Below are 57,223 nucleotides of genomic sequence, written 5' to 3'. Positions count from 1 at the left end.
CGTCTCCCAGGCGCCCTCGAAGGTGACGACGAGGTCGGCGATCCGGGCGTACGCGGGGTGCGGAGGGGTGCCGGGGTTGAGGGCGAGGGTGGCGGCGCCGGCGCCCCAGACGGCCGCGGCGAGCCGTCGGTAGTGGTCGAACGCGCCGAGTTCCGCGGCCACCTGGTCGAGGAAGGCCCCGTCGGTGCCGTACCAGGCGTGGTAGCGGGTCAGCTCCCGTACGACCTCGGTGACGGGTCTGCGGCCGTAGCCGGTGTCGGCGTACCCGAGGAGGCGTACGCCGGCCGCCCGCAGTCGGCTCGCGACCCGGATGAACGCCGGGTCGGGGCCGTCGCCCGGCCCGTTCGCCGGGTTGAGGACGACGCCGTAGAGGCGGGGCGCGGCCTCGACGAGGGCGTCCCATTCGGCGGGGCGGTCGGCGGGGTGCTCGTAGTAGGGAACCAAGAAGGAGGGGTAGGAGGGGTAGGAGGGGTGGGTGGCCCGGTCCGTTCCCGGGCGCGCTGGTCCGTGAGCGGTCATCGGTGAGCCGTCGCCCTCCCCAACAGGCCGCAGACCAGGCCCGCCTGGAGGGCGGCCGCGACGCCGTACACGAGCAGGCCGATCCCGTGCGGGTCGCCCGGGTGGGTCGCCAGGGCCAGGGTCTGGGCGGCGGCCGTGGCGCAGCAGACGACGGCGGCGCCCAGGACCGCGCCGAAGGACTGGAGCAGCAGGCCGGTCCAGAGCACCGCTCCCAGCAGGAGCAGGCCGGCGAGATGGACGCCGTCGAGGTCCGGGGCCTGCGGCCACAGCGCGGCGGTGGCGTGGGCCAGGACCAGCAGGGTGGAGAGGTAACCGGCCAGGCATTGGACCAGGGTCACGGACGTGGCCCGCCAGAAGGCGCCCGGTGTGCTGGTGGAGCGCAGTCCGGCGAGGCCTCCGCTGCGGAAGCGGTACAGCAGCCACTCGGCGGGGCCCATGCTGAGGGTCAGTGCCACGGCGGCGGGCGCGGCGGCCGTGCCGCCCCCGTGGGCGATGACCTCCCCGAGCGTCGCGTACAGCACGAGCACACCGGTACCGAGGCCGAAGACGGCGTACGGGAGGGAGGCGGAGAGCCGGGGCGCGGCCGGGCCCCGCTCCGGGACGCCGCCGAGCGCGCCGAGGAGGGCGGCGGGTCCGGGCCGGCGGCCTCCGGCGCCCGACTCCCGCAGGGCGGGCGCCACCTCGTGGACGGCGAGGAGCACCACGGCCACCAGGGAGGCGGTGAGCAGGGTGAGCCCGGACCAGTCGGGCACCTGCCGGACCAGGGCGAACAGCGCTCCCACCGTCATGGGCAACAGACAGTGCAGCAGGGCCCGTTCGCGGCCCAGGACGAGCAGGACGGTCGCGGCGCCCAGATAGCAGGCCTCGCCGGCGGCGAAGGCCACCGCGCCCGGGTCGCCCCCGCCGGCCGCCAGGCAGGCGACCGTCGTGCAGAGCAGGGCGCCCGCCGGGGCCCCGCGGGCCAGGAAGCGGCGGCAGGCGTCGCGGTCGCCCAACGCGAGCCAGGAGTACGCCCGGTGGGCGAGCCCCTGGTTCCACATCCAGCCGCACAGGGCTCCGGCCAGCAGCGGGACCGTACCGGCGGGCAGGCCGGAGTCGTCGCGGGGGCCGGCCAGGAGCGGCGCGCCGAGGACGTAGGCGAGGCCGGGCAGGGCGAAGACGACGCCTCTCAGGAGGCAGCCGAGCAGGCCGATCCGCCAGGGGTCGTGCGCGGGTCCGGTCGGTTCGGGGTGGGTGCGCTCGACGCGTTCGTACAACTCCTCGGCGAGGGCGAAGGAGTTGCGGCAGCCGTAGCGTGCGCGGATCCGGTCGTCCGAGATGCCGTCGGACTCCAGCAGGGCGGCGATCTCGTCCGGGTGGACGGCGGCGGCGATGAACTCCCGGTGTTGTTCGGCCAGTCGGTCGACGGGATCGGGATCGGCCCGGTGCGGCCGGCGCGGACGGGGGACGGCGGGGAGCCGGGCGGGCCGAGCGCCCGGGGGCGGGGTCGGGGTCGGGTGGCCGCTCATCGGTCGGTCCCGTCCGTCGTGCCGGTCCGGTACCAGGGGTCGCGCAGTTCGGCGGTCCAGTCGGCGACCGTCGCCGGCGCGGCCTGGTACACGATGTCGTCCCGGCCCGCGAGTTCCTGGTAGATCATGCGGAAGGCGTCCACGGACCGGCGCAGGGTGAACCGGTCGATCACCCGCCGCCGTGCCGACTCCCCCAGTCCGCGGCGGCGTTCGTGGTCGCGGAGGAGGGTGAGCGCGGCGTCGGCCATCGTCTCCGGCTCGCGGGGAGGTACGACGATCCCGGTGTCGCCGACCGCCTCGCGGACCCCTCCGACATCGGTCGACACGGTCGTACGGCCGCAGGACATGGCCTCGATGAGGGAGAACGGGAAGCCCTCCGAGATCGAGGACAGCATCACGACGTGCCCGGCGGCGTAGGCCCGCCACACCTCGCTGATCCGGCCCTCGAAGGTGAGCCCGTCGGTGACGCCCAGTTCGGCGGCGAGTTTCTCCAGCTCGGTGCGGTACTCCTCGCCGCCGGGCGGCACGGGCCCGAACAGCCGGAGCTTGGTCCCGGGGAGTTCGGCGCGGACCAGGGCGTAGGCGTGCAGCAGCGTCTCCAGGTCCTTGATGGGGTCGACGCGTCCGCACCAGGTGAGGGTGGGCACTTCGGGTTCGGGGCCGGCGTGCGGGAAGGCGGCCGGGTCGACGCCGTTGTAGACGGTGCGGATCCTGTCGGTGTCGGCGCCGCCGCGCTCCTCCCAGCGGCGGTTGTACCGGTTGCAGGGGGTGATGAGGTCGGCGGCACGGTAGCCGAGCCTGGTCAGCTCGCGGTGGAAGCCGAGCATGAAGGCCTTCACGGGCCAGCGCTGGTCGGCGGCGCGGTGGCCGAGGTAGCGCTCACGCAGATAGATGCCGTGCTCGGTGAGGAGGAACGGTACGCCGTCCAGTTCACGGGCGGCGAGCGCGGGCAGGGTGGCGAGGCCGCCGCTGACCGCGTGGGCCACACAGTCCTCGGGGATCCGGGCACCGAGCGGCCGCAGGGAGTGTTCCAGCAGATCGGTCGCGGTGAGCGCGTCGTGGACGGTGGGGTGCGCGGCGGCCGTCGGGAGATGGGGCATCGTCCAGATCCACATCAGCGAGCGGAGCGCGGACTCGGTGCGCAGGGCCGCCGACAGGCGTCCGTCGCGGGCGAGTCCGGCCAGTTCGTACAGGGCCTCCTCGAAGCCCCGGGGTTCGTCTGGGTCGAGGACGGAGAACAGCAGCCGCTCGTAGGAGTCGGTGAAGCGGCGGCGGGCCGCGCCGTACGGGGCGCGGGCGCGGCCGGGGCGCGGGCCCCAGGTCGGTACGGAGGTGTGCCGGTACACGTTCGGCGGCAGATCCCAGGTGACGGGTTCGCGGCCGGTCCCGGTGAGCGACACGAGGTGGAACTCGACGTCGGGCATGCCCTTGACGAGCTGGTCGCACCAGGTGCTGACCCCGCCGTGGACATGCGGATAGGTGCCTTCGGTGAGCATCGTGACATGACGGCCGTCGCGCATCATGCGGTCCCCCTGTGGACGTTCCTACGTCTCGAAAGCGCGCACCCCGGCCGGCCAGTGGCCGGGGTGCGCGTGCTGGCCGGTGTGCTGCCCCGCGCTGCTGGTCGGTCAGGAGGGCAGTTTCAGCGTGAGCGCGGACTGCAGGGCCTCGGGCGTGTCCCAGGCCGAGCGCGCGCCGGCGTACGGGGTGCCGAACGCGGCGGTCCCGAGCGCGAGTTTCTTCTGGGTGCCCGCCGGCGCGGTCACCGGGACGGCGGTCCCCCTGGGTGCTTTCACGGTCACCGTCGTGCCGATCCGGTAGGCCGTGACCGTGCCGTTCGCGACCGCGGTCTGCCAGGCGGCCCGGCGCTTCAGCTCGGTGCCGACCGCGCTGTGCCGGGGGTTCTCCAGGGGGGTGTCGGAGGCGAAGAGCGCCCGGTAGTCGGCGAGCACCCGGTCCAGGACCGGGTAGAGCAGCCGCTCCTCGGCCAGGTTGGACTGGTGGGCGTAGTGCGGTCTCGGGTCGTTGCCGACGGCGTGCAGCAGGGCCGTGCGGACCTCCTGCGGGACGATGTGCGACGCGTAGCCCGTGGCCGGGTCCAGTGGGGCGGCCAGGCAGGTGGAGGTCGCGTTGTTCTCGCAGACGCCGCTGCCGCCGTCGGCCGCCGAGGTGTAGACCCAGTTGTACTCGTCGACCATCTCCGCGGCGGTGCCCACGTTGTAGTAGACGTTCATCGGGTGGCGCGGCACGGTGAGCGCGGCGCCGACCGGACGCTGGGCCGGTTCGCGGGAGTTGTCGGAGGCGATCCACTTGACACCGTTGTCGGCGAGGGCGCCCGCGAGGTTGGGGTTGTCGTCCGGCTGCTGCGGCAGTGTCCGCAGGCCCGAGTGCTCGCCCGTCACCAGTTCGTCGCGCTGCACGGGCAGTCCGCGCGCGACCGCCCAGGCGTGGTTGTCGCGGATCTGCGCGGCGATGTCGGCGCGGCTCAGATAGCGGGTGGTGCCGTCCGCGTTCTTCGCGCAGCTCCACGGGACGGTCGAGGTGTCCTGGAGGCAGCCGAGGTACTGGTGGGTGTAGGTGTGGTTGATCCAGCGGAACGCGTTCCGGTCGGCGACCAGCCGGTCGGCGAGGGCGTCGGCGCCGCCGTTCGCCTCCTTCCACTCCTCGCCGCTGCCGCCGTTGTAGACCATGTCGAGGGTGAGGCCGCTGGACCGCTGCCACTGCTCGGCGTACTCGGCGTCGGCGGCGGTCATCCGGATCGGCTCGGCCCGCGCTCCGTCCCCGCCGCCGCAGTTGAAGCTGCCGGGCGTGCAGTTCCGCTCGGTGTCCCAGCGGCTGTCGGGCGCGAAGACGTCGTCGATGTGGACGCCGAAGTAGTTCCGGCTCCGGCCGAGGTGCACGCCGTCCGTCAACCACTCGACGATCCCCCGGGCCAGCACCCGGAACTGCCGCTGGTGCTGGTTGTAGGCGAAGGTGACGACCAGTTCGCGACGCCCCTCGTGGGCGTACTCCCCGACCAGGCTGCCCCGGCCGCTGCCGCCGGGCACCGGGAGGTCGACATAACTGGTGTAGCCGGCGCGGGGCCGCGCGACGAAGCCGTAACTCTCCTGTGTGGAGGCGGAGTTGTCCTCGAAGGCGAACTGCCCGTCGAGATAGCCGAAGCGGCTCGCCCGGCCGGCGTCGGTCACCGTGGCCTCACGCCCGTCGAGGGAACCGGCCCAGCCGCCCTCGCTCGTGTAGTCGAGCCCGACCCCGGGGTGCGCCCAGGTGTAGGCGTCGACCTGCGGGATCCCGTACGTCCGCTCGTACGTCTCCAGCGCGCTCTGCTCGGCCGAATCCGGGCCGAACGGTGCCTCGTTGGGCAGGACCACGCCCTGGTACCTGGCGCGCGGGGTGCCGCCGACCGTGTCGCTCAGGAAGGCCGCGTCGATGGTCGGGCGGTTCGCGTCGTCCAGGTTCACGCGGGTGTACGGGATGCCGGTGCTCTTCAGCTCCGCGGTGATGGCCTGGACGGGGCTGTCGCCGTTGTCCACCACCAGCACCCGCAGGTCGACGCGTGGTGCGGTGGCGGCCGACGCTCCCGGTATGCCCAGGCCCGCCACCAGCAGGCTCGTCGTCGCCACGACGGCGGCGGCGTTTCTCCATCCGGGCACGTTGTGCGCCATGTTCGCCCCTTCCCCCGAGAAGATCCCCCGGGGCCGGACTGAACGGCCGCGCCGAGGGGAATCTGTGGAAATGATGCAGACCGATGAGCTGATCGCTCACCGGCGGGACGAGTGTCACCCAGGTCAGGGCACATGTGGGCAGGAAAATGACCATGAAGCCACATAGGGGTGAACGTCCGCAGGGATGATCGAAATCGGTGGCCCGCGCTACGCGCGGAGACCGTCGGCGACCCGCGCGCGGACGATGGACGCCCGGCCCCGAAGCCGCGATAAGGGATCCCCCTACGCCTGAGTCATGGGGATCTCCCTGCACGTCCCCGACGGAAAGTCGGGGAGGCTGGTCGCAGCGGACGCCATGCGGACGGCGCGGCGCAACCGGCCGACGCCCCAGGTCCGATGGGCCGAACAAGGGCCTAGGCTCGTTCTCGGCACGTCGACCCATCCGTTCGGCCACCGAAACTCAATCGGAAGCGAGATTTCACCACCGTGACTGCTCTCACTCTCAGCACCGCCGCCGTGTCGGGCCTCCGGGCCGACGCGATCGTGGTCGGTGTCGCGAAGGGCCCTGCATCCCGGTCCGGGGACCTGGTCGTAGCGCCGGGTGCCGAGGCCGTGGACCAGGCGTACGACGGCAAGCTGGCCGGCCTCCTGGAGACCCTCGGCGCCGCGGGTGCCGAGGGCGAGGTGACGAAGCTGCCCGCGCCGTCCGGCTTCAAGGCGCCGCTCGTGGTGGCGGTGGGCCTGGGCTCGGTGCCCGAGAAGGACGGCACGTTCGGCACGGAGACGCTGCGCCGCGCGGCCGGCGCCGCGGCCCGCGCGCTGACCGGGGCGAAGAAGGCCGCGTTCACGCTGCCCGTCGTCGACGCCGCCGCCGTGGCCGCCGTCGCGGAGGGCGCGCTGCTCGGCGCCTACTCCTTCGACGCCTACAAGGAGCAGGGCAAGGACGCGAAGGCGAAGAACGGCAAGGCGCCGCTCGCCGATGTCGTCCTGCTCGGCGCGAAGCCCCGCGACAAGGCCCACAAGGCCGCCGTCGAGCGCGCGGTCGCGGTGACCGAGGAGCTGAACCGCGCCCGCGACCTCATCAACACCCCGCCGAACGACCTCGACCCGGAGGCCTTCGCCGCCGTCGCGCAGACCGCGGCCAAGGAACACGGCATCAAGGTGACCGTCCTCGACGAGAAGGCGCTCGCCAAGGGCGGCTACGGCGGCATCCTCGGCGTGGGCGCGGGCTCCGCGGCCACGCCCCGGCTGGTGCAGCTGACGTACACCAGCTCCAAGGCGAAGAAGCACCTGGCGTTCGTCGGCAAGGGCATCACCTACGACTCGGGCGGCATCTCGCTCAAGCCCGCCGGGCACAACGAGACGATGAAGTGCGACATGAGCGGCGCCGCCGCCGTGTTCGCCGCGGTCGTCGCCGCCGCCCGGCTCAAGCTGGAGGTCAACGTCACGGGCTGGCTCGCCCTCGCCGAGAACATGCCGTCCGGCTCCGCCACCCGCCCGGGTGATGTGCTGCGCATGTACAGCGGCAAGACGGTGGAGGTGCTGAACACCGACGCCGAGGGCCGGCTGGTGCTCGCCGACGCGCTCGCCAAGGCGTCCGAGGACAAGCCGGACGCGATCGTCGACGTGGCGACGCTGACCGGGGCGATGATGCTGGCGCTGGGCAACCGGACGTTCGGGATCATGGCCAACGACGACGCCTTCCGCTCCGCGGTGCACGAGGCCGCCGAGGAGTCCGGGGAGCCAGCGTGGCCCATGCCGCTGCCGGACCACCTGCGCAAGGGGATGGACTCGCCGACCGCCGACATCGCGAACATGGGCGAGCGGTACGGCGGCGGCCTGGTCGCCGGGCTGTTCCTGAAGGAGTTCGTGGGCGAGGGGATCACCTGGGCCCACCTGGACATCGCGGGGCCGGCGTTCAACGAGGGCGGGCCCTTCGGGTACACGCCGAAGGGGGGTACCGGCACCGCCGTCAGGACACTGGTGCGGCTGGCCGAGCGGGCCGCTTCGGGTGACCTGGGCTGATGTTCGCCTAGGAGCTCGGTGCCTGAGGGGCGTGGGCGGCTGCGGGTCCGTGGTGGCTCGTCGCGCGGTTCCCCGCGCCCCTGAAGGGCGCGCTGCCCACTCCCTCCTTCTCAAGTGAGCGTGTGGTGTCTCACACCCCGGCCCGGCGTCTCGTTCGCCCGCGACAAGTGCGAAGATGGGGCTCGGCAGGACAGGGCCCCCACCACAGGGCCGAAGAAGAGCGGCCGGACACCAGCCGCCGCGCGGGTCTCGGACGACCGGCGTACGGCGCACATGCATGGAGGACGTGACGTGGCGAACGACGCCAGCACCGTTTTCGACCTAGTGATCCTCGGCGGTGGTAGCGGTGGTTACGCCGCGGCCCTGCGCGGGGCTCAGCTGGGCCTGGACGTCGCCCTGATCGAGAAGGACAAGGTCGGCGGCACCTGCCTGCACCGGGGATGCATTCCCACGAAGGCCCTGCTCCACGCGGGCGAGATCGCCGACCAGGCCCGCGAGAGCGAGCAGTTCGGTGTGAAGGCCACCTTCGAGGGCATCGACATCGCCGGGGTGCACAAGTACAAGGACGGCGTGATCTCCGGCCTCTACAAGGGTCTGCAGGGTCTCGTCGCCTCCCGCAAGGTCACCTACATCGAGGGTGAGGGCCGTCTGTCCTCCCCGACCTCCGTCGATGTGAACGGCCAGCGCGTCCAGGGCCGTCACGTCCTGCTGGCGACCGGCTCCGTGCCGAAGTCGCTGCCGGGCCTGGAGATCGACGGCAACCGCATCATCTCCTCGGACCACGCCCTCGTCCTGGACCGTGTCCCGAAGTCGGCGATCGTCCTCGGCGGCGGTGTCATCGGCGTCGAGTTCGCCTCCGCCTGGAAGTCCTTCGGCACCGACATCACGATCATCGAGGGGCTGAAGCACCTCGCCCCGCTCGAGGACGAGAACTCCTCCAAGCTTCTTGAGCGCGCCTTCCGCAAGCGCGGCATCAAGTTCAACCTGGGCACCTTCTTCTCGAAGGCCGAGTACACCCAGGACGGTGTCAAGGTCACCCTCGCCGACGGCAAGGAGTTCGAGGCCGAGGTCCTGCTCGTCGCGGTGGGCCGCGGCCCCGTCTCCGCCGGTCTCGGCTACGAGGAGCAGGGCGTCGCGATGGACCGCGGCTACGTCCTGGTCGACGAGTACATGCGCACGAACGTCCCGACCATCTCCGCCGTCGGTGACCTGGTCCCGACGCTCCAGCTCGCGCACGTCGGCTTCGCCGAGGGCATCCTGGTGGCGGAGCGTCTGGCCGGCCTGAAGACCGTTCCGATCGACTACGACGGTGTCCCGCGGGTGACGTACTGCCACCCCGAGGTCGCCTCCGTGGGCATCACCGAGGCCAAGGCCAAGGAGATCTACGGCGCGGACAAGGTCGTCGCTCTGAAGTACAACCTCGCGGGCAACGGCAAGAGCAAGATCCTGAACACCTCGGGCGAGATCAAGCTCGTCCAGGTCAAGGACGGTGCCGTGGTCGGCGTCCACATGGTCGGCGACCGCATGGGCGAGCAGGTGGGCGAGGCCCAGCTGATCTACAACTGGGAAGCCCTCCCCGCCGAGGTCGCCCAGCTGATCCACGCCCACCCGACGCAGAACGAGGCGCTCGGCGAGGCCCACCTGGCCCTCGCGGGCAAGCCGCTGCACTCGCACGACTGACCCCTCGGTCGACGAAGCGACGATCCAGACTTCCGCAATCGTTAAGGAGCAACAGAAACCATGGCGGTTTCCGTAACCCTTCCGGCGCTCGGCGAGAGCGTCACCGAGGGCACTGTCACCCGCTGGCTGAAGGCCGAGGGTGAGCGCGTAGAGGCCGACGAGCCGCTGCTCGAGGTCTCGACCGACAAGGTCGACACCGAGATCCCCTCCCCCGCCGCGGGCATCCTGGCGTCCATCAAGGTCGCCGAGGACGAGACCGTCGAGGTCGGCGCCGAGCTGGCGCTGATCGACGACGGCACGGGCGCGCCTGCCGCCGCCCCCGCCCCGGCCGCCGAGGAGGCCCCGGCCCCCGAGCCCGCCGCGGCCCAGCCCTCCACCGAGCAGGAGGCCCCCGCTCCGGCCCCGACCGCCGAGGCGGCCACCGGCGGCGGCTCCGCCGAGGGCACCGACGTGGTCCTCCCGGCGCTCGGCGAGTCCGTCACCGAGGGCACCGTCACCCGCTGGCTGAAGGAGGTCGGCGACTCCGTCGAGGCCGACGAGCCGCTGCTCGAGGTCTCCACGGACAAGGTCGACACCGAGATCCCGGCGCCCACCTCCGGTGTGCTGCTGGAGATCACGGTCGCCGAGGACGAGACGGCCGAGGTCGGCGCCAAGCTGGCCGTCATCGGCGCCCCGGGTGCCGCTCCGGCGGCTGCCCCGGCCGCTCCGGCACCGGCGCCCGCCGCCGCTGCCCCGGCGCCCGCGCCCGCCCCGGCGGCTCCCGCGGCTCCGACTCCGGCCCCCGCGCCGGCCGCCCCCGCCGCTCCGGCTCCGGCGCCCGCCGCCGCTGCCCCGGCCGCTCCGGCGCCCGCGCCCGCGGCTCCGGCCCCGGCAGCCGCTCCGGCCGCCCCGGCCACGTCGGCTGCCACCCAGGCCACCGACGAGGGCGCCTACGTCACCCCGTTGGTGCGCAAGCTCGCCGCCGAGAACGGCGTGGACCTGGGCTCCGTCAAGGGCACCGGCGTCGGCGGTCGTATCCGCAAGCAGGACGTCATCGCCGCCGCCGAGGCCGCGAAGGCCGCCGCCGCTGCCCCGGCTCCGGCCGCCGCCGCCCCGGCCGCCGCCGCCGCGAAGAAGGCGCCGAGCCTGGAGGCCTCCCCCCTCCGTGGCCAGACCGTCAAGATGCCGCGCATCCGCAAGGTCATCGGCGACAACATGGTCAAGGCGCTGCACGAGCAGGCGCAGCTGTCGTCGGTCGTCGAGGTCGACGTCACGCGGCTGATGAAGCTGCGTGCCCGGGCGAAGGACTCCTTCGCGGCTCGCGAGGGCGTCAAGCTCTCCCCGATGCCGTTCTTCGTCAAGGCCGCGGCCCAGGCGCTGAAGGCGCACGCTCCGATCAACGCCAAGATCAACGAGGGCGAAGGCACGATCACCTACTTCGACACCGAGAACGTCGGTATCGCGGTGGACTCCGAGAAGGGCCTGATGACCCCGGTCATCAAGCACGCCGGTGACCTCAACATCGCCGGTATCGCCAAGGCCACGGCGGAGCTGGCCGGCAAGGTCCGCGCCAACAAGATCACGCCCGACGAGCTGTCCGGCGCGACCTTCACGATCTCCAACACCGGTTCGCGCGGCGCGCTCTTCGACACGATCATCGTGCCGCCGGGCCAGGTCGCGATCCTCGGCATCGGTGCCACGGTCAAGCGCCCGGCGGTCATCGAGACCGAGGAGGGCACGGTCATCGGCGTCCGCGACATGACGTACCTGACCCTCTCCTACGACCACCGTCTGGTCGACGGCGCCGACGCGGCCCGTTACCTGACGGCCGTCAAGGCGATCCTGGAGGCGGGCGAGTTCGAGGTCGAGCTCGGTCTGTGACCCCTCTTGACCAGGGGCTTCTGAACAGAGGCCACTGAACGCGGTACGACGGTGCCCCGTCCGGATTCCTCCGGGCGGGGCACCGGTGCGTCGGCGCCCCGTACCGGCCGGGCGGGGAACCGCCGTCGAGCCTGGCCGGTACGGGTCTTTACAAACCGGTCCCCGGTGGGAGCGTGTAAGTCTCGTCTCACCTGCGCGAAAGCACCCCCGTGCGCCTCTCCACCGAAGGGCCACGGCTTTATTGTCTAGAGGTCAACGCCCTTGGGGCTCAGTCCCCCGCCGAAGGAGCCCGCATGACCACCGCGCCCGTCGTCCACTCGCTGCGCGAACAGATCCGCGAGCACATCGTGGAGGGGATCGTGAGCGGACGGTGGAAGCCGGGCGAGCGGATCGTGGAGCGGCGGATCGCGACGGAGCTGGAGGTCAGCCAGACGCCCGTGCGGGAGGCCCTGCGCGAGCTGGAGTCGCTGCGGTTGATCGAGTCCGCGCCGAACAAGGGCGTACGGGTGCGGAACCTGACGGCGGCCGATCTGGAGGAGAGCTACCCGGTCCGGGCGGGCCTGGAGGCCATCGCGGCGGAACTGGCGGCGGAGCGGCTTGCGGAGGACTGCTCGGCGCTGGAGCCGCATGTGGCCGCGCTGTACGAGGCGGACCGGAACGCCGACGGTACGTCCCAGGTGCGGCACACGGTGGCGTTCCACCGCGAGCTGGTGCGGGCCGCCGGGAACTCGGTGCTGCTGCACACCTGGGAGGGGCTGGGGATCGAGGTGTTCACGGCGCTGTCGATCCGGTGGCTGGGGACGGTTCAGCAGTCGTACGCGGAGGAGCACGAGGAGTTGGTGGCCGCGTTCCGCCGGCGTGACCCTCGGATCGCGGACCTGGTGAAGGCGCATGTGTTGGGCTGCGCCCCGCACACGGACGACGAGCCGGTTCAAGGCGCCCAGTAGCTCGGGAGTTCGGGTTCATGGGCGACTGCAGCCCGATGGGCTTCTCGCGCAGTTCCCCGCGCCCCTGAAACCCCCGAGCTGTTGAGCGAACTCCCGCTCAGACGCCGCCCCACCTGCACAAACCCGGGTCCACCAAGGCACCCGGTGTCTCCGCCGGAGGCACCCCGTGCCTACTTTCTCGTGATCAAGATATTTTGCCCGCAACCCTTTGATCGATCATCGATCAGCGGGTTACAGTCGCCGACGGGCTTCCACCGAAGCCCTCGCCCTGTCCTGCCAAAGACCAAGGGCACCCCGAACCCTTACCGATGAGGGAACCCCCTTCGACTGAGGAAGGCGGCGCAATGACCGACCCCAACGCCATCCAGCCGAGCGCGCTCGACCAGCTCCCCGACCGCGACCCGGAGGAGACCGCCGAATGGCAGGCCTCGCTGGACGCCGTCACCAAGGCGGCCGGGCCGCACCGCGCGGCATACCTGATGCGCCGCACCCTGGAGCGCGCGGAGGGCAACGGCATCGCGCTGCCCAAGCTGCTCGAGACCGACTACGTCAACACCATCCCCACCGCCGCCGAGCCGGGCATCCCCGGTGACGAGGCGATGGAACGCCGTATCACCGCGTGGAACCGCTGGAACGCGGCCGCGATGGTCACCCGTGGCTCCAAGTACGGCGTCGGCGGCCACATCGCCACCTTCGCCTCCGCCGCCTGGCTCTACGAGACCGGCTTCAACCACTTCTTCAAGGGCAAGGAGGCCGACGGCTCGGGCGACCAGCTCTACATCCAGGGCCACGCCTCCCCCGGCATCTACGCCCGTGCCTTCCTCGACGGCCGGCTGAACGAGTCCCACCTGGACAACTTCCGCCGCGAGTCGGGCGGCGACGGCCTCCCGTCGTACCCGCACCCCCGCCGCCTGCCCTGGCTGTGGGAGTTCCCGACGGTGAGCATGGGCCTCGGCCCCCTCTCCGCGATCTACCAGGCGCGCTTCAACCGCTACCTCACCAGCCGCGGCATCAAGGACGTCTCGGACTCCCACGTCTGGGCGTTCCTCGGTGACGGCGAGATGGACGAGCCCGAGTCCACGGCGGCACTCGCCCTGGCCTCCCGTGAGGGTCTGGACAACCTCACCTTCGTCATCAACTGCAACCTGCAGCGCCTCGACGGCCCGGTCCGCGCCAACTTCAAGATCGTGCAGGAGCTGGAGGCCCAGTTCCGGGGCGCCGGCTGGAACGTCGTCAAGTCGCTCTGGGGCTCGGCCTGGGACGAGCTGTTCCAGCTCGACACGACCGGCGCCCTCGTACGCCGGCTGCGCGAGGTGCCCGACGCGCAGGTGCAGACGTACCAGACCCGCGACGCCGCCTACATCCGCCAGGACTTCTTCGGCAAGGACCCGGCGCTCGTCGAGATGGCGAAGCTGCTGAGCGACGACAAGATCCTGGAGTGCTTCCACCTCTCGCGCGGTGGTCACGAGGCGCGCAAGGTGTACGCCGCCTACAAGGCCGCCGTCGAGTTCAAGGGCGCGCCGACCGTGATCCTGGCCCAGACCGTCAAGGGCTTCACGCTCGGCGAGGGCTTCGCGTCGAAGAACGCCAACCACCAGATGAAGAAGCTGTCGACGGACGAGTTCAAGCAGATGCGTGATCTGCTCGAACTCCCCATCAAGGACAGCGACTTCGTCGACGGTGTCGTGCCCTACGGCCACCCGGGCGCCGACTCCGCCGAGGTCCGCTACCTCCAGGAGCGCCGCGCCGCCCTCGGCGGTCCCGCCCCGGCCCGCCGTACGCACGCGCTGGCCCCGCTGCCGGCCGCCGCCGACAAGACCTTCGCCGCCTTCGACAAGGGCTCCGGCTCGCAGAACGTGGCGACGACCATGGCCTTCGTCCGCCTGGTCAAGGACCTGGTCCGCGACAAGCAGACCGGCCGGCGCTGGGTGCCGATCGTCCCCGACGAGGCGCGCACCTTCGGTATGGAGTCGCTCTTCCCGTCCCTCGGGATCTACTCCCCCAAGGGCCAGACGTACGAGCCGGTCGACCGCGACCAGCTGATGTACTACAAGGAGGCCAAGGACGGCCAGATCCTCAACGAGGGGATCACCGAGGCCGGTTCGATGGCCGACTTCATCGCCGCGTCGACGTCGTACGCGACACACGGCGAGGCGATGATCCCGTTCTACATCTTCTACTCGATGTTCGGCTGGCAGCGGACGGCCGACCAGATGTGGCAGCTCGGCGACCAGCTCGGCCGCGGCTTCCTGGTCGGCGCGACGGCCGGTCGTACGACCCTGACGGGCGAGGGCCTCCAGCACGCCGACGGCCACTCCCCGGTCATCGCGGCGACCAACCCGGCGGCACTGACGTACGACCCGGCGTTCGCGTACGAGGTCGCGGCGATCGTCAAGGACGGTTTGCGGCGGATGTACGGCGAGGCGGCGCCCGACGAGGACCAGAACGTCTTCTACTACCTGACCGTCTACAACGAGCCGCTCCCGCAGCCCGCGAAGCCGGCCGTGGCGGGGGTGGACGAGGGCATCGTCAAGGGCCTGTACCGCTTCAACACGGCCGAGTCGGCGGGGCTGTCCCCGGTGGCGAACGCGCCGCGCCTCCAGCTGCTCGGCTCCGGTACGGCGATCCACTGGGCCCTGGAGGCTCAGAAACTGCTCGCGGAGGAGTGGGGTGTGGCGGCCGACGTCTGGTCCGCGACGTCCTGGAGCGAGCTGCGGCGGGACGCGCTGGAGGCCGACGCGGCGCTGCTGCGCGGGGAGGAGCGGATGCCGTTCGTGCGGCAGGCGCTGCAGGGGGCCGAGGGGCCGGTGCTGGCGGTCTCCGACTACATGCGGCAGGTTCCCGACCAGATCGCGCAGTGGGTGGAGCAGGACTACTCCTCGCTCGGGGCGGACGGGTTCGGGCTGTCCGACACGCGTGAGGCGGCCCGCCGGCACTTCGGGGTCGACGCGCAGTCGATCGTGGTCGCCGCGCTCGCGCAGCTCGCGCGGCGGGGTGAGGTCAAGGCGACGGCGGTGAAGGAGGCGCGGGAGCGGTACGGGCTCTGACGCCGTCGAAGGGGCGGTGGGGGCGTTTTCGCCCGCACCGCCCCTTCCGTCGCCGCCCGCGGGTCCGGTGGGGCCGGTCGCGCAGTTCCCCGCGCCCCTGAGAAGCAGGGGCCGCGCCCCGTGCTCCCCTCCCCCAGCACCCGCACCCCCACCCGACAACGCACCCCCTTTTGTCAGCCCGGCCCGGCATCATGGCCGCATGCGTGCTGCTCGGCTGATCAAGATGGTGTTGTTGCTCCAGTCCCGTCCCTCCATGACCGCCGCAGAACTCGCGCGGGAGCTGGAGGTGTCGGAGCGGACGGTGACCAGGGACGCTCAGGCGCTGTCGGAGGCGGGGGTGCCGGTCTACGCGGACCGGGGCCGGGCCGGGGGGTACCGGCTGATCGGCGGGTACCGCACGCGACTGACGGGGCTGGCCCGCACCGAGGCCGAGGCGTTGTTCCTCAGCGGTGTGCCGGGCGCACTGCGGGAGATGGGGTTGGAGGACGCTGCCTCCGCCGCCCGGCTGAAGGTCTCGGCCGCCCTCCTCCCCTCCCTCCGCGACGCCTCCCGCACGGCCTCGCAGCGCTTCCACCTCGACGCCCCGAGCTGGTTCAAGGAGCCGAAGACACCCGAGCTGCTGCCCGTCGTGGCCAACGCGGTCTGGGACGACCGAAGGATCGTCGCCCGGTACCGCAAGGGCCACACCGAGGTCGAGCGCGGCCTGGAGCCGTACGGTCTCGTGCTCAAGGCCGGCATCTGGTACCTGTGCGCCCGGGTCCCCGACTCGGCCGGCCCCTCCGACCCCGGCAACCGGTCGGGTGCGGGGGTCTTCCGTACCTACCGCATCGATCGCTTCACCAGCGTCGACACCGGCGACGACCGCTTCACCCGTGACGAGGAGTTCGATCTGCCGGTCCACTGGGACGAACAGGCGGAACGATTCGCCCGTTCGATCCTGCGCGCCGAGGTCGTGCTGCGACTGTCGGCGGAGGGGGTGCGCAGGCTGCCGCACGTCGTGGACCCCGTGTCGGCCCGGGACGCGCTGAGCGCCGTCGCCGACACCCCCGACGAGCACGGCAGGGTGATCGTCGCCCTCCGCGTGGAGTCGGAGGAGGTGGCCCACACCCAGCTCACCGCGTTGGGAGCGGAGGCCGAGGTGCTGGCTCCCCCTGGGCTGCGGGAGCGCTTCGCGGACGACGCGCGCCGTCTCGCCGGGCTGTACGCGGCCCCCTGAGACAAGAATGGGTCGTTCTCCACGTGCGTCCCACCCGCCCAGGCCCGATGCTGGACCAGTGATGGACGAGACGGAGTTCTGGGAGTTGGTGGACACGGCCCGGGAGGACGCCGAGGGCGATCCCGAGGACCAGGCCGACCTGCTCGTGGAACGGCTCGGCCGGTTGGACCCGGAGGCGGTGCTGGACTTCGCCCGGCACTTCGAGTCCCGTTACAACCGCGCGTACACCTGGGACCTTTGGGGCGCCGCCTGGGTGCTGCTCGACGGCGCCAGCGACGACGTGTTCGACTTCTTCCGGTGCTGGCTGATCGGCCAGGGCCGGGAGGTCTTCGAGCACGCGGTGCACGACCCCGACGCTCTCGCCGATCTGCTGGACGACTTCGACGACGAGATCGACGGGGACGGCGAGGAACTGGGTTACGCCGCGGACGAGGCGTACGAGCAGCTCACCGGTGTGGTCGCCCCGGACCTCGGCATCCCGCCCCCGCCCGGCGAACCCGAGGGCACCCCGCTCGACTTCGAGGACGAGTCCGCGCTCGCGGAACGCTTCCCGAAGCTCTGGGAGCGATTCCGGGCCTGATTCCGCCCTAGGAGCCTTCCGATCGGTCTCCGCCGTCGGTGCCGCCGGCCGCGGGTCAGACCCGCAGCCCACGGTTGGTCGTGCGCGGCAGGTACGCGTACGGCTCGGTGGTGTACGGCCGGCCGTGGTGGCGTCGCTCCTTGCCCGGCGCCGGGTGTTCGGGGGCCGAGGCCCCGTGCAGGGGCGCCGAGTTGGCACGCTCCAGCGCGGACGCGGTGACGGCGGACGGGCCGAGCACGACGACGGCGGCGGCGCAGGCCACCGTCCACGGGCTCCGTAGGGCCGAGGACCAGGACTTCCTCGGGTCGCGGGACGAGCGCTTCGTACGGCTGTTGATCATGTTCCCCACCTCCGGTCGGCGTGACGACCACGAAGGTAGGGCGCGGATCTGGGAGAACCCTGTGAGGCCGCGGCGCGCTGTCTGTGAACCTCATGAGATCCGGCTCGACGGGATGAGAACGGTCTGCGGGAGAGCGGTCGCGCGGGCACGACAGGGCCCTAGGTCCGGCCCTGGAGGCGGGCCGCCAGTTCCCGGATCGCGGGCAGGCGCTCGGCGAGGGCCGCGCCGGGGCAGCTGGTCATGTAGCCGTCGCTGTGGCCCGCGAGCGTGGGCAGCAGGACGGTGGTGCCTGCGGCGTAGCGGCTGAGGCTGTTGCTGGAGGTGAGCCGGACGCTGCCCCGGGGGTCGCTGTCGGAGAGCCCCAGTTTCCAGGCGGCGAGCGCGGCGATCGCGTCGGTCATGACCTGCGGGACGGGGACGCCGGCGGTGAAGGTGCCGAGGGCGGCGATACCGGTGGTGCGGTGGTTGAAGCCCTGGGTGTGGGCACCGGTGACGGGACGGTCGACGCCGCCCGCGCGACCCTCGTAGATGGTGCCGCAGCGGTCGACGAGGAAGTTGTAGCCGATGTCGTCCCAGTGCTTGGCGTCGGTCTGGCCGGTGTAGAGGCCGCGGATGATGCGGGGCGCGTCGGCGCAGTCGTAGCCGTTCGGGGAGTCCGTGTGGTGGATGAAGACCGCGGCGACCTCGTCGTCGTAGCGGGCGGGCGGCTGGCTGGGCGCGTCCTTGTCCAGCCAGCGGGCCCTGGGCACGATGGGCGGCCGGGGCGCCTGGTGGGGCAGGGCGGGCCGGGCCGTGGCGGGCCCGTCGGCACGGTCGGGCGTACGGTCCACGCCGATCGTGAACAGCACCAGGGCGAGCACGGCCGCCAACCCCGGCAGACAGGCCAGCAACAGGAGGACGGGCCGGGGCAGGTCCACGCGTTCCCGCGCCAGGCGGGTACGCTCCCGGACCCGGCGTATACGCTCCCGGACCGGGAGCGCGCGGTCGTGGGACCCGCGCAGCCGCCGCCGGGCCGGGTCCGGGGCGCGCGGGATCCGTGTGCGGCGGCGCCCCACACGGAGCAGCCGCCGTATTCGCGCCCCCCGCGACATCCGGAACACACGCATGGCCCCAGAGTCACCCGGATGCGCGCCGGCCGCGATGTGGAGTGGGCCACCCGGTGGAAGCGGAAGGAACCAACGCCGTGGTCCGGGACGTTTTTACGATTCGGGGCGCGGGCGGCGCGGTGATGGCCGGTTCGCGCGGGCCCCGGGGGTGCCGTGCGGGCACAGCTGATCACTGCACCCGTGCCGCGCGTACTACAGGGTCCCTAGAGAGAGGCGGTCGGAGTGGACGTGCTCGACATCCTGCTGATGCTGGTGATCCTGGCCTACGCGGCGTCCGGTTACCGTCGCGGCCTGGTGGCGGGATGTGTGTCCCTCGCCGGTTTCGTGGGCGGCGCGGCGACAGGCGTCTGGGTGCTGCCGTGGATGATGGAGCTGGTGGAGGCGGGCACCCCGGCGGCGACGGTCACGGCGGTGCTGACGGTCCTGGTGCCGGGGGTGATCGGGCACGAGCTGGCGGGCCGGCTGGCGCTGCGGCTGCGGCGGGAGATCGACCGCAGTCCGCTGCGGGTGGCCGACGGCGTCGGCGGCGCCGCGGCCAACACGGTCGCCGTGCTGATCGTGGCGTGGGTGGCCGCGAGCGTCCTTGGGGCCTCCTCGTCGGCGGTGGTGACCAACTCGATCCGTGACTCCGCGCTGCTCGGCGCCGTGCAGGACACCATGCCGGAGACCACTCCGGCCTGGTTCTCCGACGCCACCTCGGCGCTCACCGAGGCCGGCTTCCCGCAGGTCTTCAACCCCTTCGAGAACGAGGCGACGGCCGAGGTGGCCAAGCCGTCCGGCGACAGTGTCACCGCGGCCGCGACCGCCGCCGCCAAGCGCAGCACGGTGAAGATCGAAGGCGTGGCGGGCACCCAGGGCCGCGAGGGCAGCGGTTTCGTGTACGCCACCGAGCATGTGATGACCAACGCGCACGTGGTGGCCGGCATCGACGAGCCGAGCGTGCGGGTGGGCGGTGTGGGCAAGGCGTACGAGGCGAAGGTCGTGCTGTTCGATCCGGACAAGGACGTGGCGGTGCTGTACGTCCCGGGTCTGCGGGCCCCGCTGCTGCGCTTCGACGACAGCGCCGGGCGCGGGGACGCGGCGGTGGTGGCCGGTTATCCGGAGGACGGCGGCCTGGACCTCCAGGCGGCCACGGTCGCCAGCCGTATCGACGCGACCGGCCGGAACATCTACAACACCGACTCGGTGACCCGCGACATCTACTCCATCCGCTCCACCGTCCGCCCCGGCAACTCCGGCGGCCCCCTCCTCACCACCGACGGGCAGGTCTTCGGCGTCGTCTTCGCCCGCTCCACCTCGGACGCGGAGACGGGTTACGTGCTCACCGTGGACGAGGTCGTCCCCGACGCGGAGCGCGCCGCGAACGCGACGGCGGCGGTGGACACGGGCGACCTGGTGACGTCGTGATCCGGTGACACGCCGGCCTCAGAGCCGACGGCCCATCAGCACGTCGTCCACGTAGGCCCCGTCGATCAGGAACTCCTCCGGCAGGACGCCCTCGACGGCGAAGCCCTCGGACTCGTAGAGCTTCCTGGCCGGGGTGTTGTGGCCGAGGACCCGCAGGGTGAGCCGGCGGGCGCCGCGCCGCCGACACTCGTCCCGCGCGGCACGCAGCAGGGCGCGGGCGACCCCGGAGCCGCGCGCCTCGTCCGCGACGGCGAGCCCCTGGATCTGGCGGACGTGGGCGTGGCAGGCGAGTTTGGAGGGCAGGGCGAGGCGGATGTACCCGACGACGTCGCCGCCGATCTCGGCCACCAGGTGGTCGTGGGGGCCGTAACGCTCGTTGAAGAACGGCTCGTACGGCTGCGTGGGCCGTTCCTGGACGGAGTGCAGGGTGGACCAGGTCTCGCGGTCGAGCCGACCGAGCGTGTCCTCGTCCTCCGAGGTCGCGAGGCGTATGTACGGAACGGGCATGGCGGCCACTGTACGGGCGCGGCACGGCGATCGGACGGCCGGTGCGCGCTGATCAGGTGCCCGGGCCCACGGTCACGCCGTCCGCCGGGCAGGATGGGGGCATGACCGTTGAATCGCCCGTTCCGCCCGGTTCTCGTATCGCGATCGCCGGTGCCTCCGGCCTGATCGGTTCGGCGCTGGCCCGTTCCCTCACGGCCGACGGCCACGAGGTGCTCCGGCTCGTGCGACGGGAGCCCCGGGCGCGGGGCGAGGTGCGCTGGGACCCGGACGCGGGACGGGTCGACATGGCGGGGCTCGCGGGGTGCGCGGCCGTCGTCAACCTCGCCGGCGCGGGGGTCGCCTCCCGCCGCTGGACGGACGCGTACAAGGCCACGATCCGCGAGAGCCGGGTGCGCGGCACCCGGACGCTCGCCGAGGCGGCCGCGGCCCTCGACACTCCGCCGAGCGTGTTCGTCAACGGCAGCGCGATCGGGTTCTACGGCTACACCGGTGACCGGGTGGTCGACGAGTCGGCGGAGCCGGGGTCGGAGTTCCTGTCCGCCTTGTGCGTGGAGTGGGAGGGGGCGACCGAGGCCGCGCGGGAGGCCGGGATCCGCACCGCGTTCGCCCGTACGGGGCTGGTGGTGGCCCGGCGCGGGGGCGCCTGGGGTCCGCTGTTCCCGCTGTTCAAGGCCGGGTTGGGCGGGCGGATGGGGGACGGCCGCCAGTACTGGAGCTTCATCTCCCTGCACGACGAGGTCGCGGCGCTGCGCCACCTGCTCTTCACGCCGTCCCTGTCCGGGCCGTTCAACCTGACGGCGCCGACCCCGCGCACCAACCGCGAGATCACGGCGGCGATGGGCAGGGTGCTGCACCGGCCCACCCTGTTCACGGTGCCCGCGCCCGTGCTGCGGCTCGCCCTCGGGGGCGTCGCCGGTGATGTCCTGGGCAGCACGCGGGCGGTTCCCACCCGGTTGCTGGAGTCGGGCTTCACGTTCAGATATCCGGAGATCGACGACGCGATTCGAGCTGCGCTCGGCTGACCGGGTGGGTTCGTTGTCGGTGCGGGGGCGTCGTCGGGTGCGGGTGCGTCGTCGGGTGCGGGTGCGTGGGGCTTCTCGCGCAGTTCCCCGCGCCCCTAAGCCCAGGCCCTGCGGGCCTGAAAGACCACGGCCCTGCGGGCCTGGAAGGCGGTGGTGGCGCAGGGTGAAAAGCGCGGGGCGCAGCCCCTGCTCCTCAGGGGCGCGGGGAACTGCGCGAGAAGCCCCACCGGGCCCGCACCCGCCGACGAACCGGTACCCCCCGAACGCCCGGCGCACAGAAGCCCCGGCCATGCCCCCGTGCGAGGTCACACGCTCCTTCCCCGGGACCGGCCCCCGCCTTCACTCTCGTGCCGAACTCAGGTATTTCAGATGGGTGTTGGGGGCATAACGTCTCCGCAGCCGCGCGACCTCGGGAGGGGCACGTGCTTGAGTCGGTGCACCAGTCGGCGTACCAGGCGGACACGGGGAACGTGGACGTCATCGTCGTAGGAGCCGGCGTGGCCGGCCTCGCTGCGGCCGGACATCTGACCAGGGCGGGTCTGCGGACCACCGTCCTGGAGGCCGCCCCCGCCGTCGGCGGCCGTATGTCCACCGAGAAGATCGACGGCTTCCGTCTCGACCGGACGGCACATCTGCTCTCCACGTCGTACCCGGAACTGCGCCGCACCCCGGGCGTGGACACCCTGCCCCTGCGCCCGTTCGCCCCCGGCGTCCTGCTGCACTCCGACGGCCGTCATCAGCGGGCCGGCGCCACCCCTGTCCTGCGAAGCGCGAGGGGCGCACTCACAGCCGCACGCGCCCTCGCAAGCGCCCCTAGGCTCCCCCGGAACCAGGGCCGCGCCCAGGCCCGTTCCACGGGCACCCGGCCCGGTCGGCTGGGCGCCCCCGCCGACCAGTCCCGGCTGGCCATGGCCCTGGCCCGGCTCGCCGCGACCGCGCCCGAACGGCTCCTCACCCGGGCGGAGGTCCCGGCCTCCCAGGCCCTGGCGACCCGGGGATTCCCACCCCGGACGATCGACGGTTTCGTCCGTCCCCTGCTGACCGCGCTGCTCGCCGACCCGACGCTGGCGACCTCCAGCCGCTGCGCCGACCTGGCCCTGCACACCTACGCGACCGGTCGGCTCTGCGTCCCGGAGGGCGGCGCCGACACCCTTCCGGAACTCCTCGCGGCGGCGCTGCCACCCGGCTCGGTCCGTACGGGGGTGCGCGTGACCGCCATCAGCACGACCTCGGTGACCACGGCGGACCACGGTGAACTCGCCTGCCGGGCCGTGGTGCTGGCCACGGACGCCCGGTCCGCCGCCGAGCTGCTCCCCGGCCTGCGCGTGCCGGGGTTCCACCCGGTGACGGTCCTGCACCACGCCACGGACGAGCCTCCGTTGACCGAACCTGCGCTGCTCCTCGACGCCGACCGCAGCGGACCCGTCTCGCACACGGCGGTGATCAGCCAGGTCGACCCGAGCCGGGCGCCGGCGGGCCGCGCCCTGATCACCTCCACGGTCCTCGGCACTCCCCCGGACGCCGCGCACCTCGACGCCACGGTCCGCGCCCAACTGGCCCGTCTCTACCGCACGTCCACGACCCGCTGGGAACTGCTCGCCTCGTACCACCTCCCCGAGGCCGTCCCCGCGATGCCCGCGCCGCACGACCTGCGCCGCCCGGTGCGTCTCCTCGCCGGCCTCTACGTCTGCGGCGACCACCGCGACACCAGCACCGTCCAGGGCGCCCTCCACTCCGCCCGCCGGGCCGCCCATGCCGTCCTGACCGACCTGGACGCCCACCCCACGTTCCTGGAGGAGCCGCTGGAAACGGCCGCGTGAGACCTCGCGGGGCTGCTGGGACCGCTGGGACCTGCTGCCCGGCCCCAGGGGGCCTCAGGGGCCTCGCTGGGCCGCGTGAACGACGCAGGGGCGCCCGGAGTGTCTCCGGGCGCCCCTGTCGGGTGCCGCACGCTCACAGCAACGCCGCCACCTTGTCCCGGTAGCCCCGGACCGGGGCCGCGTCCCGGTACGGCTCCAGTCGGCGTTCGAAGTCGCGGACGTACTCCATGGCCCTGACCGACCGCATCTCGGCGGCCTGGCCCGCGGCCTCCGCGCCGAGCTGGCATGCCTGGTCGAGTTCACCGAGGCCGAGTCGGGCGGAGGCGAGGACGACACGGCAGAAGAGGCGGCTGCGGGCGTAGGCGGGGGCCCGCAACTGCAGGGAGCGTTCGGCGTGTTGGGCGGCGGCCCGGTACTGCTGGAGGTCGCGGTGGCTGTGGCCGAACTCGTCGGCGAGCTGCGCCTCGTCGAAGAACCGTGCCCAGTACGGGACTTCGTCCCCGGGGCGGGCCGTCTCCAGGGCGCGTTCGGCACGGACCAGCGCGGCCGTGGAGGCCCGCACCTCGCCCAGTACCGCGTGCCCGCGCGCCTCGACGGAGTGCAGCAGCGACTGCACCACCGGCGGCACCGCCGACCCGACGCCCTGCTGGGCGACGCGCGCGAGCTGCACGGCCTCCCGGCCGTGCCCCAGGTACACCGCCTGACGGCTCATCGTGACCAGGACGTACGCCCCGTACGCCCGGTCCCCCGCCGCCTGCGCCAGCCTCAGCGCCTGCACGAAGTACCGCTGGGCGAGGCCGTGCGCGCCGATGTCGTACGAGGTCCAGCCGGCCAGCCGGGTCAGGTCGGCGGCGGCCGCGAACAGCCGTCGGCCGATCTGTTCGCCGTAGGCGCCGCGCAGCATGGGCTCCGCCTCGTGCTCCAGGTAGCGCACGAGGGCCTGGCGGGCGTGGCCGCCGCCGTAGGCGTCGTCGAGGGCCCGGAAGAGTTCGCCCACCGAGCGGAGTGCGGCGATGTCCCCGCCGGTGACCTTCTGGCCGGGGCCGCGCTCGGTCTGGCTGCGCTGCCGGGGGACGCCCGGGCGGCCCTGCGGGGGGACCCGGGTGGCGCCCGGATCACCTCGGCCGACCCGGTCGTCGGGCCGGCCGATCAGCCAGTCCCGACTGGGGACGACGAGCCCGGCGGGCGTGAAGGCGATCTTGCGGAGCTCGGCGTGGCTGCCGGAGTCCTTGCGCCACAGGCCGCCGACGATGTCGATGGCCTCCTCGGGGGTCGCGGCGAACTCCAGGCCCGCGTAGACGGGGGCGCAGGCGTCCAGTCCGAGGTCCTGGGCGGTGAGCCGGCGGCCGAGGCGGCGGGTGAACACCTCGGCGATGAGTGCGGGTGTCGTCCCCCGGGGCTGCTGACCACGCAGCCAGCGGGTGACGGACGTCTTGTCGTATCTGAGGTCGAGGCCGTGTTCGAGACCGAGCTGGTCCACACGGCGCGCTAGTCCCGCGTTCGAGAACCCCGCTTCTGCGATGAGGGCGGCGAGCTGGCGGTTGGGGGTGCGCTGCGCGGGTCGTTCCGTCATCTGCGGTGCGGTCTCCTGCCTTCCGGGTGTCGGCGGGGTTTCCCGGATTGCCTGGTGAGAAGCCTTTTGCGGCCTTGTGAACGGCGCGAATGTAGCGGAGAGTAAGCGTCCGATCGCACACTTCCGCGTCCATTCATCCGATCGTGTGAGGATTTGCCGCACGGCTGACGTGGTCGGCCTCCGACGCGCGCCGGCTGGGCCCCTCGTACGCCCGGCGGCCGCGGCGTACGACGAGCGTCGGCCCGCACCCCCGCGCCTCGCACCCACGGGCCGCCGGACCCCCTCGCCTGCCGGGCGGGGCGTCGGTGCCGGAGACCGCTCGAACAGCGCGCGGTCGCACGGTCGTACAGTGGCTTGGGCGCGTCACGCGCCTGACAGAGCCACAGGGCTATCGCGGTGCCGCCGCCGGCGGTACCGCCGAGGGAGGCGCTTGCCGTGAGTGGGTTGCGGTTCGTCCGTATGGGGTTCGGCACGGAGGCCGTCGAGTACCAGCAGGCCTGGGACGAGCAGCGCCGGGTGCACGCGGCGCGCTTCGCGGACGAGGTCCCCGACACCGTGCTGCTCCTGGAACACCCGCCGGTCTACACGGCCGGGCGGCGCACGGCCGACAACGAGCGCCCCCTCGACGGCACCCCGGTGATCGACGTCGACCGCGGCGGCAAGATCACCTGGCACGGTCCCGGCCAGCTGGTCGGCTACCCGATCCAGAAGCTCCCCCGCCCGGTGGACGTGGTCGCGCATGTACGGCGCCTCGAAGAGGCCCTCATCCGTACCTGCGCGGAGTTCGGCCTGGAGACCACCCGGGTCGAGGGCCGCAGCGGTGTGTGGGTGCTCGGCGACCCGGTCGAGCAGCGGCTCGGCGGGCTCTCGCTGGACCTCGACCCCCGGATGACGGACGACGAGTTCGACCCGCGGATGAACGGACCGGAGTACGCGCCCTCCAACGCCGGGCAGCGGCGTGAGGACCGCAAGGTCGCGGCGATCGGGATCCGGGTCGCGAAGGGCGTCACCATGCACGGCTTCTCGCTGAACGTGAACCCCGACAACAAGTGGTTCGACCGGATCATCCCGTGCGGGATCCGTGACGCGGGGGTCGCCTCCCTCGCGGATGAGCTGGGGCGGGACGTCACGATCGCCGAGGTGCTGCCGGTCGCCGAGCGGCATCTGCGGGAGGTTCTGGAGAACGCCGACCTGCGGCCACGGGTGGTGGAAAGCGCGTCGGCCTGACGAGGGGTTTCCTGGTCCCCGCCGCCCCTGCCCGTCCCACCCCGGGGGCCGCGCGCCCCTTCGACCCCCGGTCACAGCCTCGGGGCTCCGCCCCGGACCCCGTTCGCGCGGTTCCCCGCGCCCCTGGGGCGCGGCGGGGCGAGGGAATGTCCCCTCGGAGCCGAAGGTTGCCCACCCCGGGGAGCTAGAACCGTACGGGCGTACCCTGGTGGACGCCGAAGAATCGAAGCACAGGGAGCCGATGTGTCCGCAGTCGCACCCGACGGACGCAAGATGCTGCGCCTGGAGGTCCGGAACAGCCAGACCCCCATCGAGCGCAAGCCCGAGTGGATCAAGACCCGGGCGAAAATGGGCCCCGAGTACACCAAGATGCAGAGCCTGGTGAAGAGCGAGGGCCTGCACACGGTCTGCCAGGAGGCGGGCTGTCCCAACATCTACGAGTGCTGGGAGGACCGCGAGGCCACGTTCCTCATCGGCGGCGACCAGTGCACCCGCCGCTGCGACTTCTGCCAGATCGACACCGGCAAGCCCGAGGCGCTGGACCGCGACGAACCCCGCCGCGTCGGCGAGTCCGTGGTCACCATGGACCTGAACTACGCCACCATCACCGGCGTCGCCCGTGACGACCTCCCCGACGGCGGCGCCTGGCTCTACGCCGAGACCGTCCGCCAGATCCACGAGCAGACGGCGGGACGCGAGGCCGGCCCCACCAAGGTCGAGCTGCTGGCGCCCGACTTCAACGCCGTCCCGGAGCTGCTGGAGGAGGTCTTCGCCTCCCGCCCCGAGGTGTTCGCGCACAACGTCGAGACGGTCCCCCGGATCTTCAAGCGCATCCGCCCCGGCTTCCGCTACGAGCGTTCCCTGAAGGTCATCACCGAGGCCCGTGACTACGGTCTGGTCACGAAGTCGAACCTCATCCTCGGCATGGGCGAGACCCGCGAGGAGGTCAGCGAGGCGCTCAAGCAGCTGCACGACGCGGGCTGCGAGCTGGTGACCATCACGCAGTACCTGCGCCCGAGCGTCCGGCACCACCCCGTGGAGCGCTGGGTCAAGCCGCAGGAGTTCGTCGAGCTGAAGCAGGAGGCCGACGAGATCGGCTTCTCCGGTGTGATGTCCGGCCCGCTGGTCCGTTCCTCGTACCGGGCCGGCCGCCTGTACCAGATGGCCGTCGAGAAGCGGGGCTCCTACGTCGCTTCGCAGGCCGTCTGACCCTTAGGCCGAATGGCACGGAGTGCCACCCGATTCGTGTGAATCTGAGCACAAGAGGCTACTCGTCGGTAATGGCCGATTGAGCGCGGTCCTGATCGTCCTCGCAGTTGAGGGCACTGTCAGGGCCGCGTCGGGGTTTAAAAGCCGCGTATCAAGGCTTCACTGGCGTTTGACCGGTCGGTCACGCCCTGGTAACACCAATCAGTGACCCTGGTTTCACGCCCGGTACAGGGTCCTAGCCAGAGCAGCCATCCCAAGGGGGGACCTCTCATGCAGGCCGCACCCGTTCGCGCCACAGCGATCCCGTCGTTCACCGATGCACTCCGTGCCGTCGAGTCGCTGCTCATGAGCAGCGGTCAGCGCACCGCACGTCGCAACGCCTGGACCTCCGTCCTGGAGGACCGCCGTCGCGCCAAGGACCGTGTCGAGACCGAGCGCGTCCTCGAAGCGGCCGTCGCCTCGCGCACCTCGTAACGCTCCACCCCGTAACGCCCGCTCCACGCACCGCCGCACCACGTCGGCACCGCCGCCGCCCGGCGCCGCTTCCCCAGCGCAGCCGCCGGTCCCCGGTCCCCACCGGCACCGCCGTCGTCCTCGCTTTCCCGGACACGTAGACTTCGTGCCATGGCGAGGAAGGAACCCGCAGCGGACGCTGCGAACCCCGGGCGACTCAAGCAGATCGCTCTGACGTACAAGATGACCCGCAGGGCCGACAAGAAGATCGGTCTTGTACTCGCGGCTGTCGGAATCATCACCTTCGGTGTCTTCCTCGCGATCGGTTTCTTGATCGGTCACCCCATCTATCTCGGAATCCTGGGCCTCCTGCTCGCCTTCCTCGCGACGGCGATCGTGTTCGGACGGCGGGCCGAGCGGGCCGCGTTCGGGCAGATGGAAGGCCAGCCGGGTGCCGCGGCAGCGGTGCTGGACAACGTGGGCCGTGGCTGGACCACGACGCCCGCGGTGGCGATGAACCGCAGCCAGGACGTGGTGCACCGGGCCGTCGGCAAGGCCGGCATCGTCCTGGTCGCCGAGGGCAACCCGAACCGGGTGAAGAGCCTGCTGGCCGCCGAGAAGCGGAAGATGGCCCGCATCGTGGCGGACGTCCCGGTGCACGACCTGGTCGTGGGCACGGGCGAGGGCCAGACCGAGCTGAAGAAGCTCCGCACGACCATGCTCAAGCTGCCGCGCGTCCTCTCCGGCCCCCAGGTGACCGCCACCAACGACCGGCTGCGCGCGATGGGCGACCTGATGAGCAACATGCCGCTCCCCAAGGGCCCGATGCCCAAGGGCATGCGCATGCCGAAGGGCGGCCCGAAGGCCCGCTGACGCCATGCGTACGACCACGAGTACGACGAGGGGGCGCCCGGATCATTCCGGGCGCCCCCTCGTCGTACCGCTCGTCGTACCGGTGCTAGATGCGCACCTCGACCGTGCGGGCCAGCCGGTCGTGCAGGCCGCGTCCGTCCCGGTCCCAGACAAGGGCCGGGATGGCGAGGCAGAGGAGGGCGGTGCGGGCCAGGGCGCGCCAGGGGTTCACCGCGCCGGTGTCCTGGGCGACGACGCGCAGGCCGAAGAGGCGCTTACCTGGAGTGAAGCCGACCGTGCCCAGGGTGAGGGCGTGCAGCAGGAAGAAGATGAGCAGGGCCCAGTTGCTGGTGGCCTGGTCGTAGCCGTCGGTGATCAGGCCGTATGCGATCAAGAGGCACAGCCCCCAGTCGACCCCGAGGGCACCGAGCCGGCGGCCGGGGCGGGCGATGGAGCCCGGGCCCTCCTCCGGCAGACCGAGCTGCTCCCCCCTGTACCCGAAGTCGACTCCGGCGTCCTCCGCGGCGGCGCGGGGGCCGGAGAGCCACGATCCGATTGCTTGCCTCTTGTCCACGCGACCACGGTACTGCGACCGTTCTGCCATACGGACAGGTGGGGTGCGGGGCGGGATGTCCGGTTAACTTGTGCGAAACAAATGGGTCACGCACGAGAAATCACCCGTCCCTAGTGTCGACAACAGCGTGTGCCACCGCACTGGCAGCACGAACGAACTACCACCCCGGCAGCTGACGTCGGGAGTAGGAGGAGCTGGATGTTCCAGAACGCCGACGAGGCCAAGAAGTACATCGCGGACGAGGACGTCAAGTTCGTCGACGTCCGCTTCTGCGACCTGCCGGGTGTGATGCAGCACTTCACGATCCCGGCCACGGCCTTCGACCCGGCCGAGGAGCTCGCGTTCGACGGCTCCTCGATCCGCGGCTTCCAGGCGATCCACGAGTCCGACATGGCGCTCCGCGCCGACCTGTCCACCGCGCGCGTCGACCCCTTCCGCCGCGACAAGACGGTCAACATCAACTTCTTCATCCACGACCCGATCACGGGCGAGCAGTACTCCCGTGACCCGCGGAACGTGGCGAAGAAGGCGGAGGCGTACCTGGCGTCCACCGGTATCGCCGACACCGCGTACTTCGGCCCCGAGGCCGAGTTCTACGTCTTCGACAGCGTGCGCTTCAAGACCTCGGAGAACGAGTCCTTCTACCACATCGACTCCGAGGCGGGCGCCTGGAACACCGGTGCGCTGGAGGACAACCGCGGTTACAAGGTCCGCTACAAGGGCGGTTACTTCCCGACCCCGCCGGTCGACCACTTCGCCGACCTGCGTGCGGAGATCTCCCTGGAGCTGGCCAAGTCCGGCCTCCAGGTCGAGCGCCAGCACCACGAGGTGGGCACCGCCGGCCAGGCCGAGATCAACTACAAGTTCAACACGCTGCTCGCCGCGGCCGACGACCTCCAGCTCTTCAAGTACATCGTGAAGAACGTGGCCTGGCGCAACGGCAAGACCGCGACCTTCATGCCGAAGCCGATCTTCGGTGACAACGGCTCGGGCATGCACGTCCACCAGTCGCTGTGGTCGGGCGGCTCCCCGCTCTTCTACGACGAGGCCGGTTACGCGGGCCTGTCGGACACCGCCCGCTACTACATCGGCGGCATCCTCAAGCACGCCCCGTCGCTGCTGGCCTTCACCAACCCGACGGTGAACTCGTACCACCGTCTGGTCCCGGGCTTCGAGGCCCCGGTGAACCTGGTCTACTCGCAGCGCAACCGCTCCGCGGCCATGCGTATCCCGATCACGGGTTCGAACCCGAAGGCCAAGCGCGTCGAGTTCCGCGCGCCCGACTCCTCCGGCAACCCGTACCTCGCCTTCTCGGCCCTGCTCCTCGCGGGCCTCGACGGCATCAAGAACAAGATCGAGCCCGCCGAGCCGATCGACAAGGACCTCTACGAGCTGGCCCCCGAGGAGCACGCGGGCGTCCCGCAGGTCCCGACCTCGCTCCCGGCCGTCCTCGACTCGCTGGAGCGCGACCACGAGTTCCTCCTCCAGGGCGACGTCTTCACGCCGGACCTGATCGAGACGTGGATCGACTACAAGCGCGCCAACGAGATCGCCCCGCTGCAGCTGCGCCCGCACCCGCACGAGTTCGAGCTGTACTTCGACGTGTGATATCGCCCCAGGTCAGAGCGGGTTTCTGCTCCCCTGGGCCGTGTGTGGGCCGTCGGCCGTGTTCTTCCCACTCCGGGAAGGGCACGGCCGGCGGCCTTTTGCGCTCAGGATCCGGGAGACACGCCCTTGCCGAAGACCGAGTCGATGGCCCGGCGCGCCCAGACCTCGCGCGGGTCGGGGGTGCGGACGTCCCAGCCGGTGGGGTGGATACGCACGGACTTGCCGTCGTCGCGGCCCAGGTCGAGCCACGTCGCCCCGTCGAATCCTGGGGCCACGCGGATGTGCACGGGCTGCACGTCCTCGGTCGGCGCGAGGGCTTCGATGAAGTCCAACGCCTCCTTGAGGGCGGTCCCGTTGAATACGCCGACCCCGTCCTTGAACAGTCCGACCATGAGTTCCTGCCGGTGGCTGCCGGTCGTGCCCTGGGAGCGGATCGGGCGGGCCACGGGGTGGCCGTTCTTCTGCGCGTACACGGTTCCGTCGGCGGGGCGGAAGTACCGGAAGTGCGCTTGGGCGTAGTCGGTGATGACCGCGCGGGCGGGGTTCTTCTCGTCCTCGGACATGGTCACGGTCCCAACGTGGTCAGGGCGTTGGTCCCCGCGTCGATGCAGTGCCGGGGCGACTCGCCCTTGGTCTGCGCGGCGATGAACAGCCGGGAGACGTGGGTGTCGGTGAGGCAGCCGCACCGGCCATGGGTGGAGAGCACGGCGAGGAACGTGCGGTAGACCGTGGCGTGCACGGCGCTGCGGGCCTCGCTGATGCGCTGTACCGCCATGGCGATGCCACGGTCCAGACAGGTGGGCGTGCGGTGCGGGCAGTGCCCCTGTCCACCCCTCAGGGGCACTGCGAGCGTCTATGGCGTCCTGCGAGCGGTGGACGGCTCTTTACTGCCAGTGCGCGCACAGCGTCCGGGAGGGCGGTTGTGGCGCCGGTGCCGGGTTCGAGCCAACGGGCGTAGGACATCAGGGACTTGATGTCGACGCCCTCGCGGACGCCGTTCACGGACCGCATGGCGCCCTCGTAGATCCAGTGCTCACCCCGCATGGTCGGCACGGTGAGGGTGGTGGGCAGGGTGGCGCGGGCCCATTCGACGGCGTCCGGGTTGTCGAGGTCGGGTACGGTCACCCCGGCAAGAGGGTCACAGGGGGTGGCGGAGAACTCAATGGGTTTACGTGAGGGAAGGGGCCTGCCCCGGCGGCGGGAGGAGTGCCGTCGGGGCAGGCCCCTGTCTGCGTCCGTTCCTGTCTCCGTCAGCCGGCGGCCCACACGTCGAAGGGGATACCGGCGGCGGGGCCGTTCTTGGCCGCGTTGAGCTCGTTGTTGTAGCGGCCGTCCTTCAGCGGGAAGTTGGCGGAGCCCCAGGTGGCGTCCTGCATCCGGCGCTGGAGGTCCACGCCGTTGTTGCCGGCCGGGAACCTGTTCCAGGTGACCAGGCGCGGGAAGTCCCAGCCGCCGTCGCCCCAGGCCTCCGCGACCTCGCCCCAGCCGGCGAAGCGGAAGGAGTGGGTCCCCCAGTCAAGCACTTGGCCCTCCTTGTGGTAGACGACCTTGAGACGGACCCCGTCCCTCGGGACATCGCTCCAGTTCTTGGTCGTGTAGTCGCCGTGGGCGGAGACGGACGCGTACGAGGGCGTGCTCGCGCCCTGCCGGACCCAGATCACGGCGGCTTCCCAGTCGTGGCGGTGCGACGTGCTGGTGCATGCAGCGCAGGACATGTCCTTCTCGAAGTACAGCGTGTAGATGATCGCGCACCAGCCGTTGTTGCACTTGGCCCGCGAGTAGGTGTTGGCCTTGCCCAGGTGGTTGTCGCGGCACTGGCCGGTGATGGCTCCGCTGTCGTCGAGGCCGCCGTTGAGGTTGCCCCACTGGTCGATGGCGGCGACCGGGAGACAGCTGTCCGTGTCGTAGTCGAAGACCGGCTGGAAGGTCTTCTGGAACGTGGTTGTGCTCTCGGGCAGGGGGGTCAGTACGCCGGCGTGGGCGCTGCCGGTCAGCCCGATGGTCAGCGCGGCGGCACTGGCCGCGACGAGCGCGAAACGCCCGAGGCGGCCGAGGCGGGACTTCCTGCTCTTCAGTGCTTGGGACATCAGCGGTTCTCTCCACTTGCTCTGCGCGGGGGACGCCGGTGATCCGGCTCTGCGGGGCAGAGGCTGCTCAGCAGCGGAGGACGCCCCGTGATCCGGCTTGACGGGACAGAGACTGACAAGCGGAGAGTTGATCGACACCTACTCTCACCAGGGCAATCAAATCCGACCAACGGTTCCGGATTGTTCGGCGGCACGTACCGCCGCTGTCATCAACGCCGCACTTTGCGGCCGCAGGGTTTCGGCTGGTCAGCGGGATACGTATGTTGATGCCTCCGACCCGGCTCACTTGATGTATCGAAAAATGCCGTAAGTCTCGGAAATCTCGTGATACTTCGGAAATAGGTAGGTCTATGGGGCGTCCGGAAAGAGCCATCGACCCGACGGCCGGCCCCGTCCAGCTGCTCGCCCACCGGCTGAGGGAGTTGCGCGGAGCAAGCGCGACCGGCCCATGGGCGCGCTGCTCAGCCCGGACGGCCGGGTGTTCGCCACCGCCGAACGATCCGGTCGGCTGTTCCGCGACGGCCGTCTCGCGACGGCGAGGGAGCCCCCCTGGGGAGCGGCGCCCTCGAAGACCCTCGGTCCGCCGTGGTGGTTCAGCGGTCGAGGACGATCTTCGTCGTGGTGACCGGCGCGGCGTTCGGCGAGGCGGCCGCGGACTTCTTCTTGTCGGGGTTGATGGCGTACTCAAGCCCTGGTCGGCACCGTTGGGCTTGGGCCGTCTGTGGGCCGTCCAGGGGGCCAGCGACGACCAACAACGACAGACAACGACAGACAACGACAGCATCCGCGCTGGTTGGCGCGGAGGAGCAAACCCGCACCCGAGGTCGCGGCACCGGGGCATCACTTCTTCGACGTGTCATCGACGCGTAGCCCGTACGCCTCCACGGCGGCGCACCCGTTCCCGTTTCCCGGGGCGGGGGCGTCGTCGTATGGTTCTGGCACGACTGTTCGAGAGAGATGACGGGGAGACACGGGGATGCCCGAACAGGACGACGCCGAGCGGGAGTTCGACATCAAGTGGGCGGACGACGCCGAGCACAAGGAGCCCTCCGCCCGGGCCCGGATGCTCGCGGCCCGCTGGAAGGAGAACCCGCCCGCGCCACAGCCCTTCCGCGCCGCGCCGGGGCCGAGGGTGCCGCGCCGGTCGTCCTGGGTGTCGACCGTGATCGTGTTCGGGTGTGTGGCGGGGCTGATCGCGCTGATCGGATACATCAACTATCGGTCCTCGTACTGAGCCTTTGCCCTGCTGGGGGCGATCACGACCACCGCGTGACCCGTTCATGGGGAGACCCGGGCGCACAATGGAAGCGGGACGAGCTGCTGCCTGAGCGTGGGGTGGTACGGATGTCTGAGCGTTTCCGGAGTGATCCTCGGCTGGCCGTGCGGATGACGGTCACGCTGTTCCTGCTCGGGTTGCTGTATGTCGTGTTCGTGGCCGTGCTGATCGCGCTGCTGAGGTCCTGGGTGCTGGTCGTGGTGATCGCCGCGGGGCTGCTGGGGGCGCAGTACTGGTACTCCGACCGGGTCGCCCTGTACGCGATGCGCGGGCGGCTCGTGGAGCCGGAGGAGTATCCGCTGCTGCACGGGGTGGTGGACCGGCTGTGCGCGGTGGCGGACGTGCCGAAGCCGCGGGTCGCCGTGGCCGACATGGAGATGCCGAACGCGTTCGCGACCGGGCGGAACGCCGATCACGCCGTGGTGTGCGTGACGACCGGTCTGCTGCGGCGGCTGGAGCCGGACGAGCTGGAGGGTGTGCTCGCGCACGAGCTGTCGCATGTGGCGCACCGCGATGTCGCCGTGATGACGGTCGCCTCGTTCCTCGGGGTGATCGCCGGGCTCGTCGTCCGGGCCGCGTTCTACTCGCACATGTTCGGCGGGCGGCGGGACCAGAACACCGCCGTCGTGTTCAGTGTGATCATGGGCGTCTCCGCCGCCGTGTACGTCCTGAGTTTCCTGCTGATCCGGGTGCTGTCCCGGTACCGCGAGCTGGCCGCCGACCGGGCGGGTGCCCTGCTCACCGGGCGGCCCTCGGCGCTCGCGTCCGCGCTCACCAAGGTCACCGGTGACATCGCGCGCATCCCCACCCGGGACCTGCGCACCTCGCAGGCCTTCAACGCCTTCTACTTCACCCCTGCGCTCGGCGACCACCCCCATCTGGCCCACTTCTTCGCCACCCACCCGCCACTGGAACAGCGGCTCGACCAACTGGCCCGCATCTCGGCGGAGCTGGATGCGGCCGCCGCGCCGGGGAACTCCGAGGGCTCGGGGAGCTCCGACGGCCCGGGACGTTCCGGTGGGTCCGTGGAGCCCGGGAAGGCGGGCTGAGCGGGCATGGGGCTGCTGGACATCCTCCTGGGCCGTACGAAGCCGGTCGCACCCGACCTCGACCGGCTCTTCGCCCTCCCCTCGGCCGCCGTCACGCTGGAGGCGGCCGCCTCCCTCACTCCGACCGGCACGGGCGCGGTGTGCTTCGCGACGGTCGAGGGCGCGGCCTTCGACGGCGTACGCCGGGAGGTACGGGCCCTGCTCGACGCGGACGCGGGGCGGACCGGGCCGCCGGTCGGGATCGAGCGGGACGCGTACGGCTACTCGTGGCTGGTCTCCCGGCGGGACCCGCGGGACCTGCCCGCGCTGGTGAACGATCTGCACGCGGTCAACAGCGCCCTGGAGGGCAGCGGGTTCGGACCTCAACTGCTGTGCTCGGTCGTCGGTTTCCGACGTGAGGGCGAGGGCGGGAGCGGGGGCGCCGGTGAGGGTGGCGGTCGCGGTGCGCGGCTCGGGATCGTCTATCTCTACAAGCGCGGGACGTTCTATCCGTTCGCGCCGTTGCCGGGTGACGGGCAGCGGCGGGACAACGCGCTGGAGCTGCGGGTGCGGGCCGTGCTCGAGGACGAGCTGCGCGTCGAGCCCGAGCTGAGCCGGTGGTTCCCGATCTGGGGTGCCCCGGGGCTGTGACCGCGGCCCCGGGGCGCCGTTACTTGTTGCTCTTGTTCCGCTCCTGCCGACGGGTCTCGAAAGGCCGTTCACGGCGGTAGCGGCGCTCCCACTTCGCCTGCTGGTCACGACGGTCGCGGTACGCGCGGTAGGAGGCTGGCTGGGGCGAGCCGCCGCCCGCCGGGGAACCCGACGAGGACGCCGCCGAGCCTCCCCCCGTGCGGCCGTGACGGACGTACAGGTAGAGCAGGGCGACTGCGGCCAGCCAGAGGATGTGGTGGGAGAAACCCATGACGACCAGAACCGCGGTCGCCGAGAGGATCAAGGTGCCCATGACGGGACTCCTCGGGGCGTGGCGTGGTGATGACTGTGCGGGGAAGAGTAGCCCCGGGGCCGGAAAGTGGTGCCCGTCGTGCACGGGCCCGGCGTTCCGGGGGCCTTCGCTCCGCGTTTCCAGGATGCTCGCGTGACGGGTGCGGGGGCATCCCATTTATCGGTGGTGCCGGCCTCTGTCGGGGATGCTGGCTCCATGGGATTCGACGATCAGGAGTGGACGGCGACGCGTGCGTGGGTCGCCAAGCAGCTCCCCGCGGGCCGGGTGGTGCGCGACTGGACCGATCTGCGCGGCGGTTGGACGTCGCGGATGCGCCGGCTGGGACTCGACGACGGGACGGATCTCGTCCTGCGCTCGTTCGTGAAACCGTTCTTCCGACTGCACGCGCCAGGGCTGCTGAGCCGCGAGGCCGCCGTGCTCACCCTGCTCGCCCCGTACGACGACATTCCCACCCCCCTCCTGCACGCCGTGGATCCGACGGGCGAACTCGCCGACCATCCCTCGTTGTTGATGTCCCTGCTGCCGGGGTCCGTGCGGGTCGCGGAGGACGCGGATCTGGAGCGGCGGCTGGACCTGCTCGCCGGGCAGCTCGCCCGGATCCACGCGGTCGTACCGGAGCGACGGCCTCGCACCTACCAGGCCTGGACCTCGCCCGAACGGGCCACCACGCCCGGCGGTCCGCTGTGGGAGCGGGCCGTGGACGTGATCCGGCGGGAGGCGCCCGCGTACGAAGGGTGCTTTCTGCACCGGGACTTCCACCCCGGGAACGTGCTGTTCACGGGGGCGGGTGCGAGCGGTGACCTGAGGGTCGGCGGGGTCGTGGACTGGGTCGAGACCTCGTGGGGGCCCGCCGACCTGGATGTGGCGCACTGCTCGACGGCGGTGGCGTTGCTGTACGGGGCCGGGTACGGGTCGGGGTTCCGTGCGCGGTACGAGGCACGGGGTGGGCGCCGGCTGTCGCGGGATCAGGATCACCTGTACTGGCTGCTGCTGGACGCGCTCGCGTACGCGCCCGAGGCGGAGAAGCTGGCGGGGCCCTGGCGGGAGCTGGGGCGGACGGATCTGACGCCGGATGTGCTGGGGGCGCGGCTGGAGGCCTATGTGGGCGGGGTGTTGGAGCGGTACGCGTAGGAAGGGTCGGGGCGTGGCCGTCTCACCGGGTCGGCGTCACACGCCCCGGCGTCGGCGTCACACGCGTCGGCGTCGCCGTCACCACTCCCGCCTCGTTCGCCGCGCCGGGGGCGGTGGGGTCGCGGGGCGGGGGATTGTCAGTGGGGGCCGGGAGGATGTGGGGCAGAGGGCTGGGTTCGGTGATGTTCGAGGCTCTCTGCGGATGTGACGGCTCGCGGGAGCGTCAGGGCTTCGGGGCTTTTCGGGCAGGACGCGGCGTGTGGGTGGAGGCGGCTGGCATGGGTGACGGGCGGCGGTACGTGGGGGCCGGCGAACGGCGCGTGCGGTTGGGGCTGCGGCAGCGGCTGGCCGGATCGGCGCGGTCGTCGGGGCCCGAGGAGGTGGCCGATGCGCTCGTCGCCCTGCACGGCTCGGACCCCGCGACGGTGTTCCTGGCCGTGGGCGCACGGCTCGCCGACGCCACGCGGACGGTGACCGAGACCGAGCGGGCGCTCTACGCGGACCGGACGCTCGTCCGGATGCACGGCATGCGGCACACCGTGTTCGTGTTCCCCACGGAGCTGACCGCCGTGGTGCACGCCTCGACCGGCCTCACGGTCGCCGCGCGGGAGAGGGCCATGCTGCTGAAGGCCATGGCGGCGGCCGGGGCCCCCGACGCGGCCTGGCTGAAGGAGGTCGAGGAGTCGACGCTGGCCGCGCTGGCCCGCCGGGGCCAGGCCACCGCATCCGAACTCGCCGAGGACGAACCGAGGTTGCGGGAGCGGTTCGTGTACGCGGCGGGCAAGAGCTACGAGGGGACGCACACCGTCTCGACCCGGCTGCTCAAGGTGCTGGGCGTGGAGGGCAGAGTCGTACGGGGACGGCCGCTCGGCTCCTGGACGTCGAGCCAGTTCCGTTGGGCCGTGGCTCCCGCCCACCCCGAGCTGGACGTGGCCGAGGCCCAGGCGTCCCTGCTGGGCCGGTGGTTGGCCGCCTGCGGTCCGGCGACCGAGGCGGACCTCAAGTGGTGGACGGGATGGCGGGTCACCGAGGTACGACGGGCGCTGGCGGCGATCGGGGCGCGGGCCGTGACGCTGGACGAGGGCACGGGGTTCGTGACCGCCGAGGACGAGGACCCGGTCCCCGACTCGGGCGAGCCGTGGGCCGCCCTGCTGCCGGGGCTCGACCCGACGGCCATGGGATGGCGCGACCGCGACTGGTACCTCGCCCCCGGGATACGGCCCGCCCTCTTCGACTACAGCGGCAACGTCGGCCCGACGGTGTGGTGGAACGGCCGGGTGGTGGGCGGGTGGGCCCAGCGGGCGGACGGGGAGGTCGTGTGGCGGTTGCTGGACACGGAAGGGGTGGGGCGGGAGGCCGAGGAGAAGATCCACGCGGAGGCCGCGCGGCTTCGGGGGTGGTTGGGTGACACCCGGGTCACACCGCGGTTCCGGACGCCCCTGGAGAAGGAGTTGGCGGCGGGCGGGTGAGGGGGTGCCTGGTAGCTCGGGGGTGCGGGTTTCATCGGCGGGTGCGGGTGAGGGGTGGGGCGCGTGATGACTCGGGGGTGCGGTTTCATCGGCGGGTGCGCGTGAGTGGGGCTTCTCGCGCAGTTCCCCGCGCCCCTAAAAGCATCAGGCCCCCGCGGGCCTGAAAGGCAACGGGGCTGCGGGCCTGCAAAGCAACGGGGCGCAGCCCCTGCTTTTCAGGGGCGCGGGGAACTGCGCGAGAAGCCCCACCGGGCCCGCGGACGAAACACCGACCCGAACGCCGGGTGCCCGCGCAGCGAGGGGGCACCCGGCGCCGCGGCTCACTTCTCCGGGCACTCCTTCCAGGCCAAGTGGTAGATCGTGCTGATGTCACCGTCCGTCGAGTCCATGGTCATGAAGCTCGTGCTGCTCGCCGGCGACGACCCCCGGTTGACCCGCAGCTCGGTGTTGATGTTGAAGTTCCGCTCGACACCGCAGGGCGCCCACACCAGTTGGGCCCAGTCGGTCTCGTCCGTGGCCTGCCAGTTGTCCTCCAGCGGGCCGTTGAACGTGTGGGTCCGGGCGGCCGTGTCGGGGGACCCCTGGAAGTAGTACGAGGCCTTCTCCACCCCGCTCGCACCGCGCTGCAGGGAGGCGAAGCCTCGGTAGTCGACGCTGGCGATGGCGTAGGTGAAGCCGCCGGGCACATGGACGATCAGGTTGAGCTGGCAGTTCTTGCGGAACGCGGTGGACGGGGCGCCACCGCCGACCTGGGCGAGGTAGTCGCTGTAGGTCACCGTGAACGCGGTGTTGTCCGGTGAGACGGCGACCGCGGCCGTGCCCTGGGGACAGCCGGAGCCGTTCACCGTGGCGACCTTGATGACGATCTTGTCCGGGGGCGGGTCCTCGAACGGGGAGTCGGCCTGCGCGGGTAGCGCACTGGAGAAGAGGGCGGCCACTGCGCCACCCAGGAGGAGACCACGAACCATGGGGGGTTCTCCCATCAGAGTCATGCACATGTCAACAAACATGTGCGAGGACCCCGCGGTCCGCGAGAGACACAGCCATGCGGGCACAGTCTGTGAAACACCTGTGAAGACCGAGGGGCGACCGCATCGTATGGACCCGCGGCGGGCAGCACTAGGGCGATCTCCGGCCAACCCTGGCGGCCGGAGATCGCCCCTTTTCCGGGCGGCGTCAGCGGTCGTACCGCGTCAGCCGCCCCATCGCGTCAGCGGCTGTAGCGCATCAGCGCCCGCACCATGTGGCACGTGGTGTCCGACGGCGGGTGCACCCCGATGACCTCCGCCGTGCTCCGGATCGTCTCGTTGCGCGCCTGGTTCGGCATGTGGACACCGGAGTCGAGCAGGGCGATCGCGAGGCGCATGGCCTTCAGGCGCCGGTTGTGGGTGACGTACCACTCGCGCGGACGGCCCGGCGGCAGCGTGTGCTTCACCACCGGCGCGTAGGGCAGGTCGAGCGGGACGGGGTGCTGGACGGTGGACTGGGTGGGCAGCGGCTTCGACTTCAGTGCGGCAGCGGGCAAGACATCCTCCTGTCGCGGTCTGGGCGCCGCCGGAAATCCCCCGTCGGCAACCCTCGAACACTGCTTCTATTTTACTACCCACCACTGACAATCGCCCCTGGCCAGAAGGGATCTGACGGGTCCTGTGACAGGGGTGGAACACGGGTTTTCCGGGTCCGGTTGGCTACGGTGAACGCCATGGAGATCTGGATCAATCCGGCCTGTTCCAAGTGCCGCAGCGCGATCAGCCTGCTCGACGCCGAGGGCGCCGACTACACCGTCCGCCGTTATCTGGAGGACGTCCCGAGCGAGGACGAGATCCGTGCCGTACTGGAGCGGCTCGGGCTCGAACCGTGGGACATCACCCGCACCCAGGAGGCCGCCGCCAAGGAGCTCGGCCTCAAGGAGTGGGCCCGGGACGCCGGTACGCGCGACCGATGGGTCAGGGCGCTCGCCGAGCACCCGAAGCTCATCCAGCGGCCGATCATCACGGCGGACGACGGCACCGCGCTGGTGGCCCGCACGGACGAGGCGGTGCGGGACGCCCTCTCCAGGTAGCTGACGGGCGAAAGGGGTCGAGCGCGGTCGTGGGGCGGCCCGGGTGTGCCGAGGGCGGCGTGCGCCGAGGACGGCCGAGACGGCCGGCTTCGACTGCGGTGTGACGTGCGTCACTTGAGAGTTCGCTGTGACCACTGAGTAGCTTCGTTCGGGATCTCGTACATAGCGGCGTACTCGTCCGATCCGGTGGCCCGGCGAGGGTCCACCGGGAACAGGAGGCGCGCATGTCGCGTAGGAGAACGCTCGGCACGAAGAAGAAGGTCGCGCTGTTCGTGACCGCGGCGGCGGTGGCGGGAGGCGGGGCCTTCGCCATGGCGGCCACGTCGAACGCGGCGCAGACCGCGGCGGATTCCAGTGTCTGCCAGGGTCTGGCCACCGCGCTCGGCAACAACGAGCGGTTCATCGCGGACCAGAAGGCGAACCCCGACGCCCAGTCGGCGGCCCGGATCGCCAACCGTGAGGCGGTCATCACCCAGATCGAGGTACAGCAGAAGGCGTCGGACTGCGTCGTCGGGGAGTCGGCTCAGGGCTCCCAGGCCGCGCAGCCCGCACAGCCGTCCGCGCCGGCCGCGGAGACCGGGGGGTCGGCTCAGGACCCCCAGGGCGACGAGGCCGCTGGGAACGCGGGTGGCGCCGGAGACGCGGCCGGCGGGAACGCGGGGAACGGCGGGGCCGGTGAGCAGGTCTGCAACGGCTCCACCGTGACCCTCTCCGGCGAGGGCGGCGCCCCGGCGGCGTCCAGCAACGAGTTCCCGGCGGGGACGAAACTGCGGGTGACCAACCTGGACAACAACAAGTCCACCACCGTGGAGGTCACCTCCGTCTCCGGCAGCTGTGTCCTGTTGAACAACTCCGCCTTCGAGCAGGTCCGGGAACCCGGCAAGTTCCTGATCCGCCGTGCGCTGATCGAGAAGGTGGGGTGACCCCGGCCGCCTCGGCGGGGCGCGCCCGCTCGCGCTCGTTACGGTGAGGTGAAGGGGAGGCGATCGCCGCCCACGGGGGCCGGCCACCGCGCGCAGCGGTGGCCGGCCTCCCTCGCGGGTACGACCAGCGCGTCCGCCAGGACGTGAGTCGCGCCACAGAGACACCAGGTAACACGGGGTTCACATTCGAGCAATGATCGGGAAATCGCAGGTTGACAGGCTGCGCGGCATCAGCGCGGCGTTTCAGTGCCGCAGCGCCGCAGCACCCGCACATGCGCCTAGTGACCCACCCCGAAGGATGTGTCCCGTGACCTTCAAGGCTGAGTACATCTGGATCGACGGCACCGAGCCGACGGCCAAGCTCCGTTCCAAGACGAAGATCATCGCGGGTGAGCCCGCCGGTCTGGACGCGCTGCCGATCTGGGGCTTCGACGGGTCCTCGACCAACCAGGCCGAGGGGCACTCCTCGGACCGTGTGCTCCAGCCGGTCTTCACCTGCCCGGACCCGATCCGCGGCGGCGACGACGTCCTCGTGCTCTGCGAGGTCCTCAACATCGACATGACGCCGCACGAGTCCAACACCCGTGCCGCGCTGCGTGAGGTCGCCGAGAAGTTCGCCGCGCAGGAGCCGATCTTCGGCATCGAGCAGGAGTACACGTTCTTCCAGGACGGCACCCCGCTCGGCTTCCCCAAGGGCGGCTTCCCGGCCCCCCAGGGCGGCTACTACTGCGGTGTCGGCGCCGACGAGATCTTCGGCCGTGACATCGTCGAGGCCCACCTGGAGAACTGCCTGACCGCCGGTCTCGGCATCTCCGGCATCAACGCCGAGGTCATGCCCGGCCAGTGGGAGTTCCAGGTCGGTCCGCTGGCCCCGCTGGAGGTCGCCGACCAGCTGTGGGTGGCCCGCTGGCTGCTCTACCGCACCGCCGAGGACTTCGACGTCGCGGCCACCCTCGACCCCAAGCCGGCCAAGGGTGACTGGAACGGCGCCGGTGCGCACACCAACTTCTCCACGAAGGCGATGCGCGAGGGCTACGACGCGATCATCACCGCGTGCGAGTCGCTGGGCGAGGGCTCGAAGCCGCTCGACCACGTCAAGCACTACGGCGCCGGCATCGACGACCGACTGACCGGCCTGCACGAGACCGCCCCGTGGAACGAGTACTCCTACGGTGTCTCCAACCGTGGCGCCTCGGTCCGTATCCCGTGGCAGGTCGAGAAGGACGGCAAGGGCTACATCGAGGACCGCCGTCCGAACGCCAACGTCGACCCGTACGTCGTGACGCGGCTGATCGTCGACACCTGCTGCACCGCGCTCGACAAGGCCGGCCAGGTCTGATCCGCAAGCGCTCCACAGCGTTTCCCGCGAGGGCGTCCACCGGTTCCGGTGGGCGCCCTCCGGCGTTGTCGGTGGGGCGTGCCATGGTGGGGGCATGAAGATCGACGGGGGCGACCCGACTCGTACGAACGAGCCCATCGACGCGGCCGGGCCGACCGCCATGGAGGCGGACGGACCGGCCGTCGAGGGCACGGACCGGCTGGCCGTCAAGGTCGAGACGGAGAACTGGGAGAAGCACGCCCGGGTCACGGCGGAGGGGCTGCGCGAGCTGGTGCGCCGGATCGGGGACCACGGCGACCGTTTCCTGGTCGTCCAGCGGATACCGGACGTGCCGGACGTCTTCGTCCAGGTCTGGCACCAGCGGGCCGACGACGGCACCGACGGCGAGTACCAGCTGGAACACCGCGAGGGCCGCGACCGGTTCTTCGGGACCGTGCTGACCGACCCGGAGTGCGTCGCGCGGGCCATGACCGGCTGGGCGCGGCGGGCGGCGGGCTGGGACACCGGCATCGAGTGGACCCCGGTCGAGCACGACGCCCCCGAGGAGGTGCCGGAGCTCGACGACGACGTACGGGAGCAGGTCGAGGAGCGGGTACGGGAGTTGCTGCGCTGCGGATACGGCGACCGGGCACAGCTCACCGAGGCCGCCGAGGAGTACCTGGTCGAGGGCGACCACCGGCCCGTCTCCCGCGCGCAGGCCCGGCAGCTCGTCGACCGGCTCTGGGTGGAGCGGCTCGCCGAGCAGGACACCTGGGACGGGGTCACCGACCCGGAGCGGCTCACCCGTGCCTTCGAGGCGCTCCAGGGGGCGCACGGCATCACCGCCCGGGAGAACTTCACCTGCTGCCGCAGCTGCGGTACGAGCGAGATAGGCGCCGAAGGCCCCTCGGACGCCCGGGGTTTCGTGTTCTTCCACTCCCAGTGCACCGAGGGCGCCGCCGCCGGGCACGGACTGATGCTGCTCTACGGCGGGTTCGACGGGTCCGCCGAGACCACGGCGGCGGTCGGACGGGACGTCGTCGCGGCCCTCGCGGCGCAGGGACTATCCGCACAGTGGGACGGCGATCCCGGCACGGCCATCACCGTCACCCCGTTGGACTGGCACAAACGCCTGGTCGGCTGAGGTCACGGCAGACTCCCGTCATGTCCAGGATGCGAGCAAGCAGGGGGAGCGGACTCCTGCGGCGGGCGTGTGTCTGCTTCAATGGGGCCATGGCCGGCTTCCAGAACCCACGCGCGACGGGTCGTCATGACCTGGAGCCCTTCTGGCCTTCCCGTCAGCACCACGACTTCGACCGGGTGTGTTGCCGCGCGACGAACGCGCCGGCCCTCTAAAGCCGTACACCCCGGCCTTCGGTCGGCGCGGAACGACGTACGTCCCTCGGCGGGTCACCGACCACGAACTCGGTCGCCGAGGTCTCCCGGACGAACTTCTCGCGCGAAAGAGCTGACCTCTCATGGCGAACACCCGTTCTCTGTCGACCGCCACCCCGTTCACCGCCGCGTCGGGCTCCGCCCCCGACGCCGTCCCCTCCCCCGGCCCCTCGCCCCGCCACCGGCTGCGCGCGGTGGGCCGGGACGAGGTCGTGGACATCGCCGACTTCCTGCCGCCGGGCGCCACCTGGATGCCCGCGCCCCAGCACACCCTGCCCACGCTGCCGGGCCGGCCGCCGATGGTCGGCTACCTGGTGCTCGTGCCGGCCGACCAGCAGCCGCCGGCGCCTCCGGTACCGCCGGTGCCGACGGTCGAGGTCGGGAATGACGAGCTGGTCCGCGTCGACACCGAGCGGCGCACCGCGCAGGTCGACGGGCGGCCGCTCGACCTCACCTATCTGGAGTTCGAACTCCTCGCCCATCTGGTCGCGCATCCCCATCGGGTGCACACCCGCGACCAGTTGGTCACGACGGTGTGGGGCTACGGGCATGTCGGCGACGGGCGGACCGTCGACGTCCACATCGCCCGGCTGCGCCGAAAGCTCGGCGCGGAGTTCCGCCAGGCGATCCGGACCGTTCGGCGAGTGGGGTACAAGTACTCGCCGCCGCTGCGTGGTTGATCTGCTGCTAGGAGACCTCCTGAGCTCCTGAGCTCCTGAGCTCCTGAGCTCCTGAGCTCCTGAGCTCTTGAGCTCTTGAGCTCCTGAGCTCCTGAGAGAGGACTTCCCGGCAGACGACCTTCCGGGAGCAGATCTCCTGAGAGCAGATTCCCGTTCCGTACCGGCGCCCCCGCGGGCAGAGTCGGCGGTATGAGACTTCTGATGCTGGGTGGGACGGAGTTCGTGGGCCGCGCCGTCGTGGAGTCGGCGCTGGCCCGTGGCTGGGAGGTGACCGTCTTCCATCGGGGACGGCACGCGCCTCCGGCCGGGGTGCGGTCGGTGCTGGGCGACCGCACCGCGCCGGACGGGCTCGCGGCGCTCGTCGAGGCCGCCTCCACCGGTTCCGGTTCCGGCGGCGGGTGGGATGTCGTCGTCGACACGTGGTCGGCGGCGCCGCGAGCGGTCCGGGACGCCGCGCGACTGCTGGCCGACCGGGTCGAACGTCATGTGTACGTGTCGAGTTGCTCGGTGTACGCCTGGCCCCCGGCCGCCGGGTACGACGAGCGGGCGCCCCTGGTGGAGGGCGCGTCGGCCGACGCGGAGCAGACCGACTACGCCCGCGACAAGCGGGGCGGTGAGCTCGCCGCCGTCGAGGCGTTCGGTGCCGACTGCTCGCTCCTGGTGCGCTCCGGGCTGATCCTCGGACCGTACGAGAACATCGGCCGGCTGCCCTGGTGGCTCAACCGTGTGGCCCGGGGCGGACCGGTCCTGGCGCCCGGCCCCCGGGACCTCCCTCTCCAGTACGTCGACGTCCGCGATCTCGCCGACTGGGTGCTCGGCGCGGCGGAACGCGGGCTGAGCGGCGCCTACAACCTGGCCGGCCGCACGGGCGCGACCACCATGGGCGAACTGCTCGACGCGTGCGTGCGGGTGACCGGAGGCGGAGCCGAACTCCGCTGGACGGCACCGGAGTCGATCCTCGACGCCGGTGTCGAACCGTGGACCGAGCTGCCGGTGTGGGTGCCCGCCGGGAGCGACCTGCACGACGCGCTGCACCGGGCGGACGTGTCGCGGGCCGAGCGGGACGGGCTGCGCTGCCGGGACGTGACGGAGACCGTGCGGGACACCTGGGAGTGGCTGACAGGGCTCGGCGGCGTCGCACCGCACCGGCCCGACCGGCCTCCGGTGGGTCTGGACCCCGCGGTGGAGGCGAAGGTGCTGGGCCTCTAGAGCCGACGCACGATTTCGGCGGCGCGTTCGGAACCGCGGCCGAACGGGCAATCGGCACGCGGACGGCGGTACTCGCTCATCCTGACCAGGGCCGCCGAAACGATCCCTTCACGGACCCCGCCCGGGACCCTCACCGCGCACACGCCGTAGAGAAGTGACAACTCCCGGTGTTTCGTGGGGTGTTGAAACCACTTTGTCCCACGAATCTCTCATCAATTTCTGAGTCGTCTGAACACTCCTGGGACTCACCGCGTATGTGAGGGAGCCGCTTCACTCCTGTCGGGCGCCTCGATAGCCCCGCAAGGAAGTCAGAGGAGTTCCATGGGACGCAACACACGCAAACGACGTTCGCCGCTGGCCGTCCGGGCCATCGCCGCATCCGCGGCGCTCGCGGTCGCGGGCGGCGGCCTGGTCTGGGCGAACTTCTACGCCTCAGCGGGCGAGTCGGAGTCCGGGCAGAACAGCACGCTGGCCTCCGCGCAGGTGGCCACGATCGACTGCCCGGACGTCGGCCAGCAGCTGACGAACGTGCCCGAGAGGGCCCGCCAGGGTGTCGCCAAGGAGCTGGCGCTGCTGGACCAGCAGATCACCGAGGCCTACAAGCGCCTCGCCGACACGCGCCAGGCCCAGGCGGGAGACGCCGGCTTCGTCAACAACGCCATCATCGGCCCGCTCAAGTCCAAGCGAGTGGCCACCCTCGACCGGATCGGCATCAACATCCGGAACGCGGGCGGGCAGGCTCCGCAGGGCATGGACCAGCTCGCCGCCTGCAAGGGCGTCGCCGACCCGAACCAGACCAACGCGGGTGAGGGCCAGGACCAGGGCGGCAACAACGACGGCCAGGACCAGAACCAGGACGGTCAGAACCAGGGTGGTGACGGCCAGAACCAGGGCGATGGCCAGAACCAGGGCGGCGACGGCCAGAACCAGGGCGGCAACGGCCAGGGCGGCAACGGTCCGGTCGCGGGCGACTTCATCGACATCAACCAGGTCCAGCCGAACGGCGGCCCGAAGGGCGTCAACGGCAACGGCCTCGCGGCCAACGGCGACGGCGGTTCGACGGGTTCCTTCACCACCAGCTGCGGCACCAACGAGAACGAGCTCCGCAACTCGGACAACGTGATCGTCGCCCCCGGTGTCAGCAACGGTGCCCAGCACCAGCACGACTACGTCGGCAACCAGAGCAACAACGCCTTCGCGAGCGACGAGGACCTGGCCAACGCGGAGACCACCTGCCAGAACCAGGGCGACAAGTCCTCGTACTTCTGGCCGGTCATCCGTCTGCAGGACGGCACGAACGACATCGACGCCAACGCGCCCGGCGGTGGCCAGGACGGCAACGTCGGCAAGATCGTCGAGCCCAGCCAGGCCGAGCTGAAGTTCGTCGGCAACAAGCAGGGCGACGTCGTCGCGATGCCGACCGCGCTGCGCATCATCACCGGTGACGCGAAGTCCTTCGTGAACGGCCTGAACAACGCCAACACGAACTGGAGCTGCACCGGCTTCGAGGACCGTGTGGTGACGGACAAGTACCCGATCTGCCCCGAGGGCAGCTCCGTGGTCCGGACGTCCTTCTTCCAGAGCTGCTGGGACGGCCAGAACATCGACAGCGCCAACCACCGCACGCACGTCGACTTCGTCGAGCAGGACGGCAGCTGCTCCAACGGCTTCCAGGCCATCCCGCAGCTCCAGGTCCGCCTGGTCTACGACATCCCGGCCCCGTCCATCCAGAACGGGCAGCTGCAGAACGCGTACGCGATCGACTCCTTCCCGGACCAGCTGCACAAGGCCATCACCGACCACAACGACTTCATCAACTTCTTCGACGAGAACACGATGAACCAGGTGGTCGACTGCATCAACAGCGGCCAGGACTGCCAGTAGCCCTGAAGCAGCCACAGTCATCCTGAAGCGGTGACGAGGAAGCCGGCGGTGGGATCTCCCACCGCCGGCTTTCGTCGTTCCTCGTGGCCGGCCGCGCGCGGTCAGCCGCTGTGGTCGCCGTTGTTGTGGCTGCCACCGGGGTTCATGTGCTCCGACCCCTCCTGCACCTCCCCGCCGAGCGTGCTCTGCAGCCCGCCCACCGTCTTCTTCTCCCCGACGGCGACCCACTTGCGGCCGACGAGGTAGTAGCCGCCGTAGTCCTTGGCGCCGGCGAGCCATTCCGCCTGGCCCCGGTCGGTGGCGAAGGTCGCGAGGACGAACTTGCCGTCGAAGTCGCCGTCCTTGTTGGTGCAGAGGGCCTGCCGGATGGTGTCCGCGTCCGTCTGCATGTCGGGCTTGCAGCCCACCTCGCCCGCGATGTGCTCCAGCGTTCCGGTCGCCGTCTTCGGAACGGCGGCCTCGGCGTCGTCGCCCGAGCCGCAGCCGGTCAGCAGCAGCAGGGCGGCGACCGTGCCGGCCGCGCTCCCCGCAAGGCTCTTCCTCGTCAAACTCATCCGTACCTCCGGGTCCATTCCGGCGACATGAACTCGCCAGCTCCGTGCGCACCGTTGTTCACGGACGGTCGCCCCGTTAGCGTGCCGCCACTGTCGACACAGGGGGCACACAGACATGAACAGTCCGTCGCGACGCACGGTGCTGGGCTCGGCCGGTGTCATCGGCCTCGGAACCTACCTGCAGTGGTCGGCTCCGGCCCACGCCGCAGAGAGCCCCGGCGAGGGCCCCGCCTTCGATACGGCTCCCGCGCGCTCCGCGCTCAATCGGCTGCTGCCCGGCCACGCCGGACAGTTCCGGCTCAGTCTGCTCGACCGCAGCGGCACCGTCGACCGTTTCCGGGTCACGGGCACCACCGGAAGCATCCGGGTCCAGGCCACGACTCCCGCCACCCTGCTCATGGGCGTCCACTGGTACCTCAAGTACGTCTGCGGGGCACACCTCGCCTGGAACGGCAGCCAGCTCGACCTGCCGAGGCGCCTCCCCGCGCCGGCCCGGCCCCTGGAGAGATCCACCGCCCTCCCCCACCGCTTCGCCCTCAACGACACCAACGACGGCTACACCGCCCCGTACGCGGACTGGCCGTACTGGGAGCACCAGATCGATCTGCTGGCGGCGCACGGCTGCAACGAGGTGCTGGTCATCGCGGGGATGGAAGCCGTCTACCACCGGCTGCTGAAGGACTTCGGCTACTCCGACGAGGAGTCCCGGGCCTGGCTGCCCGCACCCTCGCACCAGCCCTGGTGGCTGCTGCAGAACCTCTCCGGCTACGGCGGACCCCTCTCCCCCGAGCTGATCGCCCGCCGGGCCGCCCTGGGCCGGCGGATCGCCGACCGGCTGCGCGAACTGGGCATGTCCCCGGTACTGCCCGGCTACTACGGGCACGTGCCCAAGGAGTTCGTGGCACGCAACGGCGGTGACGCGCACGTCGTCCCGCAGGGCATCTGGCACGGCTTCGAACGCCCCGACTGGCTCGATCCGCGCACCGACGCCTTCGCCCGGGTCGCCGCCTCCTTCTACGGCCACCTGGAGGACGTGTACGGCGAGGCGTCCCACTTCAAGATGGACCTCCTGCACGAGGGCGGCACCGCGGGCGACGTCCCGGTGCCGGACGCGGCGCAGGGCGTGGAGCGCGCCCTGCAGAAGGCCCACCCGGGCGCCACCTGGGTGATCCTCGGCTGGCAGGAGAACCCGCTGCCCGAACTGCTGGACGCCATCGACCGGTCGAAGATGCTGATCGTGGACGGTGTCTCCGACCGCTACACCAGCGTCACCAACCGCGAGCGCGACTGGGGCGGCACCCCGTACTGCTTCGGCACGATCCCCAACTTCGGCGGCCGTACGACCATCGGGGCCCGCGCGCACCTGTGGAACGACAAGTTCTTCGCCTGGCGGGACAAGCCCGACAGCGCGCTCGTCGGTACGGCGTTCATGCCGGAGGCCACCGACCGCGACCCCGCGGCCTTCGAGCTCTTCTCCGAACTGGCCTGGACACCGGGGAAGATCGACCGGGCCGCCTGGTTCTCCTCGTACGCCGACTTCCGCTACGGCGGCCGGGACGAGGGCGCCCGCAGGGCGTGGCGGGCGCTGCACGACACCGCGTACCAGCAGCGGGCCGTGGAGCGCAGCGACCCGCACGACTCCCTGTTCTGCGCCCGTCCCGACCTGGCGGCGGACCGGGCGGCCGAGTACGCGCCGAGGACCCTGACGTACGACCCGGGCCGCTTCGACGCGGCCCTCGCCGGGCTGCTGGGCGTGGCGGGTGGGCTGCGCCGCAATCCGGCGTACCGGTACGACGTGGTGGACGTGGCCCGGCAGGCGCTCGCGCACCGCGGCCGCCAGTACCTGCCGCAGCTGCGGGCGGCCTACCGGCGGGGTGATCTCGCGACCTTCCGTGCCCTGTCCACGCTCTGGCTGCGGCTGATGCGGCTGTCGGACGAGGTGACGGGGACGAACACGGCGTTCCTGCTCGGGCCGTGGGTGAACGACGCTCGGCTGATGGCCACGAACGACGCCGAGCGGGCGGAGTTCGAGCGCACGGCCAAGGTGCTGATCACCGTGTGGGGCGGGCGGGCCACGTCCGACACGGGGAATCTGCACGAGTACGGCAACCGGGAGTGGAACGGTCTCATGGCCGACTTCTACGTCCCGCGCTGGCAGAAGTGGCTGGACGCGCTGGAGGACGCGCTCGCCACGGGGACCGCTCCTGCGGCCGTGGACTGGTTCGCGTTCGAGGAGCCGTGGACACGGGAGCGGAAGGACTATCCGTTGCGGCCGGTGGGGGACGCGTACGGTGCGGCGGTGCGGGTGCGGGACGTGCTGGCGCGGGCGCCGTACCAGGGGTCGCTGACCGTCACGGCCGAGCCGCCGGTGCTGCCGCCGGGCGGCAGTGCGCGACTGTCGGCGGTCTTCCGCAACGTCAACGGGCTGCGGGCCACCGGGCGGGTGGACTTCGCCCTCAGCGGCTTCGGCGGCACGGTCGAGCCGGAGGGGCCGACATCGTTGGCGAGCGTCGCCGCGGCGGGCTCGGGGACGGTGCGCTGGCGCGCGGACGCGCCCGACGCGCCCCTCGACCGGCCGTTGCGTCCGCTCCCCTACACGGTCACGGTCGAGTACGGGCCCCGTGGTGAGGACCGGGTCGAGGGGCGCTTCGACGGAACGCTCTTCGAGGCGGGGGCGCTGGATCCCGGGTGGCTCACCTATACCGACAACGATGCCGTCTTCGGGCAGTTGGGGGATCGGTTCGGGATCGACGGGGCCGGGGCGGACCTGTGGCGGGGGACGACGGAGTTCGGCACGGTCTATCGGGCGGGGGCGCTGCGCGACGGTACGTCCGTCACCCTTCGGGTCGACTCCCAGGCGGCGACCGGGAACTGGGCACGGGCGGGGATCGTGGTGCGCAACAGCCTCGGGACGGCCGGGTCGGCGGGGTTCCTGAACCTGGCGGTCACGCCGGCGAACGGGGTGGTGTTGTCGTACGACAGCACGGGCGACGGGACGCTCGACACCTATCGGCGGATCACCGGGATCAAGGCGCCGGTGCTGTTGCGGCTGCGTCGGACGGGGGTGGGGGCGTACACGGGTGAGTGTTCCACCGATGAGGGGGCCGGCTGGCGGGTGGTGGGCTCGGTGGTGGTGCCGGGGGCGGTGGCCGGGGGGCAGGACGTGGGGCTCTTCATGAGTGCGACCAACGGGGGAAGTGGGGCGCGGGGGTTGGTCGAGTTCAGTGGGTGGTCGCTCGGCTGACTTTTCGTGCGGGTCCGGTGGGGGCCGGTCGCGCAGTTCCCGCGCCCCTGAAGAGCAGGGGCTGCGCCCCGTGCTTTTCAGGCCCGCAGGGCCTGGTCTTCCAGGGGCGCGGGGAACTGCGCGAGAAGCCCCCACCCACCCGCAGCCGCCCACGAAACAGGCACCCGCCTCCCCACTGGGCGCCCCGGCCCACCCCAGGGGGACGGCGTGGTGACCATCCGACCATTCGCTCGTTCTGTTGAACGTGCAGTCACAGGATGTCGCCTCGCGCCCCGCAGCTTCCCGCGCTCAGGAGTCGGTCGTGGACGTCGAGCAGGCGGAGGCCGCGCTCGTCGAGCACTATCCGCGTCTGGTGCGGCTCGCCTATCTGACGTTGCCGCCGAGCCTGGGCCGGAACCGCCGTGTGCTGACGGCGCACGCGCTGACGCAGCGGGCCTTGCCGAGGGGGCGCAGGTCGGCCTCACTGATCCCGGCCCAGGCGACGGGCACCGTGGCGGGACGCGAGCGCAACCCCGGGTACGCGTATGTCCGGCTCCAAGTGGTCCGCACCGCCCTGGAGGCCGGACTCCCGCTGCGGCGCGGGGCGTGGCCGAAGCGGTCCCAACTGCCGCCGCTGCTGCCGCGGGTGTGGGGGCTGCGGCTCTTCCCCCGCTCGGGCGGCGCCGACGAAATGGCCCTGGACCAGCGGCTGTCGGCGCTCTCCTCACCGGCCCGCGCCGCCTATGTCCTGCGGGGCCTGGAGAAGCTCCCCGAACCGGTGATCCGGACGCTCCTCGAAGAGGCCGGGGCCGGTGATCCGGACGCCGCGCTGCGGGAGGCCGACGCGGTGCCGGCACAGCAGTACGCGCTGCTCCTCTCCCCCGAGTACGACCCCTGCTCGCTGCACGCCCGCCCCACCGATCTGGTGCGCCGCCGCCAGCACACGAAGGCCGCGCTGGCCGCCACGGCCGCCGTGGTCGTGTGCGGGGCCCTCCTCGGCCTGCCCGGGGAGGGGTGGGGCCCGGACGGCGCGGCGGCGCCGCCGTACGCCCGGAACCCGGCGGCCCAGGCGGCCCTCGATCCGGGCAGGCTGACGACGGCGACGGCCACGGCGTGGCAGGCGACGGGGCGGACCGACTTCACCACCTGGCCCGCGCGCGGCGGTCTCGTCAAGGACCGGGCCCTGCTGCGGCGGGCCCTCGCGGTCTGGGCCCGCCCAGGACAGTCCGTGCAGGTCGCGGTCACCCTCGGCACCCAGGCCGGCCCCCCGCCGGGCCCGCCGCAACTGCTGTACGCGGGCGAGGTCGACCACCTCCGGGTGGTGCTGCTCCACGACGGCCTGCGGATCGCGCGGTATGCCGAGCCCCTCGACGCCCCGGGCACGGCGGCCCTCGACCTGACCCGGGTGGACGGGGCGACCGGCGCCGGGGCGAGCGCCCTGGTGCTGGGCCGGGTCGACGGCAACGTCCGCTATCTGACGGCTCCTTGGGTGCGGGAGGCGGCCGTACGGGATCTGGCGAAGGCGGACGGCGAGGTGCGGAGGCTGGCGCTGGCGAAGGACGGGACGACGGCCCCGTTCGCCAGCCCGGCGGTGCGCAGCGGCAGGTGCGAGTCGTGGGACGTCCTGCAGCTGACCGATGCGACGGGGGGTACGCGGCTGCTGAGTGATCTGTCCGAGGTGGTTCCCGCGCACCTCACCGTCGGCCGTCCGACCACCGTGCCCGCCCGTGACGCCTCCGCCGCCCCCGGGGCCTGGGCGCCCTTCGCCTGCTCCCTGGCCGCCGTACGGTCGCAGGGTGTGCGGACCGTCAACGCCTGGCGTTTCGCCCGCCAGCCGCTGCCCGATGGCAGCGGCACGGCCGACTGGGTGTGCGTCCGCACCGAGACCTGGCGGGGCGCGGGCACGCGGGCGATGACCCAGTTCGACACCCCGGCGGGCGCGTACGTCACGGCCGCCGCCGACGAGGTCCCCGCCTGCGGCCCGGCCGACCCCCATGTGCTCGCCGTCGGCCCGTGGAAGTCCGCGGCCGGCGCCTCCTATCTGCTGGCCGCCGGCGGCAAGGACACCGTCTCCGTCGAACTGAGCGGCGGGGCGAGCGGATCGGCGCGGGGCAACCTTCTCGCCGTACCGGCCGAGGACGGCGCGCGGACGGAGTTGAAGGGCACGCTGGCGAACGGCCGGGAGATCCACGGGCTTCAGCCCGCCCGGTGACCGCGAAGCTCGAACACCTCTACGCTATCCAGCCGATGCCCGGCTGGAATCAATCGGTAAGGTGTTCGTATGCGAACCGGTGCGCGCCGCAGGATGAGTGTGGAGGAGCGGCGGCAGCAGTTGATCGGGGTCGCCCTCGAACTGTTCAGCCGGCGCTCGCCCGACGAGGTCTCCATCGACGAGATAGCGTCGGCGGCCGGCATCTCGCGCCCGCTCGTCTACCACTACTTCCCCGGCAAACTCAGCCTGTACGAGGCCGCGTTGCAGCGTGCCTCCGACGATCTCGCGAACCGTTTCGTGGAACCCCGGGAGGGTCCGCTCGGTGCCCGGCTGCTCCGTGTCACCCACCGGTACTTCGACTTCGTCGACGAACACGGCCCCGGCTTCTCGGCCCTGATGCGGGGCGGCCCGGCCGTCGGCTCGTCCCGTACCAACGCCCTCGTCGACGGCGTACGGCAGGCCGCCTATGTCCAGATCCTTTCGCACCTGGATGTCGACGCCCCACCGGCCCGCCTCGAACTCGTCATCCGCACCTGGATCTCGCTCGCCGAGTCCACGGCCCTCATCTGGCTGGACGGCCGCCGCATCCCGAGGCGGGAGCTGGAGCTCCAACTCGTCCACGACTTCGCGGCCCTGGCGGCCGTGAGCGCGGCGCAGGACGCGGAGATGGCGGACCTGCTGCGCGGCATGCTGGCCGACGAGCCGGTGGACGGCCCGTTCAGCGAACTGGCGGGCCGCCTGGTGGCTCTGGCCCGCGGCTGAGCCCCGCCCGGGGCCCTTCCGACAGAGGGCCCTAGACCTCGAACTTCCGGTACGAGGGGTCCAGGTCCCGTACCTCCGCCGACGCGTGGAACGCCAGCCCCTCCCCCAGCTTCACGTGCTCCCGGAGCAGCCCGAGCACGTTCTCGGTCAGCGTCGCCTTGGTCTCGTCGGTCCGTCCCGCCAGCAGCCCGAGGGTGACGTGCACGATCGCGTGGCCGTCGATGTCGGGCCCGACCACCGTGTCCTCGGTGGCCCGGAACTGCGTCTTGCAGGCCTCCGGCTTCGCGGCGGCGGTCCGCACGACCTCCTCGTGCAGCGCCTTGGCGAACGCGGGCCGGTCGAAGCCCTCGGAGAGGACGGCGGAGTAGTCAACAGTGATCTGCGGCATGAGGTCACCCTAACCGCAGCCGCAACGCCAGCATCGCGATGTCGTCCTCCCTGTCCCGGCCGAAGCAGTGCAGCAAGGTGTCGCAGAGCGCGACCGTCCCGGACGGCGCGTCCGCCGCGGCGGCCCGCAGTTGCTCCAGGGAGAGCGACAGGTCGATGCCCCGGGTCTCCACGAGCCCGTCCGTGACCATGAGCAGCCGGTCCGTGGGCCACAGCACCGTCTCGGTGGGCTCGGGCCGTTCGAGGCCGAGCCCGAGGAGCGGCCCGGCGGCCTTCACGTACGCGGCCTCGCCGGAGTCGCGGACGACCAACGGCGGGATGTGACCCGCGTTGGCGACCCGCACCCGCCCGCTGCCCGGCTCGACGAGGGCCAGACAGACCGTGGCGGTGACGTCGGGGTGGTAGTGCTGGAGCATCCGGTCGAGCCGTCGGGCGAGCGCCGCCGGGTCGGACTGCTCCACGCAGTAGGCGCGCAGGGCGTGCCGGATCTCGACCATCACGGTGGCCGCGTCCAGCGAGTGCCCGACGACGTCGCCGACGGCGGTGAGGACGCCGCCGGGGGTGGACAGGGCGGCGTAGAAGTCGCCGCCGATCTCGGTCTGACGGGACGCGGGTACGTAACGGACGACCACTTCGAGGCCGGGGAACTCGGGCACCCGCTTGGGCAGGAAGCTGTGCTGGAGGGTGAGCGCGACATGGCGCTCGACCTGGTACATGAGCAGGGGTTGCGCGGCCAGCGCGGTGGCCTGCGCGAGGCGGGCGACCAGCCCCGAGCTGTCGGAGGCCGTGCGGGTGTCGTGCACCGGCGTGGCGACGCAGACGGGCGTGCCGCTCTCGGTGCGGGCGAGGACCAGACGGGCGTCCTCGGTGACGCCGGGCCGGAAGAAGCCCGCGGGCCACAGGGGCGCGGGGACGACGGTGTCGTGCGGCCCGGGGTTGCCGTCGGTGACGCGGCGGATGAGCCGGGCCACGGCGTCGTGCGCGCCGGCGTCGGGGAGAGTGGTGCGGGCCCTGGCGCGGGAGGTGCCGCTGTAGAGGTGACCGTCCTCGCCGAGCACGAACACGGCGGCGGGCGACCGGGTGAGCCGGGCGGCCCCCTCGGCGGCGGCCCCGGCCAACTCCTCCAGGGTGCGGGCGGCCTGGACGTCGACGATGGTCTCGGAGAGCAGCGTGAGCCGTCGTACGAGGGCCTCGGCGCCGTTGCGCATCCGGGCGCCGCGGACGGCCGCGCGGACGACGGCCTGGATCTCCTCCGGTTCGGCGGGGACCGTCAGATAGGCCTCGCCGCCCGCGTCGAGGCCCCGGCAGCGGTCGCTGGGGGCGACGGAGGCGGCGGAGAAGTGGACGACGGGCAGGGCGGACATCGGGGCCTGCGCCTTGAGCCGGCGGCAGAGTTCGAACCCGCTCATGTCGGGGAGACCGACGTCGACGAGCGCCACGTCCGGCAGGACTCCCGAGCGCAGCCGCACGTCGAGTTCGGCGAGGGCCTCGCCGGCGCTGGCGACGGGGACGACACTGTGTCCGGCTCTGCGCAGCACCGCGCCCATCGCGTACCGGCTGGCGGCCGCGTCGTCGACCACGAGGACCGTCGTGCTTGCTTCGTCGGCCATCAGGCTCATGAGGCTCCGTCGTCGCCGGCGCTCGGATGGTGCGGGCCGGACCCCTCTTGCTCCGTCCGCACCACCCAAGCTAGCGCGCTACCGGTCGGATCGTGCGAATACCGCCGCGGTCCGCCCCGGAACGACGAAGGTCCCCGATTCCGCTTCGTAAGACGCCTTCCGGACGGTAGAGTCCGCGCCCGACGCCTGCACCGGATGCAGGGCGTACGCCGTCCCGGCCAGGCCGTCCACGGTCTGCTTCCGCTCCTCGGGGGTGGCGTTGAAGACGACGACGAGGTCACCGAGTTCCATGGTG

The 57,223-nt window shown here is 71.7% G+C and carries 47 protein-coding genes and 3 pseudogenes (2 of these 50 running past the window's edge); 30 read left to right on the top strand and 20 right to left on the bottom strand.

The features are described 5' to 3' along the window. The 4 genes from RM704_RS22345 to RM704_RS22330 all read right to left on the bottom strand — a co-directional run. Positions 1 to 444, bottom strand: partial view of a spherulation-specific family 4 protein gene (locus tag RM704_RS22345; RefSeq protein ID WP_033526489.1) — the 5' portion only. Its footprint begins 204 nt before the window's first position; 444 of the gene's 648 nt are visible here — the first part of the coding sequence; the start codon lies at positions 442 to 444; its stop codon lies off the left edge, out of view. A gap of 71 nt (positions 445 to 515) precedes the next feature. Next, entirely contained in the window at positions 516 to 2,027 is a 1,512-nt protein-coding gene (locus tag RM704_RS22340; RefSeq protein WP_033526483.1) for a hypothetical protein, read from the bottom strand. Next, positions 2,024 to 3,550 carry a GT4 family glycosyltransferase PelF gene (gene pelF / locus RM704_RS22335; RefSeq protein ID WP_033526484.1) on the bottom strand — a complete coding sequence of 509 codons (1,527 nt, stop codon included), beginning with the start codon at positions 3,548 to 3,550 and terminating at the stop codon, positions 2,024 to 2,026. The genes RM704_RS22340 and pelF overlap by 4 nt, the downstream gene beginning before the upstream one ends. Before the next feature lie 105 nt (positions 3,551 to 3,655). Continuing rightward, positions 3,656 to 5,692 carry a hypothetical protein gene (locus RM704_RS22330; protein ID WP_033526485.1) on the bottom strand — a complete coding sequence of 679 codons (2,037 nt, stop codon included), beginning with the start codon at positions 5,690 to 5,692 and terminating at the stop codon, positions 3,656 to 3,658. 486 nt (positions 5,693 to 6,178) lie between these two features. On the opposite strand from RM704_RS22330, the gene RM704_RS22325 reads away from it, so the two are divergent. The 7 genes from RM704_RS22325 to RM704_RS22295 all read left to right on the top strand — a co-directional run bounded on the left by RM704_RS22325 (position 6,179) and on the right by RM704_RS22295 (position 17,047). Beyond that, positions 6,179 to 7,717, top strand: a complete 1,539-nt coding sequence (locus RM704_RS22325; RefSeq protein WP_033526486.1) for a leucyl aminopeptidase — start codon at positions 6,179 to 6,181, stop codon at positions 7,715 to 7,717. A gap of 291 nt (positions 7,718 to 8,008) precedes the next feature. After that, positions 8,009 to 9,397 (top strand): dihydrolipoyl dehydrogenase, encoded by a 1,389-nt coding sequence (gene lpdA / locus RM704_RS22320; protein ID WP_033526487.1) that lies wholly within the window; start codon positions 8,009 to 8,011, stop codon positions 9,395 to 9,397. A gap of 60 nt (positions 9,398 to 9,457) precedes the next feature. Continuing rightward, positions 9,458 to 11,257 (top strand): 2-oxoglutarate dehydrogenase, E2 component, dihydrolipoamide succinyltransferase, encoded by a 1,800-nt coding sequence (gene sucB, locus RM704_RS22315; RefSeq protein ID WP_311591077.1) that lies wholly within the window; start codon positions 9,458 to 9,460, stop codon positions 11,255 to 11,257. Between the two features lie 293 nt (positions 11,258 to 11,550). Further along, complete coding sequence (locus RM704_RS22310; protein WP_033527472.1) at positions 11,551 to 12,204, top strand: GntR family transcriptional regulator; 654 nt, start codon at positions 11,551 to 11,553, stop codon at positions 12,202 to 12,204. A gap of 344 nt (positions 12,205 to 12,548) precedes the next feature. Further along, positions 12,549 to 15,251 carry a pyruvate dehydrogenase (acetyl-transferring), homodimeric type gene (gene aceE / locus RM704_RS22305; protein WP_033527471.1) on the top strand — a complete coding sequence of 901 codons (2,703 nt, stop codon included), beginning with the start codon at positions 12,549 to 12,551 and terminating at the stop codon, positions 15,249 to 15,251. Positions 15,252 to 15,450: 199 nt separating this feature from the next. Then, positions 15,451 to 16,467, top strand: coding sequence for a helix-turn-helix transcriptional regulator (locus RM704_RS22300; RefSeq protein ID WP_033527470.1), 1,017 nt, complete (start codon positions 15,451 to 15,453; stop codon positions 16,465 to 16,467). A gap of 61 nt (positions 16,468 to 16,528) precedes the next feature. After that, complete coding sequence (locus RM704_RS22295) at positions 16,529 to 17,047, top strand: DUF4240 domain-containing protein (RefSeq protein WP_033527469.1); 519 nt, start codon at positions 16,529 to 16,531, stop codon at positions 17,045 to 17,047. Between the two features lie 55 nt (positions 17,048 to 17,102). On the opposite strand, the gene RM704_RS22290 is transcribed toward RM704_RS22295, so the two are convergent. Both RM704_RS22290 and RM704_RS22285 read right to left on the bottom strand, forming a co-directional pair. Continuing rightward, a complete protein-coding gene (locus RM704_RS22290; RefSeq protein ID WP_033527468.1) occupies positions 17,103 to 17,387 on the bottom strand; it encodes a hypothetical protein in 285 nt (94 codons plus the stop codon). Positions 17,388 to 17,545: 158 nt separating this feature from the next. Next, positions 17,546 to 18,493 carry a peptidoglycan recognition protein family protein gene (locus RM704_RS22285; RefSeq protein WP_438828942.1) on the bottom strand — a complete coding sequence of 316 codons (948 nt, stop codon included), beginning with the start codon at positions 18,491 to 18,493 and terminating at the stop codon, positions 17,546 to 17,548. Between the two features lie 222 nt (positions 18,494 to 18,715). On the opposite strand from RM704_RS22285, the gene RM704_RS22280 reads away from it, so the two are divergent. After that, entirely contained in the window at positions 18,716 to 19,900 is a 1,185-nt protein-coding gene (locus RM704_RS22280; RefSeq protein ID WP_033527467.1) for a MarP family serine protease, read from the top strand. An 18-nt stretch (positions 19,901 to 19,918) separates the two neighbouring features. Here RM704_RS22280 and RM704_RS22275 read toward each other — a convergent pair whose 3' ends face one another. Beyond that, complete coding sequence (locus RM704_RS22275) at positions 19,919 to 20,407, bottom strand: GNAT family N-acetyltransferase (RefSeq protein ID WP_192829660.1); 489 nt, start codon at positions 20,405 to 20,407, stop codon at positions 19,919 to 19,921. Between the two features lie 101 nt (positions 20,408 to 20,508). Between RM704_RS22275 and RM704_RS22270 the strand changes: the two genes are divergently transcribed. Further along, positions 20,509 to 21,429: a TIGR01777 family oxidoreductase gene (locus tag RM704_RS22270; RefSeq protein WP_033527465.1), complete on the top strand. Its 921-nt coding sequence runs from the start codon at positions 20,509 to 20,511 to the stop codon at positions 21,427 to 21,429. Positions 21,430 to 21,851: 422 nt separating this feature from the next. Continuing rightward, a complete protein-coding gene (locus RM704_RS22265) occupies positions 21,852 to 23,249 on the top strand; it encodes an NAD(P)/FAD-dependent oxidoreductase (protein ID WP_033527464.1) in 1,398 nt (465 codons plus the stop codon). Positions 23,250 to 23,382: 133 nt separating this feature from the next. On the opposite strand, the gene RM704_RS22260 is transcribed toward RM704_RS22265, so the two are convergent. Beyond that, a complete protein-coding gene (locus RM704_RS22260) occupies positions 23,383 to 24,822 on the bottom strand; it encodes an NsdA family TPR-like regulatory protein (RefSeq protein ID WP_033527463.1) in 1,440 nt (479 codons plus the stop codon). Between the two features lie 435 nt (positions 24,823 to 25,257). Here RM704_RS22260 and lipB point away from each other — a divergent pair, with 435 nt between their 5' ends. From lipB to RM704_RS22240, 4 genes are all read left to right on the top strand, one after another. Then, complete coding sequence (gene lipB / locus RM704_RS22255; protein WP_033527462.1) at positions 25,258 to 26,049, top strand: lipoyl(octanoyl) transferase LipB; 792 nt, start codon at positions 25,258 to 25,260, stop codon at positions 26,047 to 26,049. Positions 26,050 to 26,292: 243 nt separating this feature from the next. Further along, positions 26,293 to 27,258: a lipoyl synthase gene (lipA, locus tag RM704_RS22250; RefSeq protein WP_033527461.1), complete on the top strand. Its 966-nt coding sequence runs from the start codon at positions 26,293 to 26,295 to the stop codon at positions 27,256 to 27,258. 270 nt (positions 27,259 to 27,528) lie between these two features. Further along, positions 27,529 to 27,732, top strand: a complete 204-nt coding sequence (locus RM704_RS22245; protein ID WP_033527460.1) for an SCO2195 family GlnR-regulated protein — start codon at positions 27,529 to 27,531, stop codon at positions 27,730 to 27,732. 150 nt (positions 27,733 to 27,882) lie between these two features. Then, positions 27,883 to 28,584, top strand: a complete 702-nt coding sequence (locus tag RM704_RS22240; RefSeq protein ID WP_033527459.1) for a DUF4191 domain-containing protein — start codon at positions 27,883 to 27,885, stop codon at positions 28,582 to 28,584. 85 nt (positions 28,585 to 28,669) lie between these two features. Here RM704_RS22240 and RM704_RS22235 read toward each other — a convergent pair whose 3' ends face one another. Further along, entirely contained in the window at positions 28,670 to 29,137 is a 468-nt protein-coding gene (locus RM704_RS22235) for an RDD family protein (RefSeq protein ID WP_033527458.1), read from the bottom strand. 198 nt (positions 29,138 to 29,335) lie between these two features. On the opposite strand from RM704_RS22235, the gene glnA reads away from it, so the two are divergent. After that, positions 29,336 to 30,745, top strand: coding sequence for a type I glutamate--ammonia ligase (gene glnA, locus RM704_RS22230; protein WP_033527457.1), 1,410 nt, complete (start codon positions 29,336 to 29,338; stop codon positions 30,743 to 30,745). Between the two features lie 149 nt (positions 30,746 to 30,894). On the opposite strand, the pseudogene RM704_RS22225 reads toward glnA, so the two are convergent. From RM704_RS22225 to RM704_RS22210, 4 genes and pseudogenes are all read right to left on the bottom strand, one after another. Beyond that, positions 30,895 to 31,308 (bottom strand): annotated as a pseudogene (locus tag RM704_RS22225) (ATP-binding protein); the annotation flags it as partial. A gap of 2 nt (positions 31,309 to 31,310) precedes the next feature. Continuing rightward, positions 31,311 to 31,876 (bottom strand): annotated as a pseudogene (locus RM704_RS22220) (bifunctional DNA primase/polymerase); the annotation flags it as partial. A 119-nt stretch (positions 31,877 to 31,995) separates the two neighbouring features. After that, positions 31,996 to 32,832, bottom strand: coding sequence for an NPP1 family protein (locus RM704_RS22215; RefSeq protein WP_033527455.1), 837 nt, complete (start codon positions 32,830 to 32,832; stop codon positions 31,996 to 31,998). A 593-nt stretch (positions 32,833 to 33,425) separates the two neighbouring features. Further along, positions 33,426 to 33,587 (bottom strand): hypothetical protein, encoded by a 162-nt coding sequence (locus tag RM704_RS22210; RefSeq protein ID WP_157856697.1) that lies wholly within the window; start codon positions 33,585 to 33,587, stop codon positions 33,426 to 33,428. A 221-nt stretch (positions 33,588 to 33,808) separates the two neighbouring features. Between RM704_RS22210 and RM704_RS22205 the strand changes: the two genes are divergently transcribed. From RM704_RS22205 to pspAB, 3 genes and pseudogenes are all read left to right on the top strand, one after another. Beyond that, entirely contained in the window at positions 33,809 to 34,066 is a 258-nt protein-coding gene (locus RM704_RS22205; protein WP_033527454.1) for an SCO2583/SCO2584 N-terminal domain-containing protein, read from the top strand. A 110-nt stretch (positions 34,067 to 34,176) separates the two neighbouring features. Continuing rightward, positions 34,177 to 35,088: pseudogene (gene htpX / locus RM704_RS22200) on the top strand (zinc metalloprotease HtpX); the annotation flags it as partial. A gap of 75 nt (positions 35,089 to 35,163) precedes the next feature. Then, positions 35,164 to 35,787, top strand: a complete 624-nt coding sequence (gene pspAB / locus RM704_RS22195) for a PspA-associated protein PspAB (protein ID WP_033527453.1) — start codon at positions 35,164 to 35,166, stop codon at positions 35,785 to 35,787. Positions 35,788 to 35,806: 19 nt separating this feature from the next. Here the strand turns inward: pspAB and RM704_RS22190 are convergent, their stop codons facing one another. After that, positions 35,807 to 36,100 (bottom strand): hypothetical protein, encoded by a 294-nt coding sequence (locus RM704_RS22190; RefSeq protein WP_033527452.1) that lies wholly within the window; start codon positions 36,098 to 36,100, stop codon positions 35,807 to 35,809. Positions 36,101 to 36,295: 195 nt separating this feature from the next. Here RM704_RS22190 and RM704_RS22185 point away from each other — a divergent pair, with 195 nt between their 5' ends. Together RM704_RS22185 and RM704_RS22180 are read left to right on the top strand one after the other, a co-directional pair. Continuing rightward, positions 36,296 to 37,231: a phosphotransferase family protein gene (locus RM704_RS22185; protein WP_052146028.1), complete on the top strand. Its 936-nt coding sequence runs from the start codon at positions 36,296 to 36,298 to the stop codon at positions 37,229 to 37,231. A 278-nt stretch (positions 37,232 to 37,509) separates the two neighbouring features. Then, on the top strand, positions 37,510 to 38,700 hold the full coding sequence (locus RM704_RS22180; RefSeq protein ID WP_033527451.1) for a winged helix DNA-binding domain-containing protein: 1,191 nt from the start codon (positions 37,510 to 37,512) through the stop codon (positions 38,698 to 38,700). 320 nt (positions 38,701 to 39,020) lie between these two features. Here the strand turns inward: RM704_RS22180 and RM704_RS22175 are convergent, their stop codons facing one another. Both RM704_RS22175 and RM704_RS22170 read right to left on the bottom strand, forming a co-directional pair. Beyond that, positions 39,021 to 39,668 (bottom strand): DUF4360 domain-containing protein, encoded by a 648-nt coding sequence (locus tag RM704_RS22175; RefSeq protein ID WP_033527450.1) that lies wholly within the window; start codon positions 39,666 to 39,668, stop codon positions 39,021 to 39,023. A 242-nt stretch (positions 39,669 to 39,910) separates the two neighbouring features. Next, positions 39,911 to 40,225 carry a hypothetical protein gene (locus RM704_RS22170; RefSeq protein ID WP_033527449.1) on the bottom strand — a complete coding sequence of 105 codons (315 nt, stop codon included), beginning with the start codon at positions 40,223 to 40,225 and terminating at the stop codon, positions 39,911 to 39,913. A gap of 177 nt (positions 40,226 to 40,402) precedes the next feature. Between RM704_RS22170 and RM704_RS22165 the strand changes: the two genes are divergently transcribed. The 7 genes from RM704_RS22165 (at position 40,403) to RM704_RS22130 (ending at position 48,171) form a co-directional block, all read left to right on the top strand. Beyond that, entirely contained in the window at positions 40,403 to 40,762 is a 360-nt protein-coding gene (locus tag RM704_RS22165; protein ID WP_033527519.1) for an arsenate reductase family protein, read from the top strand. A 224-nt stretch (positions 40,763 to 40,986) separates the two neighbouring features. Next, complete coding sequence (locus RM704_RS22160) at positions 40,987 to 41,685, top strand: SCO2207 family protein (RefSeq protein ID WP_033527448.1); 699 nt, start codon at positions 40,987 to 40,989, stop codon at positions 41,683 to 41,685. Positions 41,686 to 41,992: 307 nt separating this feature from the next. Further along, positions 41,993 to 43,024: a glutamine synthetase gene (gene glnII, locus RM704_RS22155; RefSeq protein ID WP_033527447.1), complete on the top strand. Its 1,032-nt coding sequence runs from the start codon at positions 41,993 to 41,995 to the stop codon at positions 43,022 to 43,024. 160 nt (positions 43,025 to 43,184) lie between these two features. Next, positions 43,185 to 44,147: a DUF6891 domain-containing protein gene (locus RM704_RS22150; protein ID WP_033527518.1), complete on the top strand. Its 963-nt coding sequence runs from the start codon at positions 43,185 to 43,187 to the stop codon at positions 44,145 to 44,147. A 334-nt stretch (positions 44,148 to 44,481) separates the two neighbouring features. Then, a complete protein-coding gene (locus RM704_RS22140) occupies positions 44,482 to 45,078 on the top strand; it encodes a winged helix-turn-helix domain-containing protein (RefSeq protein ID WP_033527446.1) in 597 nt (198 codons plus the stop codon). A gap of 189 nt (positions 45,079 to 45,267) precedes the next feature. Then, entirely contained in the window at positions 45,268 to 46,287 is a 1,020-nt protein-coding gene (locus RM704_RS22135) for an NAD-dependent epimerase/dehydratase family protein (protein ID WP_311591071.1), read from the top strand. Between the two features lie 321 nt (positions 46,288 to 46,608). Next, on the top strand, positions 46,609 to 48,171 hold the full coding sequence (locus RM704_RS22130) for a DUF1996 domain-containing protein (RefSeq protein WP_033527444.1): 1,563 nt from the start codon (positions 46,609 to 46,611) through the stop codon (positions 48,169 to 48,171). 101 nt (positions 48,172 to 48,272) lie between these two features. Here the strand turns inward: RM704_RS22130 and RM704_RS22125 are convergent, their stop codons facing one another. Then, positions 48,273 to 48,725 carry a hypothetical protein gene (locus tag RM704_RS22125; protein ID WP_033527517.1) on the bottom strand — a complete coding sequence of 151 codons (453 nt, stop codon included), beginning with the start codon at positions 48,723 to 48,725 and terminating at the stop codon, positions 48,273 to 48,275. A 115-nt stretch (positions 48,726 to 48,840) separates the two neighbouring features. On the opposite strand from RM704_RS22125, the gene RM704_RS22120 reads away from it, so the two are divergent. The 3 genes from RM704_RS22120 (at position 48,841) to RM704_RS22110 (ending at position 54,922) form a co-directional block, all read left to right on the top strand. Continuing rightward, entirely contained in the window at positions 48,841 to 51,969 is a 3,129-nt protein-coding gene (locus RM704_RS22120) for an alpha-N-acetylglucosaminidase (RefSeq protein ID WP_033527443.1), read from the top strand. Between the two features lie 244 nt (positions 51,970 to 52,213). Further along, positions 52,214 to 54,160 carry a hypothetical protein gene (locus RM704_RS22115; RefSeq protein WP_033527442.1) on the top strand — a complete coding sequence of 649 codons (1,947 nt, stop codon included), beginning with the start codon at positions 52,214 to 52,216 and terminating at the stop codon, positions 54,158 to 54,160. A gap of 69 nt (positions 54,161 to 54,229) precedes the next feature. After that, positions 54,230 to 54,922: a TetR/AcrR family transcriptional regulator gene (locus RM704_RS22110; RefSeq protein ID WP_033527441.1), complete on the top strand. Its 693-nt coding sequence runs from the start codon at positions 54,230 to 54,232 to the stop codon at positions 54,920 to 54,922. A gap of 31 nt (positions 54,923 to 54,953) precedes the next feature. Here RM704_RS22110 and RM704_RS22105 read toward each other — a convergent pair whose 3' ends face one another. The 3 genes from RM704_RS22105 to pulA form a co-directional block, all read right to left on the bottom strand. Next, positions 54,954 to 55,310 carry a 5-carboxymethyl-2-hydroxymuconate Delta-isomerase gene (locus tag RM704_RS22105; RefSeq protein ID WP_033527440.1) on the bottom strand — a complete coding sequence of 119 codons (357 nt, stop codon included), beginning with the start codon at positions 55,308 to 55,310 and terminating at the stop codon, positions 54,954 to 54,956. Positions 55,311 to 55,314: 4 nt separating this feature from the next. Beyond that, a complete protein-coding gene (locus tag RM704_RS22100) occupies positions 55,315 to 56,919 on the bottom strand; it encodes a fused response regulator/phosphatase (protein WP_033527516.1) in 1,605 nt (534 codons plus the stop codon). 87 nt (positions 56,920 to 57,006) lie between these two features. Next, positions 57,007 to 57,223: the 3' portion of a pullulanase-type alpha-1,6-glucosidase gene (pulA, locus tag RM704_RS22095; RefSeq protein WP_033527439.1), read on the bottom strand. 5,210 nt of this gene lie beyond the right edge of the window; the window shows 217 of its 5,427 coding nt (coding positions 5,211–5,427); its start codon lies off the right edge, out of view; its stop codon occupies positions 57,007 to 57,009.

It is taken from the genome of Streptomyces gottesmaniae (assembly GCF_031845845.1).
Lineage (GTDB): Bacteria > Actinomycetota > Actinomycetes > Streptomycetales > Streptomycetaceae > Streptomyces > Streptomyces akebiae.
The sequence above is the reverse complement of the archived record's forward strand: the minus strand, read 5'-3'. Positions and strand labels throughout refer to the sequence as shown.

Excerpts from the sequence above, each read along its gene's own strand:
- RM704_RS22290 (WP_033527468.1), bottom strand. The coding sequence starts at position 17,387 with ATGATCAACAGCCGTACGAAGCGCTCGTCCCGCGACCCGAGGAAGTCC.
- RM704_RS22270 (WP_033527465.1), top strand. The coding sequence starts at position 20,509 with ATGACCGTTGAATCGCCCGTTCCGCCCGGTTCTCGTATCGCGATCGCC.
- RM704_RS22330 (WP_033526485.1), bottom strand. The coding sequence starts at position 5,692 with ATGGCGCACAACGTGCCCGGATGGAGAAACGCCGCCGCCGTCGTGGCG.
- RM704_RS22275 (WP_192829660.1), bottom strand. The coding sequence starts at position 20,407 with ATGCCCGTTCCGTACATACGCCTCGCGACCTCGGAGGACGAGGACACG.
- glnA (WP_033527457.1), top strand. The coding sequence starts at position 29,336 with ATGTTCCAGAACGCCGACGAGGCCAAGAAGTACATCGCGGACGAGGAC.
- RM704_RS22245 (WP_033527460.1), top strand. The coding sequence starts at position 27,529 with ATGCAGGCCGCACCCGTTCGCGCCACAGCGATCCCGTCGTTCACCGAT.
- RM704_RS22165 (WP_033527519.1), top strand. The coding sequence starts at position 40,403 with ATGGAGATCTGGATCAATCCGGCCTGTTCCAAGTGCCGCAGCGCGATC.
- RM704_RS22240 (WP_033527459.1), top strand. The coding sequence starts at position 27,883 with ATGGCGAGGAAGGAACCCGCAGCGGACGCTGCGAACCCCGGGCGACTC.
- aceE (WP_033527471.1), top strand. The coding sequence starts at position 12,549 with ATGACCGACCCCAACGCCATCCAGCCGAGCGCGCTCGACCAGCTCCCC.
- RM704_RS22105 (WP_033527440.1), bottom strand. The coding sequence starts at position 55,310 with ATGCCGCAGATCACTGTTGACTACTCCGCCGTCCTCTCCGAGGGCTTC.
- RM704_RS22125 (WP_033527517.1), bottom strand. The coding sequence starts at position 48,725 with ATGAGTTTGACGAGGAAGAGCCTTGCGGGGAGCGCGGCCGGCACGGTC.
- RM704_RS22140 (WP_033527446.1), top strand. The coding sequence starts at position 44,482 with ATGGCGAACACCCGTTCTCTGTCGACCGCCACCCCGTTCACCGCCGCG.
- RM704_RS22285 (WP_438828942.1), bottom strand. The coding sequence starts at position 18,493 with ATGCGTGTGTTCCGGATGTCGCGGGGGGCGCGAATACGGCGGCTGCTC.
- RM704_RS22120 (WP_033527443.1), top strand. The coding sequence starts at position 48,841 with ATGAACAGTCCGTCGCGACGCACGGTGCTGGGCTCGGCCGGTGTCATC.
- RM704_RS22135 (WP_311591071.1), top strand. The coding sequence starts at position 45,268 with ATGAGACTTCTGATGCTGGGTGGGACGGAGTTCGTGGGCCGCGCCGTC.
- RM704_RS22185 (WP_052146028.1), top strand. The coding sequence starts at position 36,296 with ATGGGATTCGACGATCAGGAGTGGACGGCGACGCGTGCGTGGGTCGCC.
- sucB (WP_311591077.1), top strand. The coding sequence starts at position 9,458 with ATGGCGGTTTCCGTAACCCTTCCGGCGCTCGGCGAGAGCGTCACCGAG.
- pelF (WP_033526484.1), bottom strand. The coding sequence starts at position 3,550 with ATGATGCGCGACGGCCGTCATGTCACGATGCTCACCGAAGGCACCTAT.
- RM704_RS22340 (WP_033526483.1), bottom strand. The coding sequence starts at position 2,027 with ATGAGCGGCCACCCGACCCCGACCCCGCCCCCGGGCGCTCGGCCCGCC.
- RM704_RS22110 (WP_033527441.1), top strand. The coding sequence starts at position 54,230 with ATGCGAACCGGTGCGCGCCGCAGGATGAGTGTGGAGGAGCGGCGGCAG.
- RM704_RS22300 (WP_033527470.1), top strand. The coding sequence starts at position 15,451 with ATGCGTGCTGCTCGGCTGATCAAGATGGTGTTGTTGCTCCAGTCCCGT.
- RM704_RS22180 (WP_033527451.1), top strand. The coding sequence starts at position 37,510 with ATGGGTGACGGGCGGCGGTACGTGGGGGCCGGCGAACGGCGCGTGCGG.
- RM704_RS22175 (WP_033527450.1), bottom strand. The coding sequence starts at position 39,668 with ATGGTTCGTGGTCTCCTCCTGGGTGGCGCAGTGGCCGCCCTCTTCTCC.
- RM704_RS22100 (WP_033527516.1), bottom strand. The coding sequence starts at position 56,919 with ATGGCCGACGAAGCAAGCACGACGGTCCTCGTGGTCGACGACGCGGCC.
- RM704_RS22310 (WP_033527472.1), top strand. The coding sequence starts at position 11,551 with ATGACCACCGCGCCCGTCGTCCACTCGCTGCGCGAACAGATCCGCGAG.
- RM704_RS22295 (WP_033527469.1), top strand. The coding sequence starts at position 16,529 with ATGGACGAGACGGAGTTCTGGGAGTTGGTGGACACGGCCCGGGAGGAC.
- RM704_RS22150 (WP_033527518.1), top strand. The coding sequence starts at position 43,185 with ATGGAGGCGGACGGACCGGCCGTCGAGGGCACGGACCGGCTGGCCGTC.
- RM704_RS22190 (WP_033527452.1), bottom strand. The coding sequence starts at position 36,100 with ATGGGCACCTTGATCCTCTCGGCGACCGCGGTTCTGGTCGTCATGGGT.
- RM704_RS22215 (WP_033527455.1), bottom strand. The coding sequence starts at position 32,832 with ATGTCCCAAGCACTGAAGAGCAGGAAGTCCCGCCTCGGCCGCCTCGGG.
- RM704_RS22130 (WP_033527444.1), top strand. The coding sequence starts at position 46,609 with ATGGGACGCAACACACGCAAACGACGTTCGCCGCTGGCCGTCCGGGCC.
- RM704_RS22160 (WP_033527448.1), top strand. The coding sequence starts at position 40,987 with ATGTCGCGTAGGAGAACGCTCGGCACGAAGAAGAAGGTCGCGCTGTTC.
- RM704_RS22260 (WP_033527463.1), bottom strand. The coding sequence starts at position 24,822 with ATGACGGAACGACCCGCGCAGCGCACCCCCAACCGCCAGCTCGCCGCC.
- RM704_RS22205 (WP_033527454.1), top strand. The coding sequence starts at position 33,809 with ATGCCCGAACAGGACGACGCCGAGCGGGAGTTCGACATCAAGTGGGCG.
- pspAB (WP_033527453.1), top strand. The coding sequence starts at position 35,164 with ATGGGGCTGCTGGACATCCTCCTGGGCCGTACGAAGCCGGTCGCACCC.